Below are 56,308 nucleotides of genomic sequence, written 5' to 3' on the forward strand. Positions count from 1 at the left end.
CGACACGAAGCGCAGGGCCGCCGTCGAGCAGACGCAGGCACTGGCCGACACCGCGGCGCGTGAGCTGGTGGGCGTCGGAGGCGAGTCGCCCGACGCATTGCACACGCGGCTCGAGAACGCGTTGAAAAAGATCTCCACGACGTCGGCGTCGCCCGCGGGGTCCACGGCGGGCACGTTCGAGCCGGTGCTCGCGAGCGTCGGGCTCGACCAGTCGGACGCCGACCCGGTGTTCGTGGGTCCGTTCACGTCGGTGCCGGCGGGGCTGCGCCAGTTCGTGGAGGGCGGCAGCCTCGCGCGCGTCGAGCACACCGTCTCCGAGAACAACGCGAACACCACGTACCTCATCGTGGGCACGCCGCTGAGCTCGGTGGCGAGCCCGGTGCAGCTGTACTTGCTGTTCCCGCTGACCAGCGAGCAGAACACCGTGTCGACCGTGCAGAACACGTTGCTCGTGGGCGGGCTCGTGCTGCTGCTGTTGCTGGCCGGCATCACGAACCTGGTGGTCCGGCAGGTGGTGCGGCCCGTCCGCCAGGCCGCCGCGGCGGCCGAGCAGTTCGCGGGCGGTGACCTGGAGCAGCGCCTCGCCGTGGTCGGGGAAGACGACCTGGCGAAGCTCGCCGTGTCGTACAACGGCATGGCCGCGAGCATCCAGCGCCAGATCCGCCAGCTCGAGGAGTTCGGCGGGCTGCAGCGCCGGTTCACCTCCGACGTCTCGCACGAGCTGCGCACCCCGCTCACCACCGTCCGCATGGCCGCCGACGTGCTGCACGCGTCTCGCGAGCAGTTCCCCGCCGGCCTCGCGCGGTCCACGGAGCTGCTGGTCGACGAGCTCGACCGCTTCGAGGCTCTGCTCGGCGACCTGCTGGAGATCAGCCGGCTCGACGCCGGTGTCGAAGAGCTGTCGGCCGAGTACATCGACGTGCGGCCCATCGCCACGCGCGCGGTCGAGCAGGTGCGCGTGATCGCCGGGACCGCGGGCAGCTCGGTCGAGCTGATCCTGCCCGAGGAGGACGCCTCCGCCGAGGTCGACGCCCGGCGCGTGGAGCGGATCCTGCGCAACCTGCTGGGCAACGCCGTCGACCACAGCGAGGGCAAACCGGTGCAGCTCACCGTCGCCGTGAACGAGACGGCGGTGGCCATCACCGTGCGCGACCACGGCGTGGGCCTGCGCTCGGGCGAAGCCGACCTGGTGTTCAACCGGTTCTGGCGCGCCGACCCGTCGCGCAACCGGCGCACCGGCGGCACCGGCCTGGGCCTGGCGATCAGCCAGGAGGACGCGCGGCTGCACGGCGGCGTCCTCGACGCGTGGGGCGAGCTGGGCCAGGGCGCCTGCTTCCGGCTCTTGCTGCCCCGGCACCAGAACGTGCCGATCGAGGAGAACCCGCTGCGCCTGCCGCCACCCGACGCCACGTCGGAGATCACGCTGTCGCCGTCGTCGGTGCTCGAGGTGCAGCCCGCGCCCGACGCGATCCTCGCCGACCGCGACGCCGAGCGGAACTCCGACCGCGAGGAGGTCGGCAGGTGAGACGCGTTCTCGCCGCGCTGGCGTGTCTGCTGCTGCTCGCCGGCTGCGCCAACGTGCCGCTGGAGTCGCAGCCGCTGGTCGTGTCCGTGGACTCGACGCCGCCGGTGGCCAACGACGCTCCCGAGCCGGCGCACGGCCTCGCCGCGCTCGACATCGTGCGGGAGTTCATCCGGAACAACGGCGACCCGCGCTCCAACAACGCGGCCGCGCGCGCGTACCTCGACGACCAGCAGCGCAGCACGTGGAAACCCGGCCGTGCGATCACGATCATAGACAACACGTTCAGCACCGTCTACGAAACGCCGCCCCCGTCACCGTCCACGTCGACGCCGCCGGACCCGAACGTGCGCAACGTGGGGCTGCGCGGGTTCACTCTCGGCACGCTGAGCGCCGACAGCGCGTTCATCCCCGGCTCCGGCCCGGCCGAGCAGACGATCCAGGTGCGCAAGCAGGCGAACGGGGAGTGGCGGATCTCCAGCGCGCCGCCCACGCTTTTCGTGACTGACGACGACTTCGAGGCGAACTACAACCGCGTCGCCGTGAGCTTCTACTCGCCCGACTCCGGTGCCTTTGTGCCCGACCTGCGTTACGTGCCCGCGAAACCGCAGTCGGGCCTGCCCGGGCGGGTGATGGACCTGATCCTGCAGGGGCCGTCGGCCGGGCTGGCCGGGGCCGTGAAGAACCTGCTGGGCGACCAGGTCGCGCTCGACACCAACGTCAAGAACAGCGACGACGGCTCACTGCTCGTGCAGCTCTCGGGGCTCACCGGGGCGAGCCCGGAGACGAGAACGCTGATCGCGGCGCAGATCATGCTGTCGATGCAGGCGGTCACGTCCACGCGCGTCCGGCTGCTCGCCGACGGACAGCCGCTCGTGCGCGGCCACGAGTACTGGCGCAGCAGCGACGTGCCTTCCTACAGTGCCGCCTCGTCGCCGAGCGCCGACCTGCTGGGCCTGATGACGGTCGACGGGCGCATCCGCTCGCTCGGCGACGGCGCGCCGGTGGCGGGGCCGGCCGGCAACGGCGGGTACGCCGTGGTCAGCGCCGCGCAGTCGATCGACGGCAAGCGGCTCGCGGTGGTGGAGCGCAGCGGCGACCGCGTGCAGCTGCGCGTCGGCGACCTCGGCCGCGACCTGCCGCTGGTGGACCTCTCCGGCGGTTCGCTGAGCCGTCCGACGTGGCGGCCCGCGCCGAGCGGGGCCGGTCCGTCGGGTGAGGTGTGGACGGTGGTGGACCACTCGATCGTCGCCCGCATGGTCCTCGACCCGACCGGCCACTGGCTGCGCCAGAGCGTGAACGCCAACGACCTGCTCGCGCTCGGCACCGACATCGACGCGTTGCGCCTGTCGCGCGACGGCGCCCGCGTGGCGGCGATCGTCAACGGCCAGCTCGTGGTCGCGGCGGTCGTGCGCGACGGCGACACGGTGACGCTGCGGGAGCCGCGCGTGCTCCAGCCCGGTGACCTGTCGGACGTCGTGGACCTCGACTGGGGTTCGACGGCGGACACGCTGGTGGTCGTCACGTCGGCGAGTTCCCAGCCCGTGCAGCGCGTTTCCGTGGACGGGCGCCGGATGGACGCGTTCAACGGCTCGAACCTGACCGCGCCGGTCACGGCGGTCACGGCGGCGCCCAACCGGCCCATCGTGGTGGCCGACCCGGGCGGGCTGTGGAACGCCACCGAACTGGGTGAGGTCTGGCGGCCCCAGGCGCACTCCATGCTCAACGCGACGCCGTTCTACCCGGGCTGACGAGGGTTTTCCGCTCGTTTTCGACCGGCGGGGCTCGAGGGCGCCGAAACTGTCGGTGCCCGGGTGCACACTGCGAGTCATGGTTCTCGATCTGCTCGTTCCCGCCCGTTGCGCCGGCTGTGGTGCCCGGGGTGTCCCGTGCTGCGCGGAGTGTTCGCGGGTGTGGGGGTCACTCACGGAGGTGGTCCGCGCGCCGCTGACCGGCCTCGCGCCCGCGTACGCGCTGGCCCGCTACCAGGGCGTCGCCAAGCGCGTCCTGATCGCCTACAAGGAGCGCGGGCGCCGTGATGTCGCGCCGGCACTCGGCCGGGTGCTCGCGTCCGCGCTGGCCGCCTTGCCGCGCGCCGATGCTCTCCGCGCCGGCCCGCACTGGGAGGGACACTCACTCGGTGGACCTTCGTTCGATGAACCGACGTTCGTCGGGTCTTCGGCCACCGGTCTCCGCCTCGAAAAGCCCGTCGTCTCCAGGGATTCCACCGTCCCCAGGAACTGCGCAGCCGCCGGGGATTCCGCGCGCGCCGGGCCGTGGTGCCTCGTCCCGGCACCGAGTCGTCGCTCGGCTTCACGCCTCCGTGGTGGCCCGCACGTGCAGCGTCTCGCCGAGGCCGCTGCGCGCTGTCTCGCCCAGACGGGCGCCGAGGCCTTCGTCGCTCCCGCTCTCGCGCTGAAGGGCGCCCGTGACGCAGTGGGTCTAAGCCGGGCGGAGCGCGTCGCCAACCTGGCCGGGCGGTTGCGGTTCGTGCCCGCGGGCCGGCCACCGCCGGGTAGCCGGGTCGTGGTGCTCGACGACGTGGTCACCACGGGTGCCACGGCGGCCGCGTGCGTGCGAGTACTCGCCGACGCCGGGGTCGCCGTGTCGGCTGTGGTCGCGTTGCTCGCCGCAGGGTGAGCAGACGTCACCTACACGAGTGATGTCAACAGGGAACGCGACGCAACGGCCGCCCGTTGTCGGGACATGAGGGTCTGGCTCGGAATCACGCGTCCGGCCGAACACCCCACCGGGGTGGCGGCTGTGGCGCGGCGGGCCGTGACTCTCGGCTTCCGGGCTCCCGCACCGTTGCGCCGTACGCGTGAAAATGCATCGCTCGCGTTCGACCGTCAGGGGCGGGATTTCGGGCTGCGCACGGGCGTTTCGCTGCGCGCCGTAACGGGTTCCCGAATCGTGACATCCCCCGGCCCGGGGGCTGTTGCGAGCGGCGTGATGAAGCTAACGTGCTCCGCTATCAGCAATCCCCGCAGGCAGGGAGGTGTGCAGCCCATGTCCCTGGCGCCGGAGGCGCGCTGAGTCCGCGCTCGAGCATCCGCCACGAGACGTCGTGACCGGCCATCGAGTTCTTCTCAGCCCGCCAGATCCGGGCTCCGTCCCCGCACTACCGGCGCCGTGTGAACACACAACAGCTCGCAGTCATCTCAGCGAGGGAGGTCGTGTATGGACATCGTCGTAAAGGGCCGCAACGTGGAGGTGCCCGACCACTACCGGGCACTCGTCAGCGAAAAGCTGGCCCGTCTTGAGCGCTACGACAAGAAGGTCATCCGGTACGACGTGGAGTTGTTCCACGAGCCGAACCGCCGGCAGGCGAAGAGCTGCCAGCGCGTCGAGATCACCGGAAAGGGCCGCGGTCCGGCCGTGCGCGCCGAAGCGTGCGCCGCGGACTTCTACGCAGCGCTCGACTCCGCCGTCACGAAGCTGGAGAACCGGCTGAGGCGGACACACGACCGGAGGCGCGTGCACTACGGACGCAGCCGCCCGGAGTCGGTCGCCGAGGCGACCTCGATGGCGATGGCCGGCGGATCGCCGGACGCCGTCGCCCGTCCCACCGCGAGCACGGCGGTGCTGGAGGCACCCGCCGCGGACACGGCCGAACCGATCTCCGATGGTTTCGCGGCCGTCAGCTCCGGTGAGATCACCCTGCCCCAGCAGAAACGCTGGGAAGACGACGATCTGGGCTACCAGCCCGGCCGCGTCGTCCGCGAGAAGAAGCACAACGCGGACCCCATGTCGGTGGACCAGGCTCTCTACGAGATGGAGCTGGTCGGTCACGACTTCTACCTGTTCAACGACTCCGAGTCCGGGCGGCCGAGCGTCGTGTACCGGCGGAAGGGTTTCGATTACGGCGTGATCCGGCTCGGCGGCTGAGCCCGCCAAGCCGGCGCGGCCGGAGGGGGAGCCGGCCGGTGCCACGGGTGGCCCGCACGCGAGCGCGTGCGGGCCACCCGCGTGCCGGGAGTAGGGTGCGAAGGGGCCTCTCGTGACCTTCTGCGAGCACGTGCGTGCGCGGACCACTGTGTGTTCCCTACGATGTGGTGAGACGGCGGCGCCGCACTACGAGTGCGCGCCGTGCCCACAAGCCCGGGACCGGCTCGGGTGCGATCATGATCAGCTAGTGAGGTCGACCGGATGGTGCTGAACCGCCTGCTCCGCGCGGGTGAGGGCAAGATGGTGAAGCGGCTGCGCAACATCGCCGATCACATCGAAACCCTCGAAGACGACGTGAAGGACCTGTCGGACGCCGAACTGCAGGCGAAGACCGACGAGTTCAAAGAGCGGTACGGCAAGGGTGAATCGCTCGACGAGCTGCTCCCGGAGGCCTTCGCGGTTGCCCGCGAAGCCGCCAAGCGGGTACTCGGCCAGCGGCCCTACGACGTCCAGCTCATGGGCGGCGCCGCACTGCACCTCGGGCAGGTCGCCGAGATGAAGACCGGCGAGGGCAAGACCCTCACCTGCGTGCTCCCGGCGTACCTCAACGCTCTCTCCGGCAAGGGCGTGCACGTCGTCACCACCAACGACTACCTCGCCAAGCGCGACGCCGAGTGGATGGGCCGCATCCACCGCTTCCTCGGGCTCGAGGTCGGCGTGATCCTCGCCGAGCAGGACCCGCAGGAGCGCCGCCGGCACTACGAAGCCGACGTCACCTACGGCACGAACAACGAGTTCGGCTTCGACTACCTGCGCGACAACATGACGTGGTCGCTCGAGGACTGCGTGCAGCGCGGGCACAACTTCGCGATCGTGGACGAGGTCGACTCGATCCTCATCGACGAGGCGCGCACGCCGCTGATCATCTCGGGCCCGGCGGACCAGTCGTCGCGGTGGTACATGGAGTTCGCCCGCCTCGCGCCGCTGATGAAGGGCATCGACACCACCACGATGGGCTCGCGCGAGCGCGTCGAGAAGGCCAACCTGATCAACTCGAAGTACCACTACGAGATCGACGTGCGCAAGCGCACCGTGGCGGTGACCGAAACGGGCGTGCGGTTCGTCGAGGACCAGCTCGGCATCGAGAACCTCTACGAGGCCGCGAACACGCCGCTGGTCGGCTACCTGAACAACGCGCTGAAGGCCAAGGAGCTCTACAACAAGGACAAGGACTACATCGTCCGCGACGGTGAAGTCACGATCGTCGACGAGTTCACGGGCCGCATCCTGGTGGGCCGCCGCTACAACGAGGGCATGCACCAGGCGATCGAGGCCAAGGAAAAGGTCGAGATCAAGGCCGAGAACCAGACGCTCGCCACGATCACGCTGCAGAACTACTTCCGCCTGTACAACAAGCTTTCGGGCATGACCGGTACGGCCGAGACCGAGGCCGCGGAGTTCCACCAGACCTACAAGCTGGGTGTGGTGCCGATCCCGACGAACCGGCCGATGGTGCGCGCCGACCGCGCTGACCTGATCTACAAGACCGAGCAGGCCAAGTTCGAGGCCGTCGCCGAGGACATCGCCGAGCGGCACGAGAAGGGCCAGCCGGTGCTGGTCGGCACCACGAGCGTCGAGAAGTCCGAGCACCTGTCGAAGCTGCTGCTGAAGCTGGGTGTGCCCCACGAGGTGCTGAACGCGAAGTACCACAGCCGGGAGGCGCTGATCGTCGCGCAGGCCGGCAAGATCGGCGCTGTCACGGTCGCCACCAACATGGCCGGTCGCGGTACCGACATCGTGCTGGGCGGCAACCCGGACATCATCGCGGACCAGGTGCTGCGCGAGCGCGGCCTCGACCCGGTGGAGAACTCCGAGGAGTACGAGGCCGCGTGGCCGAAGGTGCTCGAAGAGATCAAGGCCGACGCCAAGGCCGAAGCGGACCAGGTGTGTGAGGCCGGTGGCCTGTACGTGCTGGGCACCGAGCGCCACGAGTCCCGCCGCATCGACAACCAGCTGCGTGGTCGTTCCGGCCGGCAGGGCGACCCGGGCGAGTCGCGGTTCTACCTGTCGCTGGGCGACGACCTCATGCGCCGGTTCAACGCTGTGATGGTGGAGCGCGTGATGACCACGATGCGCCTGCCCGACGACGTGCCGATCGAGCACAAGATGGTCTCCAAGGCCATCAAGAGCGCGCAGACGCAGGTCGAGCAGCTCAACATGGAGACGCGCAAGAACGTCCTCAAGTACGACGAGGTCATGAACGAGCAGCGCAAGGTGATCTACGCCGAGCGCCACCGCGTGCTCGAGGGCGAGGACCTGCGCGAGCAGATCGAGCACATGAGCGTGGACGTCGTCGGTGCGTACGTCGACGGAGCCACCTCCGAGGGCTACGCCGAGGACTGGGACCACGAGCAGCTGTGGACCGCCCTCAAGACGCTCTACCCCGTCGGCCTGGACTGGGACGACCTGGTGGAGAACGGCGACCTCGACGCCGAAGGCCTGCGCGAGGCGCTGGTCAACGACGCGATCGACGCGTACGACAAGCGCGAGGCGGAGATCGACGAGCTGGTGGGCGAGGAGGGCGCGATGCGCCGCCTCGAGCGCCAGGTGATGCTGACCGTGCTGGACCGCAAGTGGCGCGAGCACCTCTACGAGATGGACTACCTCAAGGAGGGCATCGGCATGCGGGCGCTCGCTCAGCGCGACCCGCTGATCGAATACCAGCGCGAGGGCTTCGACATGTTCCGCGCGATGCTCGAATCGCTGAAGGAGGAGGCCGTCGGCTTCCTGTTCAACCTCCAGGTCGAACGCAGCGAGCCGGAACCCGCGCCGCAGCTGGACCCGTCGGCGCTGCCCGCAGGGATCACGTCGGCCACGGGCGCCGCGGCCGCTTCCTTCGGCGACGATGGCGGCCGCCACTCACGCCCGACCCCGCCCCAACCGCCCACGACCGACACCGAGTCGGTGCCGTCGGCCTTGCGCGGCAAGGGCGTCGGCGGCGGTGTCCAATCCGGACTGACCATGTCCGGCCCCGCCGAGGGCGGCGGCGTCGAGTCCCATTCGGACAGTGCCGACTCCGACGGCGCCGGCGGGGGCAACACGCGACGCGAACGCCGCGCCGCCGAGCGCGCACAGGCGAAGAAGGGCAAGAAGGGCCCGCGTCGCTGACGCAGGTTTTTCCGGGGCGGGCCGCATTCGTGCGGCCCGCCCTTTTGTGTGCTGCGCCCGGGGTCGCGTTCAGGCGGCGAAGCACACCCCTGTTGTTGACGCGGTTCTTCGAAGGGCGGGGCGCGGCACGCCTTCACGTGACGGGATCCGCCTACGCGCCTAACGTGGTCAGTGGTGCCGTCGAGGGGGAGAGCCGTGGCTGACCTGGAAACCTTCACGCAGATGTTCGCGCCGGAGTACAAAGCGGACCCGTACCCGCTGTACCGCAAGTGGCGTGAGGCCGAACCCGTCGCCGAGATCGCGCCGGGGTTCCTCGTGGTGAGCGGCCTGGCGGAGGCGACGGAGGTCGTGCGTGATCCCGCGTTCGGGCACCCGCAGCCCGAGGTCCTCGACCCGGCGACCCGCCACCCGGACGACCTGGTCGACGCCGAGGGCCGCCCGGTGGTGTCGTTCCTCGGTCTCAACCCGCCGGACCACACGCGCCTGCGCCGGCTCGTGTCGAAGGCCTTCACACCGCGGATGGTCGAGCGCCTGCGCCCGCGCGTCGAGGACATCACCGCGCGCCTGATCTCCGACCTTATCGACGCCGGTTCGGCCGACCTGATGACCGCGCTGGCCGCGCCGCTGCCGGTCGAGGTCATCAGCGAGATGCTCGGCGTCCCGATGGCCGACCGGTCGCGCTTCGCCGAGTGGTCGCACGCGCTGGCCCGCGCCCTCGACCCGGCGTTCCTCGTCGCCGACTCCGTGCTCGAGGAAGCGGGCGACGCCGGCCGCGAGTTCAACGCCTACTTCCGCGAACTGGCCGCGGAACGCCGCCGCAATCCCGGAGAGGACCTTCTGTCGGACCTCGTCGCTGTCACCGACCAGGGCGACAAGCTCACCGAAGCCGAGCTCCTGGTCACGCTCACCCTCCTGCTCGTCGCCGGCCACGAGACCACCACCAACCTCATCGGCAACGGCGTCCTCGCCCTGCTCGGCACCGAAGCCGGCCTCCGCTCCCTCGGCGACGACGGCGCCCTCGCGCCCAACGCCGTCGAAGAAGTCCTGCGCCACGACTCCCCGGTGCAGCTCACCAGCCGCGTCGCCCTGAAGCCCACGCGCGTCGGCACCACCGACGTCGCCCCCGGCGCCCAGGCGATCGTCCTCATCGGCGCCGCCAACCGCGACCCCGCGACCCACCCGGACCCGGACACCTTCGACCCCACCCGCGAGCCCTCCCGCCACCTCGCCTTCGGCCAGGGCATCCACTTCTGTCTCGGCTCACCTCTGGCCCGCCTCGAAGGCCAGACCGCCCTGCGCGAACTCGCCGTCCGCACGCCGGCGCTGCACCTCGCCGGCCCCCCGACCTGGAACCCGACCATTACCATGCGCGGCCTGTCCCAGCTCCCGGTGGCGATCGGCTGACGCCGTGACCCGCTGTTCGGGACACCCGTCCCATCAAGCAGCCGACGGACGCGCCGGCACCGCACGCGCCGGACCCAGACGCGGCGCCAGCAGGTGGAACCGCGTACACACCCACCCCGTCCGCGTCCGCTCGAACCGCGCGGCCAGAGCGAGCACCCGAGGACCGTTCCGAATGGTCGTCGCGGCCTCCAGCGCAAGATCCGTCGGGTGACACAGGTGCAGCGTCCCGACGCGATGCCGCGTGCTCGGCAGGCGGCTGTGCGTCAGAAGCCGCGCGAACAGGGCCGGGTCGACGAGGTTCTGCACCTGCGCCGCGACGCGGCGGCCACCGAGGACTTCGAGGATGGCGTTGAGGCGGCCGGTGAGCTGGCGCTCGCTCGGGGGTCCCAGGAGCTGAACCACGTTGTGCGCCGTGGGTGGCAGGTCGCGGACCGGTGGGCGGTGCCGCGTGACGTGGCGGACAGGGCGGGGCCGGGCGGCGGGCTCGCTGCCCGCGAGGCCCCGGAGGCGGTGGGTCGTCATGTGTTCCTCCCCTGAAACGCGGACGATCCGCTGCAGGTAGTGCCCGGACAAAACCGAAACCGGGACCGCCTGCGCCTGATCCGGCGAAATCCGCGAATCCGCCCATTTTGATCTGCAAGATGCGCTACGCCCGTTGCCGCGCAGGCGGATCGCTAGGGTGAGCCCGTGCTCAAAGGCTTGCTGGTCGACTACGCCGGCGTCCTCACCGACCCCGACGCCCACCTGCTCTACGACTACCTGCGCGCCATCCGCTCCGGCGGTACGCGCACCGGCCTGGTCTCCAACGCGCCCGGCGCCACGCCGGCCGTCCGCCACGAGCTGGCCGACTACTTCGACACGCTGGTCTTCTCCGGCGAGGTCGGCGTGGCCAAACCCGACCGCGAGATCTACCTCGTGGCCGCCGAACGCCTCGGCCTCGTCGCCGCCACCTGCGCGTTCGTGGACGACGCGGCCCGCAACGTCCGCGGCGCCGCCGAAGCGGGCATGGTCGCCATCCACCACGTCACGATGGAGAACACCCTCGGAGAGCTGGCCGTTCTCTTCAGCTAGACCGTCGCACCAGCTCGAACGACAGCACCGCGGCCGCCGCCGAGACGTTGAGCGACTCGACGTCGCCGGGCATCGGGATGGAGACCCACTCGGTCACCAGCTCGGCCACAGCCGCGCCCACGCCTTCCGTCTCCCCGCCCAGCACGAACGCCGCCCGCTGGGGCAGCGAAACGTCGAACACCGTCGACTTGCCCGACGCACTCAGCGCGTACAGGCCATACCCGGCGTCCGTCAGCATTTCCGCCGCCTCACGCGCGCTGCCGCACCGCAGCACCGGCGCGCGGAACGCCACCCCGGCCGAAGCCTTGACCACCATCGGGTCCAACGTGGCCACCCCCCGCCGCGGCACGATCACGCCTTCCAGACCGGCGGCGGTGGCCGTGCGAAGGATCATGCCGACGTTCGCCGGCGTCGTGATGCCGTCGAGCAGCAGGACCCGCGCGGGCGGGCTTCGGTCGTCCAACGCGGCGGCGAGCGAGCGCATCCGCGGCGCGACGACGTCGGCCAGCACACCCTGGTCCTGCTTGCCGTTGCCGGCCAGCACCTTCACGCGGTGGGCGCTCGCGCGCTGCACCGGCACCCCGGCGTCCTTCGCGGCACGCTGGATCTCGACGGCGGCCGGGCCGCGGGCGGTGTCGGCGAGGATGACCTTGTCCACCTGCAGCCCGTCGTCGGCCAGCGCTTCGAGCACCGGCTTGCGCCCGTAGACGGTCAGGAACCGGTCCTTCGGAGAAACCTCCGCCTCATCACCCACGCCGGTCAGTCTCGCACTGTGTAAGGATCGGCTCATGCCCGACCGCCTGTCCGCGCTCGACGCCTCGTTCCTGTACGTCGAGGACCACGCGACCCCGATGCACGTCGGCGGCGTGGCCATCTTCGAGCGCCCGCGCGGCGGGCTCGACTACGCGCAGGTGCTCGACCTCGTCGGCTCGCGCCTGCCGTTCCTGCCGCGCTACCGCCAGCGCGTGCTCGACGTCCCCGGGCACCTCGCCCGGCCCGTGTGGGTGGACGACGTCGACTTCGACCTCAACTACCACGTCCGCCGCTCCGCGCTGCCCCAGCCGGGCACCGACGAGCAGCTGTTCGACCTGGTCGCGCGCCTGATGTCGCGCCGGCTCGCGCCCGAACGCCCGCTCTGGGAGGCCTACTTCGTCGAGGGTCTCGTCGGCGACCGGGTGGCGCTGGTGACGAAGACGCACCAGTCCGTTGTGGACGGTATCGGCACGATCGACCTCGGCCAGCTCATCCTCGACGACACCCCGGCGCCGCCCGAGCCGTACGAGGACACCTGGACACCGCGCCGCGAGCCGAGCCGCGCGCAGCTGATGATCGACGCCGTGAGCGAGGCCGTGCAACGCCCGGGTGAGCTGGTCGAGAACGTCCGCTCCGCCGCCAACGACGCGTGGGCGTCGGTCGGCAAGGTCGCCGAGACGCTGGGGGAGGTGGCGTCCACGCTGCGCACCGTCGTCAACCCGGCGCCGCAGGGCCCGCTCAACGTGCGTGTGTCCGGCGGCCGGCTGTTCTCCGTGGTGCGCACGCGGCTGGAGGACTACCGGAAGGTCCGCGCGGAGCACGGCGGGACCGTCAACGACGTGATTCTCACCGCGATCACCGGCGCGCTGCGCGAGTGGCTCCTTTCGCGCGGGGTGAACCTCACGTCCACGGCCACCGTGCGCGCGCTGGTGCCCCTGGCCGTGCGCGACGAGGACACGGCCGAGTACTCCACACCGGCGCTCGTCGGCAACCAGGTGGCGGCCTACCTCGTCGACCTGCCGGTGGGCGAGCCGAACCCCGTGCTGCGGCTGCAGCACGTCGGCCACGCGATGAGCGCGCACCTCGACTCCGGCCGTTCCGTCGCCGCGCGCGGGCTGCTGAAGGTGAGCGGCTTCGCCCCGGCGACGCTGCATTCACTCGGCGCGCGGGCCGGCGGTTCGCTGTCGGGCCGGATTTTCAACCTCATGATCACCAACTCGCCGGGGCCGCAGGAACCGGTGTACGCGGGTGAGGCGAAACTGATCGAGATGTTCCCCGTGATGCCGCTGATGCGCACCCAGGCGCTGGCGATCGGGGTCACGTCCTACCGCGGCGGTGTCTACTTCGGACTCAACGGCGACCGCAAGGCCGCGTTCGACGTCGACCTGCTCGGCGGGATGATCGAAGAAGCGTTGGAAGAGCTGAAGGGGGCGCACTGGTGAGGGTCTACATTCCGGCGACGATCGCGATGCTTCGCGAACTCGAGTCGAACGGCGAGTTCCGGGCCCGCAGCGGCACGGCGTTCGCGCTGACGCCAGGGCTGCGCGAGGCGTACGCGAGCGGCTCCGACGAAGAGCTGGAGTACGCCGCGTTGCTGGACGCCGCCCGCGCGTCGCTTCGCCTGATCAACGCGGAGGAAAAGGGCGAGCCCCGCCGCGCCGTCATCTCGGCCGACGTGGACAACGTGACGTTGCGCGCGGACCTCGACGCCGCCGTCGTCCGCCTCGACGGCCCCGTCGCGCTCAGCCGGATCGCCGCGATCCACGTCGACTCCGCCGAAGCCGCCGACGCCGTCTCCGCGGCCGCCGCCGTGATCGACGCCGCCGACCTCGGCGACGAGGACGCCGAGTTCGTGCTCGGTGATGCGGAGGATCATGAGCTGGCTTGGTATGCGCCGCAGGAGCTGCCGTTCTTGCTGGAGCTGATGTAGGCCCCGTTTTTGTCGGACCCGGCTGGCAGAGTTCGGACTCGTGACCGAACTTGACTTCTGGCAGCTCATCGACTCCTCCCACGCCGACGTGGCCGCCCGCGCCGGCGAGCTGCTCGCGGCCCGCCCGCGCGCGGAAATCGTTGCCGCGCACAGGGTTTTGGGCGGACTCCTCACGGGGTCCTACCGCAGTCCTCTGTGGGCCGCCGCGTACCTCGTCAACGGCGGCTGCTCCGACGACGGCTTCGACTACTTCCGCGGCTGGCTCCTCACCCAGGGCCGCGAGGTCTTCACCCGCGCCCTCGCCGACCCCGACTCGCTGGCCGACGTGCCGGGCGTTCGCGCCGCCGCCGCCGACGGGGAGGAGCTGGAGTGCGAAGAGATCCTCTACTTCACCGCAGCGGCCTATCTTTCGGCCACCGGGGAACCGCTTCCTGAGGACCCGCCCGTCTCGCTGCCGCCGCTGGACCCGGACTTCGACATCGAGGACCCGGACTCGGCTCGGGAACGGTTGCCGCGGTTGTCCGCGCTGTTCGCCGCCTGAGCCGGGCTAGCGGCGGCCGAGACCGTCGATCATCAACCCCACCGTGAAGTCGAACCGGTCGTGGCCCTCGCCGGCCGTGAGTTCCGTGGCGTGGCGCGTCGTGTGGGGGAACGTCTCGGCGGGCAGGGCGGTGAGGCGGCGGCGGAGTTCGTCGCGGTCGAGGACCCAGGCGGTGTCGTCGCGGGTTGAGCGTTGGCGGGCGATGGAGAGCTCCAGGCAGTAGGACGCGACGTACAGCAGGAGGGCGTCGATGGCCCACGCGGCGGTCTGCGGCGCGACGCTGCCCGTGAGCAGGATCGCGAGCATGCCTTCGTTGACGCGCACGGCTTCCAGGTCGGTGGGGACCATCGCGAACGCGGCGCTGGAGATGCCGGGGTAGCGCAGGTACTGGTCGCGCAGCTGTTCGCACACGTCGCGGATCTGGTCGCGCCACTCCTCGGCGGAAGGCGAGGGCAGCGCGAGCTCGGAGCACAGCCGTCCGATGAGCAGCTCGCCGAGGTCGGCCTTGTTGACCACGTGGTTGTAGAGCGACGCGGGTCCGGTGTCGAGGGCGTCGGCCAGGCGCCGCATGGTCAGGGCCTCGTAGCCCTCCCGGGCGATCACGTCCAGCGCCGTGTCGATGACCTGTTCCACGATCGGGGTTTTGCGACGGCGCCGCGGTCGGGTGTCGGCCTGGAGGTTCGGCGGCTGGTGGCGCGCCGCACGTCGCTCTCGCGGGTTCACGGGGACCACCCTAGCTTGACACGAACAACGTTCGTAAGTAGAACATTGTTCGTGTCGGACGAACGCGTAGACGTGACCGTGGTCGGCGCCGGGCCGGTGGGCCTCGTGCTCGCCGCCGAGCTGGCCTTGTCCGGAGCAAAAGTGCAGGTACTGGAGCGGCTGACTGAGCTGGACGAGGCGGTGAAGGCCGGCGCGATCAACGTGCCGACGGCCGAGGCCCTCGACCGCCGCGGCCTGCTGCCGGCGGCCGAGCAGGTGCAGCGGGAGCTGCTGGGGCAGGTGGGGTCATTCGCCCGCCTGGTCGAGAAACGGGAAGGCCCGCGGTTCACCGGCCACTTCGCGGGCATGGTGCTCGACGCCGACCTCGTCGACTGGTCCGATCCCGACCTCGCCGCCCACACCGCCGTCGACGGTGCGCGGCTGGTGCCGCAGCGCGAGCTGGAGGCGCTGCTGGCCGAGCACGTCGCGCGGCTCGGCGTGCCGGTGCGGCGCGGGGTGGAGGTCACGTCGCTCGAAGACACCGGCGACGGCATGCTCGTCGGAACCACGGCCGGCCCGGTGCGCACGGCGTGGCTGGTCGGCTGCGATGGCGGGCACAGCGCCGTCCGCCGCCTCGCCGGCATCGACTTTCCCGGCACCGCCCCCGAGCTCACCGGGCGCCTGGCCGTCGCCGACATCGCCGACCCGGAGAAGCTCGCCGACGGCTGGGCGTGGTCGGCCGCGGGCGCCTACCGCTGCGGCCCGCAGCCCGGCCGCGTGACCACCGTCGAGTTCGACGGCGGCCCCGCCGATCGCACGACGCCCGTCACCCTGGAGGAGGTGCAGAGCAGCCTGCGCCGCGTCTCCGGCACCGACGTCACCCTCACCGCCCTGCGCGGCACCGCCACCCGCTGGACCGACAACACCCGCCAGGCCGCCACCTACCGCTCCGGCCGCGTTTTCCTCGCCGGCGACGCCGCCCACGTCCACCCGCCCTTCGGCGGCCAGGGCCTCAACCTCGGTGTCGGCGACGCGATGAACCTGGGCTGGAAACTGGGCGCCGTCATCGCCGGCTGGGCTCCCGACGGACTGTTGACCACGTACGACGCCGAACGCCACCCTCTCGGCGCCTGGGTCCTGGACTGGACGCGCGCCCAGATCGGCGTCCTGCGCGGCGACCCCAAGTCGGCCGCGCTGCGCACCGTCGTCGCCGACCTCCTCGCCACCCCCGACGGCGCCACCCACGCCGTCAAGAAGATCTCCGGCGTCACCCAGCGCCTCGACCTGCCCGGCGACCACCCGCTGATCGGCCGCTACGCCCCGGACGTGTGGCTGTCCGACGGCTCCCGCCTCGCCGACCACACCCACTCGGGCGGATTCGTCCTGCTCGACCGCACTCCCGACGGCGCTTTCGCGGCTCTCGCCGCCCCGTGGTCCACCCGCGTCACCACCGTCCCCGACGCCCCCACGACCCCGACCGGTCTCCTGCTCCGCCCGGACGGCGTCGTCGCCTGGGCCACGGACACCCCCGACCCCGCCGATCTCGCGACCGTCCTGCACCAGTGGGCCGGCGCGCCCTCACCCGAACCCGCGCAGGTGGGCTGAACCACCGCGTGCGTCAGCCTCCGATGAGCGTGCCGACCTGGTCGGCCGCCGGGGCCGTGACGTTCACCGGCGAGCCCCACGCCGAGTAGCGCGCCGTGATGCGGGCGCTGCCCTGGCCGCCTGAGCCGCGCAGGATGGCGGACAGGTCGAGGACCAGCTGCAGTGGCCGGTTGTCCTCGTCGAGCCACAGGTCGAGGGGGACCTTCGTGCCACCGAACTGGGCGTCAGCCGGGAGGCCCGCGGGCAGCTCGGCGCCGAGGTGGGCCAGGTCGACGTCGACGCGGTAGTGGGAGGCATCGGTGCCGTCGAGGGTGGTCGTGTCGCTGGCAGTGAGGGTGCCGGCGGTGCGGACCTGTTCGAGCGTGCGCGCGGGGTCGTTCTGTTCGGCGAGCTGCGCGAGGCTGCCGCCGAGGACCTGGGAGAACGGGTCGCTGCCGTCGGGCGAGACCTTCACCCAGGGTTTGCGGCCGGTCACCTGGTCGAGGGCGCTCGGGGGAACCTTCGCGTACAGCGTCTGCGCGACCAAGCGCAGCTCCAGCGGCTCGCCGACGTAGTCCGTGGTCATCTGCAGCGACGTCCCACCGGGGCCGAACACGGCCTCACCCTGACCGTGGGACACGAGCGCACCCGCGGCGACGTCGGTGGTGAACTTCGCGGAGTGACCGGCGTTCGTCGCCGCGACGGCGGCGTCGGCCAGGGCGCGCGCGTCGGAGAACCGCTCGGGCGAAGCCGAACACCCGCCGATCACGAGCAGCGCGGCGCACGCCAAAGCCGTCCTGCGCATCCGGAAAACCCCGTCCTGACCGGCGGAAAGAGACCCTACAAAAGCACAGGTGCACCCGAGAACCCGTTCGGGGGAAGTGGAATTACCCGTAGTAATGCGAAGGCGCCCCGACGGTTGTCGAGGCGCCCTTCAGGCCAAGCATCGAGCGGTCAGCCGCCCATGTGCTTCGCGAGCTCGCCCAGGTCCGCGACCTGGTCGGCCGGCGGAGCGGTGACCTCGACCGGGGCGCCCCAGTCGCTGTACTTGACGACGATCTTGCCGGAGCCCGCGGCCGAGGCCGGCACGCCCATCGCCTTCATCATTTCGCTCTCGTCCATCGTGATCTGGAGCGGGAGCTGGTCCTTGTTGACCCAGAGCTCGGCCGGCATCTTGATGTCCTTGCCCTTGAGCAATTCCTTGACCTGGGCCTGGGACTCGGCCGGGACACTGGCCAGCATCTTGTCCATCGACTTGGCGATGTCGATCTCGAACTTGTAGTGGTTCACCGGCTGGCCGTCCAGCGTGGTCTGGTCGGAGCTGACGATCCGGCCGGCCTCGCTGATCTGGTCGAGGATCTTCGTCGGGTCACTCTGCTCGGAAGCCTGCGACATGCTCCCGGCGAGAGCCTTCGAAATCGGGTCGTTCGCGTCGGGCGAGATCTTGACCCACGGCTTGTCGGTGCCCATCTGCGAGGCCTCAGACGCCGGGAGTTTCATGTACATCGTCTTGTCGATGAGCCGGATCTCGCTCTGCTCACCGTCGGTGGTCATCGTCATCGACATCTTCAAGTTGGCCGGGTCGTAGGACATGAGGCCCTCGGCGGTCACGTTCTTTCCGCCGACCGACATGGTCATCGACATCTTCGACGACTTCGACTTCGCGGTGCCCTGCTTGGACGCATTCGCCAGCTCAAGCACGTTCGCGAACGGCGAGGCGATCCCCGAGGAGGCCTTGTCGCCCGCCGGCGCCGCGGTCCCGTTCTCAGACTTCGAACCACAGCCGGTCAGCACGAGCGCCAGCGCGGCACCCGCGGCGACGACGAAAGTGGTTTTGCGCATGCAATCCCCCTAGGAAGGTCATTACTCCACCCGCAGTATCGCTGGATCGGGGCAACAGTTACGCCCTTTCGATCACGATTTGGGTAGTCAATCACCCGTTGTGTCGTCCACCTGCGGAGTAATCATGGGACGTACGGTGACCGTCGCCGGTTCCCGCTGAAGTCATCGGGTCGCGACGGGAAGCTCCTCGAGTCCGCGCATCAGTGTCGAGAACCGCCACCGCGCCGGATCGGCGCCGTCGGCGAGCCGAAGCGCCGGAAAGCGTTCGATGAGCGCGCCGAGCGCGATCGCTCCCTCCAGTCGGGCGAGCGGCGCGCCGAGACAGTGGTGGATGCCGTGCCCGAACGCCAGGTGCCCACCGGCCGGTCGGGTCACGTCGAGCTCATCGGGATCCGCGAACCGCTCGCCGTCGCGGTTCGCGGAAAGCAGCGACACGGAGAGGAACTCGTTCGCCGGGATCTCGACGCCACCGACCGTGATCGGGGCGGTGGTGAACCGCGTGGTCGCGATGTGGACCGGTCCGTCGTAGCGCAGGAGCTCCTCGACGGCGTTCGGCACGAGCGACGGGTCAGCCCGCAATGCCGCGAGCTGCGCGGGGGCCCGCAGCAGCGCGAGCGTGCCGTTGGCGATGAGGCTGACCGTGGTGTCGTGCCCGGCGATCACGAGCAACTCGGCCATGGCGACGAGCTCCTGCTCCGACAGGCGGTCGCCGCTGTCGGTCACGGCGACCAGGTCGGACAGCAGGTCTTCGGCCGGCTCGGCCCGCTTGGCGGTGACGAGGTCACGCAGGTAGGTCAGAAACAGCTCGGACGCCTCGACGAGCCGCTGGTCACCGGCCGACGTGATCACCTCGACCCACGAGCCGAACTTCTCGCGGTCGGTTTCGGGCACGCCCAGCAGCTCGCAGATGACGATCATCGGCAGCGGCGCGGCGAAGCTCGCGACCAGGTCGACCCGATCCTGTCCGGCCATCGCGTCGAGCAGCTCGGCGGTCACGCTCTCGATCCGCGGCCGCAGGCGCGCGATCGCCCGGGTCGTGAACACCTTCGCGACGAGACGCCGCAGCCGCGTGTGGTCCGGCGGGTCGCTGTTGAGCATGTGGACTTCGAGCAGCCGGAAGGCCGGCGACAGCATCGCGAACGACGAGCCGTGTCGCTCGGCGATGATCTGGGCGCGCCTGCCCTCGTCCTTGTGGACGTCCGGGCTGGTCAGGACCTGCTTGACGTCCTCGTACCTGGTGACGAGCCACGACCGCATTCCCCGCGGCGTCTGCACCAGCCGGACGTGTGCTTCGATCCGCAGCTTCGCTTCGATCTCGTGGGGATTCTGGACGTACTCGATGTCGAGGGGGTAGGCCTCGGGGTCGGTCGGCACGGGCGGCGGCTCCTTGTGGTGGGGATTCCCACCCCATCGACTCCGCGCGCGGTTGCCAACCTCCGGCCGCCGTCAGCGCCCGTTTTTCCCGTGATCAAGAGTCACTCCGCGCCACCCGCGCGTGAAACGAGCAGCCGACGCAGCGACGCCAGCCGCTCGGCGCTCGCGCGGCCTTCGGTGACGACGGCGTCGAGCGCGCAGTCCGGGTCCTCCGGTGGGCCGAGGTGGCCGCAATTCGTGGGGCACTCCTCGGCGGCCTCGGCGAACTCCTCGAAGGCGTTCACGATGTCGTCGGCGGTCACGTGCGCCAGCCCGAACGACCGCACGCCCGGCGTGTCGATCACCCAGCCGCCGCCCGCGAGGGGCAGCGGCAGCGCGACGGCCGCCACGGATGTGTGGCGTCCCTTGCCGACGGAGCTGACGACGCCCGTGGCGAGCTCGGCGGCAGGCACCAGGCGGTTGACCAACGTGGACTTGCCGACGCCGGAGTGCCCGACCAACGCGGACACGCGGCCTTCGAGGCGCTCGGCCAGGCCTTCGGGCTTCTCGTCGTGGCGCGTGACGATGGCGGGCACGTCGAGGCCCGCGTAGCTCGCGAGCAGCTCGTCGGGGCTGGCGAGGTCGGCTTTCGTGAGACAGAGGACGGGCTCGAGCCCGCCCGCGTAGCAGGCGACCAGGCAGCGGTCGATAAACCCGGTCCGCGGTGGGGGATCGGCGAGTGACGTGACGATCAGAAGCTGGGCGGCGTTCGCGACGACCACGCGCTCGTACGGGTCGGTGTCGTCGGCGGTGCGGCGCAGCACGCTGGTGCGCTCGTCGACGCGGACGATGCGCGCGAGCGTGTCCGGCAGGCCCGAGACGTCGCCGACCAGGGCGACCATGTCCCCGACGACCACGGAGACGCGCCCCATCTCGCGGGCGCGCATGGCCGTCACCACGCGTTCGGGGTCGGCGTTCACGGCGCACGTCCAGCGGCCGCGGTCCTTGCCGATCACCATGGCGGTGACGGCGTCGGCGTGCTCGGGCCGGCGTTTGGTCCGGGGCCTGGTGCCCTTGCCGGGGCGAACCCGCACGTCGGATTCGTCCAGCTTGCTCCAGTCGCCTCTCGCCAAACCGCCCACCGTCCTCCCGCTCGTCCTGCCTGGTCGAAATGATCCCATGCCGGTCGCGCCCGGCCCGGCCTGCGTGTAACGATGGCGTCTTGAGAGGTGCGAGGAGGCTGGCATGTGCGGCCGTTACGCGGCGACGAAGGACCCGGCGAAGCTGATCGACGAGTTCGCGGCGGTCGATTTGACCGAGGGTGCCGCGCGCGAGGACTACAACGTCGCGCCGACCAAGAACGTCGTCACCGTGGTCCAGCGCCACCCCCGCGACGCCGAGGGGCAGGTGCTCGAGGACGAGCCCGGCGAGCGGTCGCTGCGGATCATGAAGTGGGGCCTCGTGCCGTTCTGGGCGAAGGACCCCTCCGTCGGCTCGCGCATGATCAACACGCGTGCCGAGACGGCGGCTGAAAAGCCGGCCTTCAAACGCGCTTTGAAGTCGCGCCGCTGCCTGGTCCCGGCCGACGGCTGGTTCGAATGGCGCCGCACGGGCAAGGAGAAGGAGCCGTTCTACATGACGGATCCTTCCGGCTCGTCGCTCGCGTTCGGCGGGATCTGGGAGAGCTGGCGCCCGAAGGACGGCTCGTCGGACGAGCAGCCCCTGATCACGTTCTCCATCATCACGACCGACGCCGAGGGCCAGCTGCGGGGCATCCACGACCGCATGCCGCTGATCGTCCCGCGCGAGCACTGGGACGGCTGGCTCGACCCGGACGAGTCCTCCGTGGACGGTCTTCTCGTGCCCACGCCGCCGGACTTCGTCGAGTCGCTCGAGCTGCGCCCGATTTCCACGCTGGTCAACAACGTCCGCAACAACGGCCCCCAACTGCTCACGCGCGCCGAGCCCGCCGCCTCGGAAACCCTGTTCGACGCGCCATGACCACTCTCGAGATCGACACTCCCCACGGCCCCGCGCGCGCCGAGCTCCACTGCGCCAAGGACGGCGCCGCCGTGCTCCTGCTCGGCCACGGCGCGGGCGGGGGCATCGGGGCCAAGGACCTGGTGGCGGTCGCGCGGGCCGCGAAGGCCGCCGGGGTGCACGTGGCTTTGGTGGAGCAGCCGTACCGGGTCGCGGGGCGCCGGGCGCCCGCACCGGCGAATCAGCTGGACACGGCTTGGCTGGCTGTGGCGGACGAGTTGTCGGCGCACTTCGACGACCTGCCGTTGGTCTTCGGCGGCCGTTCCTCGGGCGCGCGGGTTGCCTGCCGGACAGCTTCGGCCGGCCAGGCTGTGGCGGTGTTGTGCCTGGCGTTTCCCGAGCACCCGCCGGGCCGGCCGGAGAAGACGCGGCAGCCGGAGCTCGATGCGGTGGAAGTGCCGACCCTGGTGGTGCAGGGCGAGCGCGACCCGTTCGGCCGCCCTTCGGCGGGGCCGCACCACGAGGTGGTGATGGTCTCGGGGGACCACACTTTGTCGGCTGACTTGGACGCGGTGTCGCGCGCGGCGGCGGAGTGGTTGGGGCGGGTGTTGAGGCCGCACCTCTGAGTGGTCAGGCGCCCTCGGTCCAGAACTGGTTGACGCGCGCGATCGCATCCTCGCGGCTCATCGCGGCGACCTCGGTGTCGGGGATGCCGACCTGGTGGATCAGCGTGTGCACGACTTGTGCCGGCACGCCGGCCTCGGCCACCGCGTGGTGAATCGACGGCGCGCGTCAGCCGCGGCTCGCCTTGGGACCAGCATGCGGAGGTACCTCAAGTACATCAGGTACCTGGAGTACTGGTGACTTCGTCGCGGCAGGACTTCGGCCGCGTCTGCGGGTAGTTGTCCACACGCTTCCCCCAGTTGTGGACAGCCAGGCGTGCACAGTGCTCAGCCGGCGATCGAAGCCACGACAGCCTCGGTCAACCGCACCAGATCCCCAGGCGCCAGCTCCACCTCGAGCCCCCGCCGCCCGGCCGAGCAGTAGACCGTCGCGAACCCCGAAGCCGACTCGTCCACCACCACGGGCAGGCGGCTCCGGTGCCCCATGGGCGAAATCCCCCCGAGCACATACCCGGTTGCCCGCTGGGCAGCTGCCGGATCGGCCATCCGCGCCTTCTTGCCCCCGGCCGCGGCGGCCAGCGCCTTGAGGTCCAGAGACCCCGTGACCGGCACCACGCCCACCGTCAGCTTGCCGTCGACGTCCGCCACCAGTGTCTTGAAGACGCGCGCCGCCTCCAGGCCCAGGGCCTCGACCGCCTCCAGGCCGTACGACTCGGCCCGCGGGTCGTGGTCGTACGAGTGCAGTGTGTGCGCCACCTTGTGTTTCGTGAGCAGCGCCGTCGCCGGTGTTCCCTTGCCCGCCATGGGATCGGAGTCTACGAAGGCGTCGGGAATGGACGCCCGCCACGTTCTGTTGAAAGAAACGTGACCACGACGCTTACCACTGCCCGCCCTCGTAGGCGCAGCACCGAGCAGGGCCTTCCGAGCCCCCGCGTAAACTCGGCGTTGCCGTATGCGCAGAAGCGCATCGACGCCGAACGGGAAGGGAACGGTTTGCCGAGCACCCCGAACACCGCGCCGGAGACGGCGGCCGACGAGCTGGAGCTGGCGGAGCGCTTCGAACGCGACGCGATGCCCCTGCTCGATCAGCTGTACTCGGCCGCGATGCGGATGACGCGGAACCCCTCCGACGCCGAGGACCTGGTCCAGGAGACCTACCTCAAGGCATACGCGGCGTTCGCCTCCTTCAAGGCCGGCACGAACCTCAAGGCGTGGATGTACCGCATCCTCACCAACACCTACATCAACGGCTACCGCAAGCGTCAGCGGCAGCCGGTGCAGCAGCCCACCGAGGAGATCACCGACTGGCAGATCGCCAAGGCGGAGAGTCACACCTCCAGCGGGCTGCGCTCGGCCGAGGTCGAGGCGATGGACAACCTCCCCGACGCCGACGTGAAGCAGGCGCTGCAGAAGCTGCCCGAAGAGTTCCGGCTGGCCGTCTACCTGGCGGACGTCGAGGGCTTCGCGTACAAGGAGATCGCCGAGATCATGGACACGCCCATCGGCACCGTGATGTCCCGTCTGCACCGCGGTCGCGCCCAGCTGCGCGACCTGCTGGCCGACGTCGCGCGCGAGCGCGGCTTCATCCGCGGTGACCGCGAGGAGGTGGCGAAGCGATGAGCACGGGTGACGCGCCGGGGACCGAGGACAAGGTCCGCTGCGAAGAGGCGCTTTCGGAGATCTACCTGCTCCTCGACAAGGAGTGCAGCCCCCTGCGCGACGCCGAGCTGCGGCGCCACATCGAGGACTGCCCGCCGTGCCTCGAGGAGTACGGCATCGACGAGCAGATCAAGGAGCTGCTGCATCGCAAGTGCGGCGGTGACTTGGCGCCGGCGGAGCTGAAGAGCCGCCTGCGCGCCTCGATCCGCCAGACCGTGGCCACGCGCGGCGGCGTGACGGTCGAGCGCACCGAGATCACCGTCGAGCAGCGCACCGGCGAGTAACACCCGAGCTCACGCTCTTCCGGGATTTCCGACGACGACGGCCCCCGTACCAGTGGTGCGGGGGCCGTGTCGCGTCCGGACGCCGAATCAGGCGTTGGGCTTCTTGCCGTGGTTCGCGCCGTTCTTCTTGCGGTCGCGACGCTTACGGGCGCGCTTCGACATGCTTCACTCCTCGTATTCACGCGGGATGGCCCGGGTGCGGGGTGCCGGAGCACCTGCCGGGCTCGGGTCAACCGCTCCAGTGTGTCATGCGTGCCCCGGCTCACCTGCGGCGCCCGTGCTGATCGGCGTCCGCTCTGGTTTGATGGGCGGATGACCGGAGGAACCGCGCACCACGCACTCGTGGTCGTCGAGTAGCTCGTGTCCACCCTTTCCGACCTGCTCGCCGAGAACACCGGTCTCCCCGGTGAGGCGGCCGACCATCTGCAGACCGTCGTCGCGGAGTGGCAGCTGCTGGCCGATCTGTCGTTCGCCGATTTCCTGCTGTGGGTCCCCGTCGCGAAGGACCTGCAGCCCGAGGGCGGCGATTTCGTGTGCGTCGCGCACGCCAGGCCCACCACGGCGCCCACCGCGCACCCCGAGGACGTCGTGGGCACGCGGTTCACCGTCGCCGAGCACCCGGAGCTGGCGAAGGCCGTGCGCGAGCGGAAGATCGGCCGCGAGGAAGACCCGCACTGGTACCGCGACCTGCCGATGCGCCGCGAAGCCGTGCCGGTGAGCTTCGGCGGCGAGGTGATCGCCGTGCTCAGCCGCGAGACGAACCTGGCCGCGCCGCGCGTGCCGAGCCCGCTGGAGATCGCGTACCTGGGCAGCGCGGGCGACCTGTGCCAGATGATCGTCGACGGCACGTTCCCGCCCCCGGGCGGCAACCAGGCCGACACCCACACCAGCCCCCGCGTCGGCGACGGCCTCATCCGCCTCGACCCGAGCGGCACCGTCGTGTTCGCCAGCCCCAACGGCCTGTCCGCCTACCACCGCATGGGCCACGAGTCCGACCTGGTGGGGCAGCGGCTGGCGCCGTTGACGCGGTCGCTGATCCGCGACCCGTTCGACGCCACCGAGGTTTCGCACCGCATCATCGAGGCCCTCGACGGCAAGCCCTCCACCCGCACGGAGGCCGATTCCCGGCGCGGCGCCGTGGTGCTGTTCCGCGCGCTGCCGCTGCGCCCGTCGGGCCAGGCGGCCGGCGCGCTCGTGCTGGTCCGCGACGTCACCGAGGTCAAGCGCCGCGACCGCGCCCTGCTGTCCAAGGACGCGACGATCCGCGAGATCCATCACCGCGTGAAGAACAACCTGCAGACCGTCGCGGCGCTGCTGCGGCTGCAGTCGCGCCGCACCACGAGCGAAGAGGCCCGCCTCGCGCTCGGCGAGTCCGTGCGGCGCGTCTCGTCGATCGCGATGGTCCACGAGGCCCTGTCGATCTCCGTCGACGAGCGCGTGGACCTCGACAAGCTGCTCGACAACGTCCTGCCGATGGTCGGCGAGGTCGCCACCGCGGAGTCGCAGGTGGGGCTCACGCGCAAGGGCTCGTTCGGCATCGTCATCGCCGAGATCGCGACGCCGCTGGTCATGGTGCTCACGGAGCTCGTGCAGAACGCCATCGAGCACGCGTTCCCGCAGGGCCGCCCGGGCAAGGTCGAGATCATCGTCGAACGCTCGGCGCGCTGGCTCGACGTCCTCATCCGGGACAACGGCCGCGGCCTGCCTTCGGGCTTCTCGCTGGAACGCAGCGACGGCCTCGGCCTGCAGATCGTGCGCACGCTGGTGGAGTCGGAACTGCGCGGGTCCCTGTCGCTGCGCAAGGTGCGCACGGACTCCACCGGCGCGCGCGTGCCGGGCACCGAGGCCGCGCTGCGCATCCCCCTCTCCCGCCGGCTCTAACGCCAGTACTCGACGCGCTGCCCGTCGGTGTCGGCCACGAAGACGACCGCGTCGGCGCCGTCGATCTGGGCCGGGCTCAGCGGGAGATGGCCGGGCAGGATCGGCTCGCCTGTGCCGGTCGACGCGGGCAGCGCGCCGCGCAGGGCTTGCGCCGGGAACAACGTGCGACGGGTGGTGGCCGCGGCCAGCTCGCCCTGGAGCGTGCCGGGTTCCGCGTGGGGGTTGGCGTCGGTGGCGACGAAGACGTAGCGCTCGCCCAGCGTCAACGCGACGAGCGCGCCCGCGCTGCCCCACGTCGCCTCCTCCGGGCCCATCTGCAGGGTGGACGGCACACGCTGCAGGTGCACGTTGTGCGCGAACACCAGGCTGGGCCCGCGGTCGCGCTCCTGCGAGAGCATCGCGAGCAGGTTCGCGGCCATCATTTCGGCGCGCAGGCTGAGCAGGGTCCCGAACCGATCGGGCGCGGCGAAGGCCATCGCCGCGTGGTAGCGGAGCAGGCTCACGGCGGTGCGTGCGTACGCGGCGGTGAGCGCGTAGCCGGGGGGATCGGCGGGCTGGAGCACGGGCGCCGCGCGGTGGAGGGCGCTCGCGAGGTCGTCGGCGACGATGCGCAACGCGCGGGCGCGGTCGGAGCCGCCGATCGACGCGGCCGCGTCGTACATGGCCTGCGCGTTCGTCCAGTCGTCGTCTGCGCCGAGCAACGCGTCCAGGTCGTGGATCGAGGCCGGCCGCAACGCTGTGGGCAGGTAGTCGATCACGGCGGTCAGCGCGCGCCGCGGGCTCGGCGCGGAGGTGATCTCCGTCGGCGCGTCGAAGCCGTGGAACCGCACCTGATCCTCGGGCGCGCGCCCGGCGTTGTGCTCGCGCAGCCACTCGACGAGTTCTCGGTTGCCCGGCACACGACCGAACCAGTGGCTGAAGCCGGTTTTCAGCACCTCGTCGAGGTCACCGGCGCCGCCGGTCACGTAGTCGTTGACGATGGACGCGGCGAAAACGTCGGTCTCCAGCGAAATCGACCGATAGCCCCGCTCGACGAGGTGGGCGAGAAGTTCGTTGCGCAGCAAGGGAAACGCTCGGATCCCGTGTGTCGGCTCGCCGAGGGCGAGCAGCGCGGGCCTGGCCTCGGCGAGCAGGTCGTCGACGGCGTGGCCCAGGCTCGCCGCGTCGCCGATTTCGCGGCCGGCCCCGCGCAGGGTGGTGGCAGTGGACATGGAAAACCCCTTTCAGAGAAACCTGTCCTCGACCGTATCGTTGAAGAATTGAGTGAAACTTTCATGCGAACCACCTGCAGTCCAACACTGAAAGCCTCAAACGGAGGTTCACCCTGCGGCCCATCGACCTCGCGCGGGAGCACGGGTTGTCCGCCCAAGCCGTCCGCAACTACGACGACGCCGGCGTGCTCCCGCCGACCGAACGCAGCGACACCGGCTACCGCCGCTACACGCCGCTGCACGCGCAGGCCCTGCGCGCCTTCCTCGCGGTGCGCGCGGGCCACGGGCACCAGCCGGCAGTGGAGATCATGCGCTTGATCCACCGCGGTGACACCGAATCCGCCTACCGGCTCATCGACGCCGCGCACGTCGCTCTGCTCGCCGAACGCGACACCCGCACTGAAGTCGCGGCGGCCCTGGGCACCCTGTCCACGGCACCGGCACCGTTCCACGGGTCGCCGCTGACCGTCGGCGAGCTCGCGCGTCGGCTCGACGTGCACCCGGCGACGCTGCGGGCCTGGGAAACCGAGGGCATCCTGCGTCCTGAACGAGATCGGGCCACCGGTTACCGCGAATACGGCCCGGACTGCGTGCGCGACGCCGAGATCGCCCGGCAGCTGCGCCGTGGCGGTTACCTGCTGCGCCAGGTCGCGCAGTTCCTCGAGTCACTGCGCGAGGCGGGCGGGGCCGACGCGTTGAGCGCCTTCCTCGACGCCTGGCAGCATCGGCTCACCGCCCGCAGCCGCGCCCTGCTCGCCGGCGCCGCTCAGCTCGACGCCTACCTCACCTTGCGCGATTCGGTCACGCCTGGCTGAGCTCGACCACCGGGAACTCGACGCGTTCCGGAGCACGACCAGCCTGCAGCATCCACGCCTCTCCGGTGCCCTCACCCGAGGCGATCGTCGCGACCGCGGACGCGATTTCCGCCGGAGATGCCACGGCCAAGCCGTTCGCCACGAGCGTGTCCTTGAGCCCGCCGATCATTCGCGTCTCCACGAACCCCGGGCACACGGCGTTGAGCGTGATCCTCGAATCGGCACAGGCCGGGGCCAGTGACCGCACCAGGCCGATGATCGCGTGCTTGCTCGCCGAGTACACCGGGTCGAACGTGGCCGGCGAGATGCCGGCGAGGCTGGACGTCACCACGATCGCGCCACCGCCATGAGCGCGCAGCGCCGGGACGGCGGCGCGCAGGCCGAACATCGTGCCGTCGACGTTCACCGCCAACGTGCGGCGATATCGCTCCAGGTCGAAGTCGTCGAGGCCGCCCGCGCCGCCGGTGCCGGCGTTGAGGTGCACGACGTCGAGCCCGCCGTACTCGGCCACCGCCGCGGCCACGGCGGCTTCGTTGTCCTCGGGCCGCGTGACGTCGGTGCGCACGAACAGGCCCCCGACCTCGGCGGCGACCTCCGCGCCGGCAGCCTCGTCGATGTCGGCCACCACCACCCGCGCGCCCTCGGCCGCGAAGTGCCGCGCCACGGCGGCACCGATGCCGCTCGAACCTCCGGTGATCAGAACGACGGTCATGCAGGTGATTCCTCTCCGACTTCGGCCGCGATGGCGGCGATGACACTCTTGCGACGGGCGTAGACCCGCGTGGCGACCTCGAGCGCGAGGTACACGGCCACGTACTGCAGCCCGCTGATCAGCGGCACCCGGTCCACGGACAGCGTGTACGCCAGCACCACGCGCACCCCGGCGTCGAGCACGAGCACCACACCCCACATCGCGGTGGTCACGCGCAGCACGTGGCGGTAGGTGGGCGAGCCGAGCCAGTTGCGCTCCATGCGGTCGCGCGCCTCCTGGCCGAGGAACGACCGCAGCACCTGGTACAGGAACGGTGTCCGCAGCAGCGTCGCCAGCATCCAGAGCCCGGCGGCCGCGGTCATCCAGCCGTCCTTGGCCAGCAGGAACCGCGGGCTGCCGGACAGGAACGACGTCGCGACGCTCAGCACCAGGATGCTCAATGTGAACACCGCGAGCGTGTCCACGCGCCGCTTCGTGACCACCGTCTGCACGGCGCGCACGGCCGGTGGGACGACACCCGCCAGCAGCGCCAGCCACTGGTTGACGCCCAGCGCGCGCAGGCCGTAGAAGAGCGCGGCCGGGGCGACGAGGTTGATGGCGAGGTTGACGATCAGCTCCCGGCGCAGTTCCGGGGGAGTGGTGGGCTTTTCGGGAGGGGCGAGCGTGGTCGTCATCGGACCTCGATCCGCTGACGGTCGCGGTGGCGCCAGGTCTTGGCGAGCACGGCGACGGTGACGGCGGCCAGGACGACCAGCGCGAGCCAGCCGATCCAGCTGCCGGTCTCGGCGAAGCCGCTGCCGAGCGCGGGATCGAGCACGCGCGCCTCGAAGAACAGGTACGCGAGCGGTCCCGTCGCCGCGAGGATGAGCACAGTGCCGGCGACGGCCGTCGCGAGCGTCCAGCGGCCCAGCCGCAGGTTCGCCACCGCAAGTGCGAGCGAAAGCACCAGCACGACAACGAAGAACGGCACCCAGAACCCCCACAACGCGGGGTCGAGCACCGGCACCCGCGCGCCGGAAGCCGTTGTCACGAGCGTGGCCGAACGCTGCACGAACAGCGCCACCACCAGCAGGACCGCCAGCACGATGCCGCTGCCGACTTCGTTCCACGTCGTGGTCGCCGTGGCGTCGGAGAACGGGAGCCGGTCGGGTTTCCAGTCCTCGTCGGGTTCGCCGGGGCCGCGCTCGCTGCCGAAGCGCTCGACGAGTACATAAAGGACAGTGATCGCGACGAGCAGGTACATCGCGACGGTCAACGTGGCGCCCAGCGGCGAAAAGATCGCCGCCGCAACGTTTTCGCCGCGCACCCAGTGCCCGATCCCGTTCACGACGTAGGTGATGGGCAGGACGGTCGCGCTCAGCAGGCGTACCGCCCGGGCGTAGTCCGGGTAGGTGGCCGGTCCGATCAGCGCGGTCGCCTTGTCGGCGTACCGAGTCGCCAGCTGCGCCGGGTCGCCGAGCTCGGCCAGCGCCGCGTACTCGGCCTGGCCCGGGCTTTCCCCGAGCGAGACCCGTGCGTCGACGTCGTCGGCGATCGCGGCCCGCAGCTCGCGGTCGATCTCGCCGCGGTGCTTGCCCGAGACGTGCCGCACGGCGGCGGCCACATATCGGTCGGTGAGCGTGGTGCTCATGGTTGTTCCCCCAGTTCGGTGTCTTCTTCGGTTTTCGTCTCCGGGTCCGCTTCGGTGTCCAGCAGGCTCAGCGAGGTGTCGATGGCCCGCCACTCCTTCTGCAGCGCCCGCGCGAGCCGCAGCCCGTCGCGGCTGGTGCGGTAGAACTTCCGCGGCCGGGTGCCCGAGGTGTCCCACTCGCTGGTCAGCAGCCCCTGACCCTCCAGGCGGCGCAACAGCGGGTACAGCGTGTTGGCCGGCGCGGGCACCCCCGCGCGCTCCAGTGCGTCGAGCAGTCCGTAGCCGTACCCGGGCTTCTGCAGCGCCAGCAGGCTCGCCAGCACGACTGTCCCTCGCCACAGCTCCTGCCGATGCGCGTCCAGCAAGTCGGTGTCTTTCACGCTTGCCACGATAGTGTGTGAGACACAGTATCGTCAAATGGCAATGCTGTGCGAGGCGTCAGGGTGTGCGAGAGGGGGTGCCACGCAGGCTGGGGTCGCGTCGCGTTCAGGAGTCGTTCGGCAAACGTTCAACCGACGGGTAGTCGTTCATCGGGAACGCGGCCGGCGGAGGGAGCTCACGCCGGCGGCAAGACGCGTCAAACGCGAAAGATCTTCTACCCCAGGGCAATCGGCCGCGGAGGTCGGTCCACAACGGACGGCCGGCGGGCGACTGGGTCGGCGGCATGGAAGAGGGCGACGCCGAATTAACCCCGGACACGCCGAAGGGCCGGTACCGAACGAATCGGTACCGGCCCTCACGACGTTCCGCGGGAGGACTTGTTCAGTCCTGGTGAGGTGCAGTGCACCCGGGTGCGGGTGGTTTCACCTCGGTTGTTACGCTTAAACCGGATGGGTATCGCCCCAAGTCGCAGGCGGAGGGGACACAAGATGCCCCCTGCGACTTTTCCAGTTCAGGGTTGGTGCTTCTGAGCCTTCAAGGCTCAGGCGATGGTACGCGTGCCGATCTGCGTACGGCGGCGCTTGAGCGCGCGTCGCTCGTCCTCGCTCATGCCGCCCCACACGCCGGCGTCCTGGCCACTGGCAAGAGCCCAGGCCAAGCAGTCGGAAGCGACGGTGCAGCGGTGGCACACGGCCTTCGCCTCGGAGACCTGCAGCAGAGCCGGACCGCTGGTTCCCACCGGGAAGAACAGCTCGGGGTCCTCGTCTCGGCAGGACGCGTCGTGGCGCCAGTCCATGTTCGTGAGCTCCTTCATAGTGGCGCGGGAGGGCCGCGCCACAGTCGTCATGGCGGTCGTGTTTTTGGGTGCTTGTGAATGCTTTCACGAAGCACCGCGTTCGACAAGGGTTTCCCGAAGATCGGTGAGTCAGCTCACCCGGCCGAGCGACGCCTCTGACCTGCGGTTTCTGTCCGAAACAGACCGCCCGGCGGAAGCGCGATGCGGTGAGCGGAGGTTCTGGGTCGACGAGCGGCAAGATGCACTTTGCCGCAGGCGATCAGTGGTCGCACCGTCACACGATTACTGTGAGTGCATCCTGCACACTGTGGAATTCCACCCGCGTCCGCTGCCCGACGAGGTCCCCGTCGACCTGGAAGTTCACCGGTTCAGCTGCGTCGATGCGAATCATCGGCACGTCGTCGCGGCGCATCAGACGACGCCCGTGCTGGTCGCTCTTCGTGAGCAAAGCTTGGCGTACATGCGTGAACACGGTGGGCAACCGCAGACCGTTCAACGCGAACAGGCCCAATCCCGTCTCGAACGAGCAACCCGAGTTGAGGTGGACGGCGCGATCACCCAGGTAGGTCCACGGATCGGTGTTGGACACGAACGCGGTCACCACCTCGGCGGGTTCCTCGCCCGGGATCCGCACAGTGAGGGCGGGCCGGCCCATCGGCGGCCGGAAGTAAGAGCCCACTGAAGCGCGTAGATAGAGCGCGGCGCTCGTTTCCTTGCCCCGCCGTTTCGCGACGCGGCCCACAACGTCGGCGTCCCAGCCGAGCCCGGCGTTGAAGGTGAACCAGTGCCCGTCGGCGAGCCCGAGCCCGATGCGGCGGCGCCGGTCGTTCTCCAGCGCGTTCAGCAGCTGGTGCGTGGCTTCGACGGGATCGACGGGGAGGCCGAGGGCGCGCGCGAACACGTTGGCCGAGCCGCCGGGCACCACGCCGAGCATCGGGACGGACCCGAGCCGGCCCGGGTCGCCGGTGGAGTCCGCGAGGAGACCGTTGACGACCTCGTTGACCGTGCCGTCGCCGCCGTGGGCCACGACCAGGTCGAAACCGTCGCGGGCCGCCGAGCGCGCCACGGCCATCGCGTGGCCGCGGTAGTCCGTCTCGACGACGTCGAGCTTCACCTGGCTGGCCAGCGCGTGCGCCAGCACATCCCGGCCACCGGCAGTGGTCGAGGTGGCCTGGGGGTTCACGACGAGGATGGCGCGCACTTCCCCACCGTAGGTGACGTTCGCCCGGGCGGAGAACCTTCGACGGCACAAGGTGACGCGAAGCTCAACACGGGGAACGGTGCTCCAGATGCACCGAAGGAGTGCGCCAGTACTGCGTCCGGTGACCCTGTGGCGGGCGATCCTCCCTTGCGTACGGCGAACATCCGCTCGTCGTGACAAGTGCACCCGGGCCGACCGCCCGCTCATCGACGACAACCCCGATTTTCACGTGCCCGGCGCCCCGCGAAAACGGCCGACCGGGTGGCATACGATCGAAACCGCTCACCCACCGTGACCCGTGCAGGTCGGGTCGCTGTGCTCCCGCAAAGCAGCTTGGAAGGCCGCACCCGTGTCGCTCGACGAGAACCAGCCGCCCACCCCGTTCGAGGTCCGGCTGGCCGGGATCCTCACCGCGCTGCCCGGTCTCGGGCTCCTGGTGCTGGGCGTCGTGATCCTCGTGCGCGGCCTGCAGGAACCTTCGCAGCCGGGCAACAACATCTGGGCCGAGTTCGGCACCTACGCGGTGCTGGCGATCGCGTTCCTGGCCGCCTCGGCGGGGCTGGTCCTCGGCCGGCAGTGGGCGCGCTCGCCCGGTGTCGTGGTCGCGCTGCTGCTCATGGGCATCGGCTGGTACGTGCTCGGCCCGTCCGGCCAGCCGGCCTGGGGTGTGCCGATCGGCGTGTGCGGCCTCGCGGCGCTGGTGCTGCTCTTCCGCCGCCCGGCCCGCGCGTGGGCGCTCGGCCTGCGCGAAGGCGAGACAGAGGAAGAAGCAGCCGAACGCGGTGGCCTCGCCGGGCGCCGCGAGGAACGCGAGCGCCACGACGAGGATTGACGGTCAGCTTTCGGCGGCCAGCGCCTTCAGCGGCGCGTCCGTGAGCCGGTAGGTGGTCCACTCGTCCTGCGGCAGTGCGCCGAGTGCCCGGTAGAACCCGACGGCCGGGTTCCAGTTCAGCACCGCCCACTCCAGCCGCTCGTAACCCTGCTCGACACATTCTGCGGCCAGCGCCGCCAGCAGCGCCTTGCCGAGCCCTGAGCCGCGCAGCTCCTGGCGGACGTACAGGTCTTCCAGGTAGATGCCGTGCACGCCGCGCCAGGTGGAGAAGCTCAGGAACCACAGCGTGAACCCGGCGACGCGGCCGTCGACCTCCGCCACATGGCCGAACAACGCCGGCGCGGGACCGAACAACGCCTTGTGCAGCTGCGGCGCTTCCAGGTGGCACTCTTCGGGCATGCGCTCGAACTCGGCCAGCGCGTAGACCAGTTCGACGACGGCGTCGACGTCTTCGGGGCGGATCCGCCGCACTCTCGGGTCGGACACTCGGTCAGCCTTCCAGCGCGGGCAGCAGGTTGAGGTGTTCGACCTGCGGCTCGCCGCGTTCGTCGCCGAGCACCGCGATGCCGGCCGGGTCGAGTCCGAAGTGGACACCCGCCGTCGAGGACAGGCGCACCCAGCGCGCCACGAGCACGCGGCTGAAGTGCCCGTGGCCCACCAGGACCACGTCGCCGTTGTCGATCTCGCGGCGCGCCCGGTCGAGCACCTTGTCGGCGCGCGCGGCCACGTCGGCGGCGCTCTCACCGCCCGGGATCGCGTGCGTCCACACCGTCCAGCCCGGATCGGATTCGCGGATCTTCGGCGTGGTGAGGCCTTCGTAGTCGCCGTAATCCCATTCGGCGAGGTCTTCGGTGATCTCGTCCACGCGCAGGCCCGCGAGCTCGGCCGTGCGCTTCGCGCGTTCGCGCGGACTGGAGATCACGAGTTTGGGGCCGCCGAGCAGGGTGCGCAGGGTGCCGCCCGCCGCGCGTGCCTGGTCCTCACCCGCCGCCGTGAGCGGGATGTCGGTGCGCCCGGTGTGCCTGCCGTTGACGGACCACTCGGTCTGCCCGTGTCTGAGGAGGAAAAGCCGATGTGCCACGAGCCCGAATATAGCCCTGGCTCCGTTTGCGGGCAGGTCGTGCGCCATGCTTGTCTACTCGTGAGTAGGTAGCAGGAGAGGCGGCGATGGGCATGAATCCGACGTACGCGCTGTGGCGCCGGCTGGCCGGCAAACCGGGCGGTAAGCAGCTGTTTTCCGCGGCGATGTGCCTGCGCGTGCCCTATTTCGGGACCGTGCTGCCGTCGGTGCGGCAGCTGCGTCCGGGGCACTGTTCGGTCACCGCGCCGAAGTGGTGGGGTGTCCACAACCACATCCGGACCTTTCACGCGATCGCCGCGTGCAACCTCGCGGAGATCGCGATGGGCATGCTCGCGGAGGCGACCGTGCCGCCGTCGCACCGCTGGCTGCCCAAGGGGATGGACGTGCGGTACCTCGCCAAGGCGACCACGGGCCTGCACGCCGTCGCCGAACTGATGGAGCTGCCCGAGTTCGGCGACGAGGGGTTCGACCTCCCGGTGCCGGTGCGGATCCTCGACGCGCGCGGGACGACCGTCGTCACGGCGACCATCACCATCTGGGTCACGCGGAAAAACAGCGATCGGGGTCACTCGCGAATTGACCCGGCCGGGTGAAACTTAACACCGTTTACCTGGGGCAGCTCTGGCACGATCCTGGACCTGACGGCAAGGTTTTCTGCGAGATGCTGAACCCCGACCAGCGCTCGATGTGGTTCAAGAACCGCACACAGGCGCCGCTCGCGTCGTTCCTGTGGCTCGACATCGCCAACCACGACATCAAGCCGTACGCCGGGGTGCTCGACCGCGTGAACTACGGCGACATGTCCGTGTACTCGGCCGCGGCGTCGGCGGCGGCTCGCTGGTCAACGGCGCGATGGCCGTGACGCCGAAACGTTCGTACTTCGAGGAAATCCTGCCGCGGGTGGGCGCCGACGAGATGTACGGCAAGTACTTCCCGCGCGCGGGCCGGACTTGGCGTGAACTCCGTGGACGAGCAGTGGTTCGAGACCTGCCGCTCCTACCAATACGCGCGCGTTTCGCGGAAAGCCGCGCAGAAAGCCGGTTTCACGACGACTTTCGTGCCCAGCGTTTACGACTTCTGTTACTTGGAGCAGGAAGAGGCCGGCACCGTCGAACGCTCCGCGCTCGCGTCGGAAGTGATCTACGGCAACAACCACGGCAAGCGTTCGCTCGACAAGTCCTACCTCGCGGCCGCGCTGGGCACCGGGCACGTGACGATCCAGACGCTGCACGAGGTCCGCGAAATCATCCAGCAACCCGACGGCACGTACACGCTGGTGGTGCGCGAAATCGACCCGTACGGCGCGGTCGTGGCCACCAAACACGTGAGCACGAAGCACCTTTTCCTCGGCGCCGGCAGCGTCGGTTCCACCGAACTGTTGTTGCGGGCAAGGGAAACCGGCCGCCTGCCGGACTTGCCTGACGCCGTGGGCCAGGGCTGGGGCACCAACGGCAACGTGATGCTCGGGCGCGCCAATCACATCTGGGACACCACCGGCAGCTTGCAGTCCGGCATGCCCGCGCTCGGCATCGACAACTGGAACGACCCCGTGCACCCGGTCTTCGCGGAGATCGCGCCCGTACCGGCCGGGCTCGAGACGTGGGTGAGCCTGTACCTGGCGATCACGAAGAACCCGGAACGTGGGTACTTCACCTACGATGTGGCTTCGGATTCGGCGAAACTGCAGTGGACCGCCGCGCAAGGCCAGCCGTCGATCGACGCGGCGAAGGCGATGTTCGACAAGATCAACGCGGCCAACGTCACCATCTACCGCTACGACCTCTTCGGCGACACCCGCCCGTTCGAGAACCGGTTCACCTATCACCCCCTCGGCGGCCTCGTCCTCGGCGACGCGACGGACGACTACGGGCGCGTGAAGGGCTATCGCAGCCTCTACGTGACGGACGGCTCGCTCATCCCGGGCAGCACGGGCGTGAACCCGTTCGTCACGATCACGGCCCTGGCCGAGCGCAACGTCGAACGGGTGCTGGCGGAGGACGTGGTCTGAGCTCTCACGTCCCGAGTTCGGCCAGCGCGGACACGAACCCACCGGTCCGCTCGCCGAGCCCGCCGAAGAACCGCGCGTCGGCGTCTTCGACGTCGTGCAACGCTTTCGCGACGAGCGCCGAGCCGGCTTCGGTGAGCTGCACCCGCTTCGCGCGCGCGTCGGCCGGATCGTCGGCGCGCGTGAGCAGGCCGCGGTCCGCGAGCTTGCGCACGACCTGGCTGGTCATCATCGTGTCCGTGCCGGCCTGCTCGGCGAGCTGCCGCTGCGTGGGCGGCTCGCCGGAGCGCGTGAGCCACCACGTGGTGGTGAGCAGCACGAACTGGACGTGCGTGAGGTCGTGCGGCGCCAGCGCGGCACGCATCACGCGTTGCCAGGCCAGCGTGACGCGCCACAGCAGGAAGCCGGGGCTCTCGTCGGGACCGGGCAGGCGGGACTCCGGAGCGGTCATGCCCGCAAGGATGCCTCGGCCAGCCGCGCCAGTGCGCGCACGGCGTCCGGGGTGTCCTCGGTGACGGCCGGGCCCAGCTCCGGTGGTCCGTCCACCGTCACGCGGTAGACGATGCGCGTGCCGTCTTCGGCGTCCTCCAGCCAGTGCTCGAAGACGAGTGTGGCGTCGGGCAGCCGGGTCTCGTCGGTGAACCCGCGGCCGTCGTCGACGGCGGTGAGCGTGAACGAGATCGGCGGCAGGTCCGGCATCGTCATGGTGCCGCTGGTGCCCGTCTCGAACGGGCCGTCCAGCACGACTTCCCGCAGGCCCGCGTCCCATTCGGGCCAGCGCGCCGTGTCCGTCCACAGTGGCCAGACGGCGGACGCGGGCGCGGTGGTGGTCTCGGTGTGCTCGTACTCGTACAGTGGCATGCGGGCATACTATATGCGCGCATATTAAAAGCACAACAGCGAGAACCGGCCGCGGGTCGGCCGGAACTCAGTGGTGAGCCGAGCGCAGCTTCTCGTAGTAGGCCGTGCAATCCGCGTATGACGGCAGCAGCCCCTGTGCCTCGGCCTCCGCCAGCGTCGGGGCGGAACGGTCCTTTTCGGACACGATCGGCGTCAGATCGGCGGGCCACGGCAGGTCGAGCGCGGGGTCGAGCGGGCTGATGCCGTGCTCGCCCGACGGGTTGTACGGCTCCGAGCACAGGTACGCCATCGCCGTGTTGTCCTCGAGCGCCACGAACGCGTGGCCTAGGCCCTCGGCGACGTACACGGCGCGGAAGTCCTTGGCGTCGAGCAGGACGGAGTCCCACTGGCCGAAGGTGGGGGAGCCGGTGCGTACGTCGACGATCACGTCGAGCAGGGAGCCGGCGGGGCAGTAGACGTATTTCGCCTGGCCCGGCGGTACGTCGGCGAAGTGCACGCCGCGGATGGTGCCGCGGCGGGAGACGCTGTGGTTGGTCTGGCCCATGCGCATCGGGTGCCCGGTGGCGCTCAGCAGCGCCTCTTCCTGGAACGGCGCCACGAAGAGTCCGCGCTCGTCGGGGAACGCGCGGGGGGTGAACTCGTAGGCGTCGGCGACCTTCAGCGGGCGGAATTGCATGCGCTCACCTTATCGAGTGCCGCGCGGCGCGAAATGCGGGTGGCCGCGGTCCGCCGTGGTCACTGAATCGGTTCGGAACCATTCTACAAAACCGGACGGACGTCTTGGGAATAGGGGATTTTCGGTGGTTTTCCTCGAGAAGTCGGCGGAATCTGTGACATGAGCCGCACCGAGGGTTCGCCTCCGGAGGAGCTGCTGTCATGATTGGGAGACCGCAGCGTCCGCGGCCATCAGCCACACCCCACGGATCGGATGGCCGCTGTGACGCCTCGCAGACAGGCCGGCGCTACCGCGCTGGGCTGCCGTCCGGAGGACAAGTTCCAAGGGTGCGCGGGTGCGCCTTCGCCCGCTGCCAGTGGTCCCCCGCTCGCAGTCCCAGGAGTGATTCAGTGACGCAGATCCACCCCGCGAGTTCCGCGATCGCCGAGGGGCGAACGCCGGAAACGACGACAGGAACCCCGATGACCGACCAGGCCAGCACGGCCGCCACCGCCGCGCCGGTGACGGACGCCGAGATCTTCGCCGGGCACGAGGGCGGCAAGCTCTCCGTGGCGGCCACCCGGCCCATCTCCGACCCGCGCGACCTCTCGATCGCCTACACGCCCGGCGTGGCGAAGGTGAGCCGCGCGATCGCCGAGGACGCCGCCCAGGCGAAGCGGTACACCTGGGCCGACCGTCTCGTGGTGGTCGTCAGCGACGGCACGGCGGTGCTCGGCCTCGGCGACATCGGCGCGAGCGCGTCGCTGCCCGTCATGGAGGGCAAGTCGGTGCTGTTCAAGACGTTCGGCGGCCTCGACTCGATCCCGCTGGTGCTCGACACCACCGATGTCGACGAGATCGTGGAGACGCTGGTGCGCCTTCGCCCGTCGTTCGGCGCGGTGAACCTGGAGGACGTCTCGGCGCCGCGGTGCTTCGAGCTGGAGGACAAGCTCAAGGCCGCGCTCGATTGCCCGGTCATGCACGACGACCAGCACGGCACCGCGATCGTCACGCTCGCGGCGCTGCGCGGGGCGAACCTGGTGCTGGACCGCGCGATCGCCGACCAGCGCGTGGTCATCTCGGGTGCGGGCGCGGCGGGTGTGGCCTGCGCGAAGATCCTGCAGGAGGCCGGTGTCGGCGACGTCACGGTGCTCGACTCGCGCGGCATCATCCACTCGGGACGCGAAGGTCTGAACCCGATCAAGCAGCAGCTGGCCACGACGACCAACTCCTCCGGTCTCACCGGCGGTCTCGAAGCCGCGCTGAAGGGCGCCGACGTGTTCCTCGGCCTGTCCAGCGCGACGATCGACCCCGAGCTGCTCGGCTCGATGGCCGACGACCCGATCGTGTTCGCACTGTCCAATCCGGACCCGGAGGTGCACCCGGCCGACGCGGCGCGCTACGCCGCGATCGTCGCCACCGGGCGCAGTGACTTCCCGAACCAGATCAACAACGTCCTGGCGTTCCCCGGCGTCTTCCGCGGCGCCCTCGACGCCGGTGCGCGCGCGATCACCGAGAACATGAAGCTGGCCGCGGCCGACGCCATCGTCTCCGTCGCGACCGACGACCTCGGCCCCGACCGCATCGTGCCGAGCCCGCTCGACCCGCGCGTCGCCCCTGAGGTCGCGGCGGCCGTCGCCAAGGCCGCGGTTGCCGACGGTGTGACCGGCTGAGTTCTTCCTGCCGAAAAGGGGCTCCTCTATGGTGAGGAGCCTCTTTTTTGGACTCGCCGGTCCAATTTTTCCGGGCCATGCTGAGGTGATGAAGATCGAACTCGGTCAGTACGGCATCTTCCAGATCGGCGCCCTGACCACTCCCGACATGGCCAAGGAGATCGAGGCGCTCGGCTTCACCACGCTGTGGGTGGCGGCCATGCCGGTCGACCTGGCGGGCATCGACGAGCTGCTTGAGGCGACGTCGACGCTCGTCGTCGCCACGGACATCCTCAACATCTGGTACGGCGACCCGGCCATCGCCGCTGCCGCGTACCACCGGATCAGCACGCGGTTCCCGGGCCGGTTCTGGCTCGGGCTCGGTGTGGGGCACCGCGAGCAGACGCAGCAGTTCGCCAAGCCGCTGGCGGCGACCAAGGCGTACCTCGACGGCCTCGACGCCGCGGGCGTGCCCGTGGAAGGTCGTGGTCTCGCGGCGCTGGGTCCGAAGATGCTGGAGCTCGCGGCTTCGCGCACGGGCGGCGCTGTGCCGTACCTCGTGACGCCCGAGCACACGCGGCTCGCCCGTGAGGCCCTCGGTCCCTCGCTCCTGCTGGCGCCCGAGCAGAAGGTGCTGCTGGACCCGGACCCGGCGCGGGCGCGCGAGACGGCCCGGCCGCGGGTCACGGCGGCGTACCTCAAGCTGGCCAACTACACCAACAGCCTGCGCCGCCTGGGCTTCACCGACGAGGACCTCTCCGGGGACGGCAGCGACCGGCTGCTCGACTCCCTCGTGGCGCACGGCGACGCGGCCACCATCTCGGCCCGCCTCGGCGAGCACCTGGCGGCAGGCGCGAACCACGTCGCGATCCAGGTGATCACCGGCGCGACCGTCGAGCATCCCGACTTCCCCGGGATCGAGCTGCCGAGCTACGACGACGAGATCCTGGCCGTCTACCGGGCGCTGGCGGCCGAGCTCTTTTGACCTTCTGGACTTGCCGGTCCATTTTTCTGTCGCCACGCTGTGGGCATGACGATCGACCTCGGCGCCTACGGCGTCTGGCAACCGGCCGCTCTGACCACCCCGGCGATGGCGAAGGAGATCGAGCAGCTCGGCTTCTCCACGTTGTGGGCCGCCGGCCCACCAACCGACCTCGCGGGCCTCGACGAACTCCTCGAAGCCACCTCGACGCTCGTGGTCGGCACGAGCATCCTCAACATCTGGCACGGTGACCCCGCCGTTGCCGCGAAGGCGTACCACCGGCTCGTTTCGCGGTTCCCCGGCCGGTTCTGGCTCGGCATCGGCGCGGGGCACCCGGAGCAGACGCGGGAGTTCACCAAGCCGCTCGCCGCGATGAAGAGCTACCTCGACGGCCTCGATGAGGGCGGCGTTCCGGTGGAGGGCCGCGCGATCGCCGCGCTGGGGCCGAAGATGCTGGAGCTCACGGCTTCGCGCGCGGGCGGGTCGGTGCCCTACCTCGTGCCGCCGTCGCACACGCGGCTTTCGCGTGCGGCGCTCGGCCCTTCCGCGCTGCTGGCGCCCGAGCAGAAGGTGGTGCTCGACACGGACCCGGCTCGCGCCCGTGACACGGCGCGGCCGCGCATCAAGCACCCGTACCTGGGCCTGACCAACTACACCACCAACCTGCGTCGATTGGGCTTCACCGACGAAGACCTGACAGGCGACGGCAGCGACCGCCTCGTCGACGCCGTCGTCGCCCACGGCGACGCGGCCGCGATCGCCGGGCAGCTCGGCGAACACCACAATCAGGGCGCGAACCACGTCGCCATCCAGGTGATCACCACCCGCCACGCCACCCACCCGGCCATTCCGGACGTCGAACTGCAGGTCTACGACGACGAGGTCTTCAGTGTCTACAAGGCACTGGCCGCGGAGCTGTTCTGAGCCACCGCGGTCCCGGCTTCAGCGCAGCAATTCCACCAGCCGGTGCCGCGGCACGTCGACCAGCCGGAGGTCCACCAGTTCGCCCGGCACGTCGAGCGCGACGTTCGCCAGCCGCGCGTGGGCCCGCGTCAGGACCTCCGACGGGTCGTCGACCATGTCCGCGGTGACCACGGCGTGGCGGTTGTCCGGTGTGCTGCGCAGGAACCGCAGGCGGTACTTGCCGGCCATGAGGTCGGTGAGTGCCGCCTGCGAGGCCGCGTCGGCGAGGTCCGGGTGGTTGTTGGGCACGAGCAGGGCCAGGCGGCGGGCGTTGGTGCCGAGCAGGGTGCGCAGCAGCCACGGGCCGGGGTCCGCGGTGAGGTCCATGGCGACGGCGTCACCCTCGGGCGCGGACATCGACCAGTCGACGGGCCGGGTTTCAAGGGCCAGACCGCCTTCGGAGGCGATGTCGCGCAACGCGGACAGCAGCGTCGGCTTCGTGCCGGTGGCCTCCACGGACTGCGGCCCATGCGTGTAGATCGCCGATTTTCCCTTGCCCCGGCCCGTTTTGCGGGCCTTCGCGGTGGGCTGGCAGACGTAGAGGTCGGCGGCGGCGCCGATGGCCTGGGCGCCGTCGTAGCGGTTGAAGTCGGGCAGGATCGCCTCGAACGTGAGCCCGAGCGTCGCCAGCGAACGCTGCACCTGGGCGCCGAGTGCGGGGTGGCGGGGGCTGTAGCCGTAGGCCAGCAGGATGCGGCCCTCGGTCGGCTCGCGCAGCGCCTGCACGGCGCGAGCGGCGAACAGCCCCATGCCGTCCGGGGTGTAGGGCGGATCACTGAAGACGAGGTCCGCGCGGCCCGTCACGGCGGGCGGCAGGCCGACCCGCAGGTCGGCGTGCGCGGTGGCGACCTTCCGGTCGCTCGTGGAGTCCAGGTAGGACAGAACGCGCTCGTCGAGGTCCACCACGGTCAGCTCGGCCTCGGGGCACACGGCGTGCACGGCCAGCGAGGTCAGGTCGTGGTCGCCGAGGAAGAGCAGGTGGGAGCGGCGCAGGTCGTAGCGGGCGTTGAGCCACAAAGCACGCCGCAGCACCGTCTCGGGCGTCGCCTGCACGTGGTCGAGAGCGGCGAGTGGCGCCGGCACACCGGCGACCCAGCCCGAAATCGACGCGAGCAGCTCGGAATGCGCGGCCACGGCGCCGTCGAGCGGATCGGGCAACCGCGGCAGGCGGTACGCCTCGTACTCGGGCAGCGCCTCGGGTGCGATCCGGACACCCGCGGCGGAACGCTCCAGATCACGCTCCAGCGCGGCCAGCACGTCCTCGACACTGCGCCGGGGCGCCGCGGCCAGGCGCACCAGGTCGGCCAGCTCGCGGGGACCCGTGCGGAGCATGTCGATCACCTCGTACAGCGGGCGTACGCCGGCGCCGTGCGCGGTCAGGAGGTCGTCGAGAGCGGTCACAGGGGACAAGCCTACTGTGCTGCTCGTTACCAATCCGGCCACAGCCACGGCGGGAATGGTCGTCAGACGCGGTCACGTCCGGTGGGGTACCCGCCTTGTATTGGCCGGATCGGTAAGGGGCCACTGGGCGGGAAAGGCTGCCAAGGCCCGCCGAGTGGGCTACGGTCGATCTGCATCTGACGTGGGGAGAAGTCCGTGACGATCGAGTTCCGCGATGTGACCAAACGCTATCCGGACGGCACGGTGGCGGTGAACGGACTCTCGCTCACCGTCGACGACGGCACCATCACCGTGCTCGTCGGCCCTTCGGGCTGCGGAAAGACCACGTCGCTGCGCATGATCAACCGCATGGTGGAGCCCACGTCGGGTGCCGTGCTGCTCGACGGCAAGGACGTGAGCGAGGGCGACCCCGCACTGCTGCGCCGCGGCATCGGTTACGTGATCCAGCACGCCGGCCTCTTTCCACACAGGACGGTGCTCGACAACATCGCGACCGTGCCGCTGCTGTCCGGCTGGGACAAGCGCAAGGCCCGCGCCCGCGCGGCCGAGCTGCTGGAGACCGTCGGCCTGCCGAAGGAGCTGGGCAAGCGGTATCCGGCGCAGCTCTCGGGCGGCCAGCAGCAGCGCGTGGGCGTGGCCCGGGCGCTCGCGGCCGACTCGCCGGTGCTGCTGATGGACGAGCCGTTCTCGGCCGTCGACCCGATCGTGCGCGAGGAGCTGCAGGACGAGCTGCTGCGGCTGCAGTCACAGCTGGGCAAGACCATCGTGTTCGTCACGCACGACATCGACGAGGCCGTGCGGCTCGGCGACAAGATCGCGGTGCTGCGCGTGGGCGGCGTGCTCGCCCAGTACGGCACCCCGTCCGACGTGCTGCGCCACCCGGTGGACGACTTCGTGGCGTCGTTCGTCGGCCGCGACCGCGGCTACCGCGGTCTGTCCTTCGTGTCCGCCAGCGGCGTCGAGGTGTCCCCTGTGGACGTCGTGGAGCTCGGCACGAAGCTGCCGGAGCCGTCGAAGAGCTGGCAGCTCGTCGTGAACTCCGACAAGCAGCCCCGCGGCTGGCTGCCGCCGAACTCCACTGTGGACGGTGAGCTCGCGGAGGGCGACATCGTGGCCGGCGGATCCCTCTATGTGCAGGGCACGCCGATCCGCGGCGCGCTCGACGCCGCCCTGTCGTCGCCCGCCAGCCTCGGCGTGGTCGTGGACGAGGATCACCGCGTGGTGGGCACGGTCCTGGCCCGCCAGGTCCTGGACGTGATCGAGGCCACTCCGCAGGCGTCTTGATGGGCGGCTTCTTCGCCGAGCTCGGGCGCTACCTGGGCAGCGCGAACAACCGCGGCGAGATCCTCGGTGACCTGGGCGAGCACATCTACCTCGCGCTGGTGCCGCTGGTGATCGGGATCGTGCTCGCCATCGTGCTGGGCTGGCTCGGGCACCGCTGGCAGCCGGTGCGCAGTGTGCTGCTGGTGGTGGCGAACCTGCTGTACACGATCCCGTCGCTGGCGCTGTTCGTGGTGATCCCGGGCCTGATCGGGTCGAAGATCCTCGACAGCATCAACGTGATCGTCGCGCTCACGATCTACACCGCGGCTTTGCTCGTACGCCCGGTGCTGGACGCGCTCGAGGCCGTGCCGTCGCACATCATCGCCGCCGCCACCGCCATCGGCTACCGGGCGCCGCGGCGCTTCCTCGGCGTGGAGCTGCCGCTTTCGGTGCCGGTGCTCGCCGCGGGCGTGCGCGTGGCGTCGGTGAGCAACATCAGCCTTGTGAGCGTCGGCGCGCTGATCGGCACCGGCGGGCTGGGCGTGCTGTTCACCGACGGCTTCCAGCGCGAGTACTTCTCGCCGATCGTGGTCGGCATCGTGCTCACGCTGCTGCTGGCCCTGGTCGTCGACGTGGTGCTCGTGCAGCTGCGCAACGTCCTGACCCCGTGGGAGCGAACCGGCCGCGCGCCCGTGCTGGCGGAGGCTGCGGCGTGAACGTCTTCGACTGGTTCACCACGGCCGCCAACTGGCAGGGTCCGGACGGCATCGCCACGCGCTTGGGCGAGCACCTCGGCTACGTGCTGCTCGCGCTGGTCATCGCCGTCGTGATCGCGTTCCCGCTCGGCCTGTGGGTCGGGCACACCGGCCGCGGCGCCGTGGTGTTGGTGGGCGCGGGCAACGCGATCCGCGCGCTGCCGACGCTGGGGCTCGTCACGTTCCTGTTCCTGCTCTTCACCGAGAGCACCACGGCCACGATCATCGGCCTCGTGGTGCTGGCGATCCCGCCCGTGCTGGCCGGCACTTACGCGGGCCTGCAAGCGGCCGAGCACGACGTGGTCGACGCCGCGGAGGGCATCGGCATGACGGGCTGGCAGCAGCTGTGGAAGGTCGAGCTGCCGATCGCGTTGCCGCTGGTGCTGGGCGGGATCCGCAACGCCGTGCTGCAGCTGATCGCGACGGCGGCGGTCGCCGCGTACGTCGGGCTCGGCGGCCTCGGCCGGTTCCTGCTCGACGGGCTGGCCATCCTCGACTACACGGAGGTCGTCGCGGGCGCCATCCTCACGGCGTTGCTGGCGATCGCGTTCGACCTGGTGCTCGCCGCGGTGCAGCGCGCACTCGTGCCGAAGGGCGTCCGGCTCGCCACGCAGGCGAGCACCGGCTCGGCCGCGGCGGCGGGAGGTGTGGCGTGAGGCGCTGGGGTCTGGTCTTGGTGTCGTTGGCCTTGGTTGTTTCGGGTTGCGGCAACCCGCTCGCCGGCGGCGGCGAGGGCGGCACGACGGGCGACATCATCATCGGCGCGTCCGACGTCGGCGAAAGCCTCCTGCTGGCCCAGATCTACGCCGGCGCGCTGCGCGACGCCGGTGCCCGGAACGTGACGGTGCGCCCGCCGGTCGGCAGCCGCGAGGTCGTGGTGAAGGCCCTGCAGGACAAGTCCCTTTCGGTGGTGCCCGACTACAGCGGCAACCTCCTGCGCTACTTCGACAAGGACACACAGGCGACCACTTCGGACGATGTGTACGCGCAGCTCAAGCAGAAGCTGCCGGCCGGGTTCGAGGTCCTCGACCAGGCTCCGGCGCAGGACAAGGACTTGCTCGTGGTGCGCCCCGAACTGGCGGCCTCCGGCGTCCGCACGTTCTCGGACCTTGGCCGGCGCTGCGGCGAGCTGGTGATGGGCGGGCCGGGCCAGTGGAGCAGCAGGTGGAAGGACCGCATCCAACAGCTGTACGGCTGCTCCTTCAAGGAGATCCGCACCACCGACACCGGCGGCCCCGTCACCGTGGCCGCGCTGAAGTCCGGCGAGGTTCAGGTGGCCGACCTGTTCAGCACGTCGTCGACGATCAAGTCCAACGGCTTCGTCCCGCTGGACGACGACAAGAACATGTTCCCGGCGCAGAACATCGTGCCGCTCGTCGCCCGCGGGACGCTGTCACCGGCCGAGGTCGCCGCCCTCAACCGCGTCTCGGCCGCCCTGACGACCGACCAGCTGACCGAGCTGAACGTCCAGTTCACCGACGAGAAGCGCAACCCACTGGACATCGCCGACGACTTCCTGGCGCGCAACCACTTGAAGGCTTGAGCCGTCAGCGGAATTCGTGCACGACCTCGATCTCACCGATGATGTGCCGGTTGAACTCCTCCAGCTCCTCGGCCGGCACCCACAGCTCGAGGATCGTCTCGCCGCCCGCCTGCTGCACCGGGTAGCGCTCCAGGAACTCCGTCTCCACCTCGAACCGCGTGACGAACCCGGCGCCGTCGTGGCGGACGTTCCAGTCCCTCGCGATGCGCACCGCGTAGTCCTCGTTGAGCACCGGGTAGAAGATCGGCTGCTCCGGCAGCCGCGGCGGCCACGCGCGCCACTGGAGCTCCCGCACGAGCTCCAGCTCCACCGGCCCGGTGGGTCGCCAAAGGATGGTCATCGGCTTTCTTTCACAGTCGTTCGAACGCGGGCGCGTACCGGAAGGCGCCCCGGTTTTCCGGCTTGTGGCCGGCCAGCGTGCGGGCCTGGAAGTGCTGCGCCCACTCGGGCACCGGCGGTGTGATTCCCAGCCGCTCGGCCGGCACGAACCCGAACCTGCGGTAGTACCCCGGATCGCCCAGCAGGACCACGAGTGCGAACCCGAGCGCGTCGGCGGCCGCGAGCGTCGCGTGCACGAGCGCCGACCCCGCCCCGCGGCGCTGAAACTCCGGCAGCACCCCGAGCGGCCCGAAGCCCAGCGCGGATTTCGGATCGTCCCCGAGCAAAGCCGGGCTCGAGCACGCGTGGCCGGCGACCTCGCCGTTGTGCTCGGCGACCAGCGACAACGCGGGGATGAGGTCCCCGTCCGCTCGCAGTCCGTCGACGAGTACGGCCTCGGGCACCGTGGTGAGCCCGGGTTGCGCGAACGCGGCCGTGTGCACGGCGCGGATCGCGGTCTCGTCGCCGTGAACGGCTTGGCGGATCAGCATGGGGGTGAATTCTTCCTGGCCGCGCGTGCACGGGTAAAACTCTTTTCCGCTTACGCGAATGGTCCGAACAGCGCAACGCGGTGAAAACCTCCGAGACGACTCTTCTTCCTGCGACCAGTGCCGCGCACCTAGCCTCAGGCCAACTGGTGAACGCGCTGGTCGAGGAGGGACGAACTGTGCGCAAATCTCGGGGAACAGTGACCAGAAGCCTGACGATCCTGGGGAGTGCCGCGTCGATCGCGACCGTCACCGTGTTCGGGAGCGGCGTGGCGGCCGCGCAGGAGGGCGCGATCGTCGGTGCGGGTGGTGCCGGTGCGGTGAAGGACAGCTACCTCGTGGTGCTCAAGGACGGCGCCTCGGTGGAGGCGACGGCGAAGAACGTCACCGGCCGCCACGGCGGCTCGGTCGAGCGCACGTTCTCGAAGGCCTTGCGCGGCTTCACCGGCACGATGTCCGAGACGCAGGCCAAGCGCACCGCCGCCGACCCCGCTGTGTCCTTTGTGGAGCAGAACCGCGTGGTCCACGTCATGACGGACCAGCCGGACCCGCCGTCGTGGGGCCTCGACCGGGTGGATCAGCGTGAACTGCCGCTGGACGCGGATTACAGCTACAGCACGACGGCGGCCGACGTGCACGCGTACGTGATCGACACCGGGATCAACCTCACCCACTCTGAGTTCGACGGCCGCGCGGTATCCGGATACGACTTCGTGGACAACGATTCCGACGCCACCGACTGCTACGGCCACGGCACCCACGTGGCCGGCACGATCGGCGGCACGACCTTCGGCGTGGCGAAGGAAGTCAGCCTGACGGCGGTGCGCGTGCTCGACTGCACCGGCAGCGGCACGCTCGACCAGGTCGTCGCCGGCATCGACTGGGTCACCGAGAACGCCGAGCTGCCGGCCGTGGCGAACATGAGCCTCGGCGGCCCCGTGTCCACTGTGGTGGACGAGGCCGTGCAGCGGTCGATCGCCGCGGGTGTGACCTATGGCATCGCGGGCGGCAACTCCTACGGCGGCAGTGCGTGTGACGCCTCGCCCGCCCGCGTACCCGAGGCGATCACCGTCGGCTCCACCACGGACACCGATGCCAGGTCCGCCTTCTCCAACACCGGCTCGTGCCTCGACCTGTTCGCGCCGGGCTCCGACATCACGTCCGCCTGGATCGGCAGCGACACCGCGACCAACACCATCAGCGGCACGTCGATGGCGACTCCGCACGTGGTCGGCGCCGCCGCGCTGTACCTGGCGGACCACCCGTCGGCCACACCCGAAGAGGTCCGCGACGCGCTGGTCGACGCGGGGACGAAGGACGAGATCACCGACGCGGGCACGGAGTCGCCGAACGTTCTGGTGTATTCAGGTACCGACGGCACCGGCGACCCCGATTGACGAGTTGCCTGCCGGGGTCAACCCTTCGACGTGGCAGCAGAAACCTCTGACTCACGTCGCGTGAGAACCAACGGCCCATCCTCCGTGACGGCCACCGTGTGCTCGGAATGCGCCGTCCGGGAGCCGTCGGCCGAGCGGATCGTCCAGCCGTCGGGGTCGTAAACGATGCGGTCCGTCGTGCGCGCGAACCAAGGCTCCAGCGCGAGCGTCAGACCCGGCCGGAGTTTCAAGCCGCGCCCCGCCGTGCCCTTGTTGGAGACGTGCAGGTCCTCGTGCATGGTGCGGCCGATGCCGTGGCCGCCGAACTCCGTGTTGACCGGGTAGCCGTGAGAGCCGGCCACCGCGTAGATCGCCGCGGAGATGTCGCCAAGGCGGTTGCCCGGCAGAGCCGCCGAAATCGCCGCCTCCAGCGCTTCCTCGGTGGCTCGGATGATCCTCAGGTCCTCCTCGGCCGGAGCCCCGACGATGACCGTGCGCGCCGAGTCGGCGACCCAGCCGTCGATGCTGACCGCGAGGTCCGCGGTGAGCACGTCGCCGTCGCGCAGGACGTAGTCGTGGGGCAGGCCGTGCAGGACCGCGTCGTTGACCGAAAGGCAGATGACGTTGCGGAACGGCCCCTCGCCGAACGAAGGCGCGTAGTCCCAGTAGCACGACTCCGCCCCGCGCCGCTTGATCATGCCGCGCGCGTGGTGCTCGAGGTCCAGGAGGTTGACGCCCACGTCGGCGAGCCGGCCGACCTCGGTGAGGACCTCCGCGACGAAGCGGCCGGTCACGTGCATGCGGTCGATCTCCGCAGGCGTCTTCAGTTCGATCACGAAAAACCTCGCAGCACAAAAGGTATAGTTATACCGCCACCTTAACACTGGCCGGTATAGAAATACCACCAAACGCCCGGAGGCCACCACGGGCGAACCGTGGTGGCCTCCGGAGAAAGACCAGCGATCAGTCGAACGCCTTCGCGATCAGCGCCTTCTGCTCCACCTCGTGCACCTTCGACGAACCCGCCGACGGCGCGGCCATCGGGCGGCGCGAGACGACCTGCAGGCCGGCGAAGACCTCCGGGAACTTCCGCGGCAGGTTGAGACCGAAGAACGGCCACGCGCCCTGGTTCTCCGGCTCCTCCTGGACCCACGCGATCTGCGTCGCGTTGCTGTAGCGCTCGATGGCGGCGAGCAACTTGCGCTTCGGCAGCGGGTAGTACTGCTCGATGCGCACGATCGCGACGTCGTTCGCCTCGCGCTTGTTGCGCTCGGCCACCAGTTCCCAGTAGAGCTTGCCCGAGGTCAGCAGCACCTTGCGGACGCCGTCGGGGTTCTGGGTGGTGTCGTCGATGACGGACATGAACCGGCTCTGGCCGGTGAAGTCCTCGACCGCCGACGTCGCGGCCTTGTTGCGCAGCATCGACTTCGGCGTGAAGACCACCAGCGGACGCTGGATGCCGTCGAGGGCGTGGCGGCGCAGCAGGTGGAAGTAGTTCGCCGGGGTCGACGGCACGGCGACGGTCATCGAGCCCTCGGCGCACAGCGAGAGGAAGCGCTCGATACGGCCGGACGTGTGGTCCGGGCCCTGGCCCTCTTGGCCGTGCGGCAGCAGCAGCACGACGTCGGAGCGCTGGCCCCACTTGGCCTCGCCCGAGGAGATGTACTCGTCGATCACGGTCTGCGCGCCGTTGACGAAGTCACCGAACTGCGCTTCCCACATGACCAGCGACTCGGGGTTCGCCACGGCGTAGCCGTACTCGAAGCCGACGGCCGCGTACTCCGACAGCGCCGAGTCGTAGATCATCACGCGGCCCTGGCCCTCGGCCAGGTTCTGCAGCGGCGAGTACTCCTGGCCGGTCTTGCGGTCGATGAACACCGAGTGCCGCTGCGTGAACGTGCCGCGGCGCGAGTCCTGGCCGGACAGCCGCACCAGGCGGCCCTCCATCGCCAGCGAGCCGAACGCGAGCAGCTCGCCGAACGCCCAGTCGACGTCGCCTTCGCGCGACATCTTGTGGCGGCGCTCCATGACCGGCTTCACGCGCGGGTGCGGGGTGAAGCCCTCGGGGACGTTGACGAACGCGTCGCCGATCCGCTCCACGACTTCCTGCGAGACGGCAGTGGTGACCTTCGCCGGCACCTGCTGCTCTTCCTCGACCGAGGGGCTCGCCTTCGCCGGGTGCTTCTCGAGCTCGCGCACCTCGTTGAAGACGTGCTCCAGCTGGCTGGAGAAGTCGCGCAGCGCGGCTTCGGCCTCTTCGACGGAGATGTCCCCGCGGCCGATCAGCGACTCGGTGTACGTCTTCCGGACCGAGCGCTTGGTGTCGATGATGTCGTACATCGCCGGCTGCGTCATCGAGGGGTCGTCGCCCTCGTTGTGGCCGCGGCGGCGGTAGCAGATCAGGTCGATGACCACGTCCTTGTGGAACGCCTGGCGGTACTCCATGGCCAGCTTGGCCACCCAGTGGGCGGCTTCCGGGTCGTCGCCGTTCACGTGGAAGATCGGCGAGCCGATCATCTTCGCGACGTCGGTGGCGTACTGCGACGAGCGCGAGTGCTCGGGCGCGGTGGTGAAGCCGACCTGGTTGTTCACGATCACGTGCACGGTGCCGCCGGTGCGGTAGCCGCGCAGCAGCGCGAGGTTCAGGGTCTCGGCCACGACGCCCTGGCCCGCGAAGGCCGCGTCGCCGTGCATCAGGACGGGCAGTACCGAGTAGCCCCCGGTGGCGCTGTCGCCCTTGTCGAGGATGTCCTGCTTGGCGCGGACGATGCCCTCGAGCACCGGGTCGACCGTCTCGAGGTGCGACGGGTTCGAGGCCAGCGACACCTTCGTCTCGCCGTCGCCGAACATCCGGAAGTACTTGCCCTCGGCGCCGAGGTGGTACTTCACGTCGCCGGAGCCGTGGGCCTGGCCCGGGTCGAGGTTGCCCTCGAACTCCTGGAAGATCTGGCTGATCGGCTTGCCGACGATGTTGGCCAGCACGTTGAGGCGGCCGCGGTGCGGCATGCCGATCACGACCTCGTCGAGCTCGTGCTCGGCGGCCTTGTCCAGCAGCGTGTCGAGCAGCGGGATCGCCGTCTCGCCGCCTTCCAGCGAGAAGCGCTTCTGGCCGACGTACTTCGTCTGCAGGAAGGTCTCGAACGCCTCGGCGGCGTTGAGCTTCGACAGCACGTACTTCTGGACGGTGGAGTCCGGCTTCTCGTGCGGGATCTCCACGCGGTCCTGGATCCAGCGCCGCTCCTCGGGGTCGAGGATGTGCGTGTACTCGATGCCGACGGTGCGGCAGTACGAGTTGCGCAGCACGCCCAGGATGTCGCGCAGGGTCATGCGCTCCTGGCCGGAGAAGCCGCCGACCGGGAACTCGCGGTCGAGGTCCCAGAGGGTGAGGCCGTGGGAGATGACGTCGAGGTCGACGTGGCTGCGCTGGCGGTAGTTCAGCGGGTCCGTGTCGGCCATCAGGTGGCCGCGCGTGCGGAACGCGTCGATCAGCTCGATCACGCGGGCGGTCTTGTCGACCGGGCCCTCGGGGATGTCGGCGACCCAGCGGATCGGCTCGTACGGCAGGCGCAGGCTGGTGAAGACGTCGTCGTAGAAGCCGTCGCCGCCGAGCAGCAGCTCGTGGATGCGCTTGAGGTACTCGCCCGACTCGGCGCCCTGGATGATGCGGTGGTCGTAGGTGGACGTCAGCGTCATGATCTTGCTGACGGCCAGGTCGACCAGCGTCTTCTCGCTCGTGCCCTCGAACGCCGCCGGGTACTGCATGGCGCCGACGCCGATGATCGCGCCCTGGCCGGCCGACAGGCGCGGCACCGAGTGGTTGGTGCCGATGCCGCCCGGGTTGGTCAGCGAGATGGTGGTGCCGGCGAAGTCGTCCGCGGTGAGCTTGTTGTTGCGGGCCTTCTTGATCACGTCCTCGTAGGCCTGCCAGAACTGCAGGAACGACATGTCCTCGACACCCTTGACCGAGGCCACGACGAGGGTGCGCGCACCCTCCTTGCCCTTCATGTCGATGGCGAGGCCGAAGTTCACGTGTTCCGGCGTGACCGAGAACGGCTTCCCGTCGATCAGCTGGTAGTGCCGGTTCATGTTCGGGAAGTCCTTCAGCGCCCGCACCATGGCATAGCCGATGAGGTGCGTGAAGGAGATCTTGCCGCCGCGGGTGCGGTTGAGGTGGTTGTTGATGACGATGCGGTTGTCCGCCATCAGCTTCGCCGGGACGGCGCGCACGCTGGTCGCGGTGGGCACCGTCAGCGACGCGTCCATGTTCTTCGCGATCGCCGCGGCAGCGCCGCGCAGCTGCTTGGTTTCGGGCTCTTCCTTCGCCGCCGGCGTGGCGGCGGGCGCCTTCTCGGCGGCCTTCGGAGCCGGCTTCGCGGGCGCGCTCTTCGGCGCCGGTGCCGGGGCCGGGGCCGGCGCGGGGGCGGCCGGCTTGGTCGGCGCCGACTGCCGGGCGGCCGACTCGGCGTTCTGGACCGCCTTGGCGGACGGTTCGGTCGCGTGGCCGTTTCCGCTGGCCGCAGTGGTGGCCGCGCTCTGGCGCGCACTGTCGGCCTTCGCCTGTGCCGTCTGCGTCGGCTTGAAGTCTGCGAAGAAGTCGTGCCAGGCGGCATCGACTGAGGAAGGGTCCGCGAGGAACTGGTCGTACATTTCCTCGACCAGCCACTCGTTAGGGCCGAACTGTGACGCAGGGCTGCTGCTGGACACGGCTTGGGCTCGCCTCTATCCGTCTCGATCTTGTCTGTGCTAATGCGCCTACCAGGCTAACCCCCTCCGTGACGGCCGTGTGATGGAACTGCCCCGTGTGAGGCGTGGCGCACTAAGGGATCGATCACTGACTCGATCAAGTGTCCCGAGGAGCGGACTTCTGAGGTAAGGGAGATTCGCCGGTCACGACCATTTCGGGCAACGTTGGTGCCTCCTTCGCCGAGGCGCCCGCACGCGTTCACGCCCACCCGGTGCACTGTCGGAAGGATGCGGCCCACGTCGGCTGTGCGGCCGCCCTGGCGCTCCGAGGTGGTGCAGCACGATGTGGCTCGTCGAATGTCCCTCGTTCTGGGACCAGGGGCTCATCCGCCCCCTGGTCGTCGAGAACGGCAAGGTCGTCCTCATGTGCGACTCCTGCGGTGTGGTCTGGCACACCCCCGCCGGCATCGACGACTTCGAGCACGTCGCACCCTGCGAACCCGACTGGTCCATCGACCAGGACAGCCACGTCCGCCCGGGCACGGTCCGCTGGGCCTCCGAGGCGGAGGTCACCTCGGCCGGGTGGGGCGAGCTGGCCTGGCGTGAGCTGCCCTAGTTCTCTTCGGTCGCGTTCTCCTCGGCCGCGTCCACGGCCTCGGCCAGTTCGGCGGACAACGGGTACGGCGGCTCGGCCGGCAGCAGCGCCCGCGCTTCGGCGACCCGCCCGCCGGCGAGGTGCTCACGGATGGCGCGCATGACCGGCGTGACATCGGTGACCGTGGTGATCCACTCGCCCACGTACCGGTCCACGGCCTCGCCGCTCAGCCCGAGCTGGATCGAGCGGTGCGGCAGCGGCCGGTGGTGCACGTCGCGCTCGGGGTCCCACTGCACGCGGACCGGGCTGATCCGCATCGCGGCCTTCCACGCTGCCTCGTCGCGGTGCATCCGCGGGTCGAAGTGGCTCAGCGCCGCGTGGGCGAGCACCCAGGCGAAGCCCTCGCGCGTCAGGTCCAATGCCAGCGCGCGCTCCTGGCCGGGCTTGGTCGCCCAGCCGCAGCGGTAGCCCATCCACGTGAACGACGGCTTGATCCACGTCATCCGCTCCCGCTTGAACGGCGCCACGAACGTGCCCGCCGCCAGCGCCGCGTCGGCGATCTCCGGTGAATACGCCTGGTAGACGCGGATCGTCCGGTCGTCGTGGCGCGCGCGGATCTGATGGGCCGGGACCCTGGCCTCTTCGAATACCGTCTCTTCGAACACTCTCCAGATTCTCGTGTCGTGCGCCGGTTCCTGGCGAAGGCTTTTCCGCCGACGTCAGCCGAGGGACCACAAGCGGGCGTAGTGGCCGCCGGCCGCCAGGAGTTCGGCGTGGGTGCCCTGTTCGATGATGCGGCCGTGGGCGAGGACGACGATGCGGTCGGCCTTCGCGGCGGTGGCCAGGCGGTGCGCGACGACGAAGGTGGTGCGGCGGCGCGCGAGGTGTTCGGTGGCGCGCAGGACGGCCGCCTCGGTGGAGGGGTCGAGGGCGGCGGTGGCCTCGTCGAGCAGCAGGACGTCGGGGTTGACGAGCTCGGCGCGGGCGAGCGCGACGAGCTGGCGCTGGCCCGCGGACAGCGACCGGCCGCGTTCGCCGACGGGCTGGAGGAAGCCGGCGGGCAGGGCGGCGACGCCGTCGAGCGCGCCGACCGAGCGGACGGCCGCCTCGACCTCCGCGTCGGTCGCGCCGGGGCGGCCATAGCGGACGTTGTCGGCGACGGTGCCGGAGAACAGGTGCGCCTCCTGCGGCACGACGCCCATGCGGGCGCGCAGGCCGGCCAGGTCGTACTCGCGGACGTCGACGCCGTCGATCAGCACCGCGCCGCCCGTGGCGTCGTAGTAGCGCGCCACCAGCTTCACCGCCGTGGACTTGCCCGCTCCCGTCGCGCCGACCAGCGCCACGGTCTCGCCCGGCGCCACGTCCAGCGACAGCTTCTCCAGCGCCGGCTGCTCGGCGCCCGTGTAAGAGAAGTCGACGTCCTTGAACGTCACCTCGCCGCTCAGGTGCTCCGGCAGCGCGATCGGGTGCGCGGCGGGCGGCACCGACGTCGGCGTGCGCAGCAGGTCGCCGATGCGGGCCAGGCCGACGGCCGCCTGCTGGTAGCCGTCGAACACCGCCGACAGCTGCTGGATCGGCGAGAAGAACTGCTGCAGGTACAGCAGGAACCCGAGCAGCACGCCCGCCTCCAGCGTGCCCGCGGCCACGCGGTTGGCGCCGACCACGAGCACCGTGGTGGTCGCCAGATCGGACATCAGCGCCACCAGCGGGAAGTACGTGGCGACGTAGCGCTGCGCCCGCAGCCGCGAGCGCCGGTACGCGTCGCTGCGCGAAGCGAACGCCTCCGCCGAACGCTCTTCTCGCGTGTACGCCTGGGCGACCCGCAGACCGCTCACGTTCTCCTGCAGGTCGGCGTTGACCACGC

At 70.3% G+C, this 56,308-nt stretch carries 55 protein-coding genes and 2 pseudogenes (2 of these 57 running past the window's edge); 29 read left to right on the forward strand and 28 right to left on the reverse strand.

Annotated elements, in window-relative coordinates; all coding sequences use genetic code 11:
- The 6 genes from mtrB to ABZU76_RS03330 form a co-directional block, all read left to right on the forward strand.
- Window positions 1-1,525, forward strand: partial view of an MtrAB system histidine kinase MtrB gene (gene mtrB, locus ABZU76_RS03305; RefSeq protein ID WP_354864768.1) — the 3' portion only. It extends 173 nt beyond the left edge of the window; only the last 1,525 of its 1,698 coding nucleotides appear in the window; its start codon lies off the left edge, out of view; it ends in the stop codon at window positions 1,523-1,525.
- Window positions 1,522-3,273: an LpqB family beta-propeller domain-containing protein gene (locus ABZU76_RS03310; protein WP_354864545.1), complete on the forward strand. Its 1,752-nt coding sequence runs from the start codon at window positions 1,522-1,524 to the stop codon at window positions 3,271-3,273. Before mtrB ends, ABZU76_RS03310 begins: the two co-directional genes overlap by 4 nt.
- Before the next feature lie 160 nt (window positions 3,274-3,433).
- Window positions 3,434-4,162 (forward strand): ComF family protein, encoded by a 729-nt coding sequence (locus tag ABZU76_RS03315; protein ID WP_354864547.1) that lies wholly within the window; start codon window positions 3,434-3,436, stop codon window positions 4,160-4,162.
- Window positions 4,163-4,702: 540 nt separating this feature from the next.
- Window positions 4,703-5,410, forward strand: coding sequence for a ribosome-associated translation inhibitor RaiA (gene raiA, locus ABZU76_RS03320; protein ID WP_354864549.1), 708 nt, complete (start codon window positions 4,703-4,705; stop codon window positions 5,408-5,410).
- 261 nt (window positions 5,411-5,671) lie between these two features.
- Window positions 5,672-8,578: a preprotein translocase subunit SecA gene (secA, locus tag ABZU76_RS03325; RefSeq protein WP_354864551.1), complete on the forward strand. Its 2,907-nt coding sequence runs from the start codon at window positions 5,672-5,674 to the stop codon at window positions 8,576-8,578.
- A gap of 195 nt (window positions 8,579-8,773) precedes the next feature.
- The gene (locus tag ABZU76_RS03330) at window positions 8,774-9,982 is read left to right on the forward strand and encodes a cytochrome P450 (protein ID WP_354864552.1); all 1,209 of its coding nucleotides are present in this window, start codon (window positions 8,774-8,776) and stop codon (window positions 9,980-9,982) included.
- Window positions 9,983-10,015: 33 nt separating this feature from the next.
- On the opposite strand, the gene ABZU76_RS03335 is transcribed toward ABZU76_RS03330, so the two are convergent.
- The gene (locus tag ABZU76_RS03335) at window positions 10,016-10,504 is read right to left on the reverse strand and encodes an Rv3235 family protein (protein WP_354864554.1); all 489 of its coding nucleotides are present in this window, start codon (window positions 10,502-10,504) and stop codon (window positions 10,016-10,018) included.
- A gap of 165 nt (window positions 10,505-10,669) precedes the next feature.
- Between ABZU76_RS03335 and ABZU76_RS03340 the strand changes: the two genes are divergently transcribed.
- Complete coding sequence (locus tag ABZU76_RS03340; protein WP_354864556.1) at window positions 10,670-11,053, forward strand: HAD-IA family hydrolase; 384 nt, start codon at window positions 10,670-10,672, stop codon at window positions 11,051-11,053.
- On the opposite strand, the gene ABZU76_RS03345 is transcribed toward ABZU76_RS03340, so the two are convergent.
- A complete protein-coding gene (locus ABZU76_RS03345; protein ID WP_354864558.1) occupies window positions 11,046-11,807 on the reverse strand; it encodes an RNA methyltransferase in 762 nt (253 codons plus the stop codon). The two genes, ABZU76_RS03340 and ABZU76_RS03345, sit on opposite strands and share 8 nt — an antisense overlap.
- A gap of 34 nt (window positions 11,808-11,841) precedes the next feature.
- On the opposite strand from ABZU76_RS03345, the gene ABZU76_RS03350 reads away from it, so the two are divergent.
- From ABZU76_RS03350 to ABZU76_RS03360, 3 genes are read left to right on the forward strand one after another with little or no spacing between them, the layout of a single operon-like run.
- Window positions 11,842-13,248 (forward strand): wax ester/triacylglycerol synthase family O-acyltransferase, encoded by a 1,407-nt coding sequence (locus tag ABZU76_RS03350; protein WP_354864560.1) that lies wholly within the window; start codon window positions 11,842-11,844, stop codon window positions 13,246-13,248.
- Window positions 13,245-13,736, forward strand: a complete 492-nt coding sequence (locus ABZU76_RS03355; protein WP_354864561.1) for a hypothetical protein — start codon at window positions 13,245-13,247, stop codon at window positions 13,734-13,736. Before ABZU76_RS03350 ends, ABZU76_RS03355 begins: the two co-directional genes overlap by 4 nt.
- A gap of 40 nt (window positions 13,737-13,776) precedes the next feature.
- Complete coding sequence (locus ABZU76_RS03360; protein WP_354864563.1) at window positions 13,777-14,277, forward strand: DUF4240 domain-containing protein; 501 nt, start codon at window positions 13,777-13,779, stop codon at window positions 14,275-14,277.
- Between the two features lie 6 nt (window positions 14,278-14,283).
- Here ABZU76_RS03360 and ABZU76_RS03365 read toward each other — a convergent pair whose 3' ends face one another.
- Window positions 14,284-15,000, reverse strand: a complete 717-nt coding sequence (locus tag ABZU76_RS03365) for a TetR/AcrR family transcriptional regulator C-terminal domain-containing protein (RefSeq protein WP_354864565.1) — start codon at window positions 14,998-15,000, stop codon at window positions 14,284-14,286.
- 51 nt (window positions 15,001-15,051) lie between these two features.
- Between ABZU76_RS03365 and ABZU76_RS03370 the strand changes: the two genes are divergently transcribed.
- Window positions 15,052-16,584, forward strand: coding sequence for an FAD-dependent monooxygenase (locus tag ABZU76_RS03370; RefSeq protein ID WP_354864567.1), 1,533 nt, complete (start codon window positions 15,052-15,054; stop codon window positions 16,582-16,584).
- A gap of 13 nt (window positions 16,585-16,597) precedes the next feature.
- On the opposite strand, the gene ABZU76_RS03375 is transcribed toward ABZU76_RS03370, so the two are convergent.
- From ABZU76_RS03375 to rsgA, 4 genes are all read right to left on the reverse strand, one after another.
- The gene (locus tag ABZU76_RS03375) at window positions 16,598-17,368 is read right to left on the reverse strand and encodes a hypothetical protein (RefSeq protein WP_354864569.1); all 771 of its coding nucleotides are present in this window, start codon (window positions 17,366-17,368) and stop codon (window positions 16,598-16,600) included.
- A 149-nt stretch (window positions 17,369-17,517) separates the two neighbouring features.
- Entirely contained in the window at window positions 17,518-18,405 is an 888-nt protein-coding gene (locus ABZU76_RS03380; protein ID WP_354864571.1) for a hypothetical protein, read from the reverse strand.
- Between the two features lie 162 nt (window positions 18,406-18,567).
- Window positions 18,568-19,779, reverse strand: coding sequence for a cytochrome P450 (locus tag ABZU76_RS03385; protein WP_354864573.1), 1,212 nt, complete (start codon window positions 19,777-19,779; stop codon window positions 18,568-18,570).
- 101 nt (window positions 19,780-19,880) lie between these two features.
- Entirely contained in the window at window positions 19,881-20,891 is a 1,011-nt protein-coding gene (gene rsgA, locus ABZU76_RS03390) for a ribosome small subunit-dependent GTPase A (RefSeq protein WP_354864575.1), read from the reverse strand.
- 112 nt (window positions 20,892-21,003) lie between these two features.
- On the opposite strand from rsgA, the gene ABZU76_RS03395 reads away from it, so the two are divergent.
- On the forward strand, window positions 21,004-21,759 hold the full coding sequence (locus tag ABZU76_RS03395) for an SOS response-associated peptidase (protein ID WP_354864577.1): 756 nt from the start codon (window positions 21,004-21,006) through the stop codon (window positions 21,757-21,759).
- Window positions 21,756-22,364, forward strand: coding sequence for an alpha/beta family hydrolase (locus ABZU76_RS03400; RefSeq protein WP_220244022.1), 609 nt, complete (start codon window positions 21,756-21,758; stop codon window positions 22,362-22,364). The genes ABZU76_RS03395 and ABZU76_RS03400 overlap by 4 nt, the downstream gene beginning before the upstream one ends.
- Before the next feature lie 4 nt (window positions 22,365-22,368).
- On the opposite strand, the gene ABZU76_RS03405 is transcribed toward ABZU76_RS03400, so the two are convergent.
- Both ABZU76_RS03405 and ybaK read right to left on the reverse strand, forming a co-directional pair.
- Window positions 22,369-22,506, reverse strand: coding sequence for a hypothetical protein (locus tag ABZU76_RS03405; RefSeq protein ID WP_354864579.1), 138 nt, complete (start codon window positions 22,504-22,506; stop codon window positions 22,369-22,371).
- A gap of 182 nt (window positions 22,507-22,688) precedes the next feature.
- Window positions 22,689-23,165, reverse strand: a complete 477-nt coding sequence (gene ybaK, locus ABZU76_RS03410; RefSeq protein WP_354864581.1) for a Cys-tRNA(Pro) deacylase — start codon at window positions 23,163-23,165, stop codon at window positions 22,689-22,691.
- A 189-nt stretch (window positions 23,166-23,354) separates the two neighbouring features.
- Between ybaK and ABZU76_RS03415 the strand changes: the two genes are divergently transcribed.
- The 3 genes from ABZU76_RS03415 to ABZU76_RS03425 all read left to right on the forward strand — a co-directional run bounded on the left by ABZU76_RS03415 (window position 23,355) and on the right by ABZU76_RS03425 (window position 26,185).
- The gene (locus ABZU76_RS03415; RefSeq protein ID WP_220244018.1) at window positions 23,355-23,981 is read left to right on the forward strand and encodes a sigma-70 family RNA polymerase sigma factor; all 627 of its coding nucleotides are present in this window, start codon (window positions 23,355-23,357) and stop codon (window positions 23,979-23,981) included.
- Window positions 23,978-24,304 carry a mycothiol system anti-sigma-R factor gene (rsrA, locus tag ABZU76_RS03420; RefSeq protein WP_220244017.1) on the forward strand — a complete coding sequence of 109 codons (327 nt, stop codon included), beginning with the start codon at window positions 23,978-23,980 and terminating at the stop codon, window positions 24,302-24,304. Before ABZU76_RS03415 ends, rsrA begins: the two co-directional genes overlap by 4 nt.
- Before the next feature lie 360 nt (window positions 24,305-24,664).
- A complete protein-coding gene (locus ABZU76_RS03425; RefSeq protein WP_354864583.1) occupies window positions 24,665-26,185 on the forward strand; it encodes a histidine kinase N-terminal domain-containing protein in 1,521 nt (506 codons plus the stop codon).
- Here the strand turns inward: ABZU76_RS03425 and ABZU76_RS03430 are convergent.
- Complete coding sequence (locus ABZU76_RS03430; RefSeq protein ID WP_354864585.1) at window positions 26,182-27,396, reverse strand: erythromycin esterase family protein; 1,215 nt, start codon at window positions 27,394-27,396, stop codon at window positions 26,182-26,184. The two genes, ABZU76_RS03425 and ABZU76_RS03430, sit on opposite strands and share 4 nt — an antisense overlap.
- A 113-nt stretch (window positions 27,397-27,509) precedes the next feature.
- Here ABZU76_RS03430 and ABZU76_RS03435 point away from each other — a divergent pair, with 113 nt between their 5' ends.
- Window positions 27,510-28,211 (forward strand): MerR family transcriptional regulator, encoded by a 702-nt coding sequence (locus ABZU76_RS03435; protein ID WP_354864771.1) that lies wholly within the window; start codon window positions 27,510-27,512, stop codon window positions 28,209-28,211.
- Here the strand turns inward: ABZU76_RS03435 and ABZU76_RS03440 are convergent.
- From ABZU76_RS03440 to ABZU76_RS03465, 6 genes are all read right to left on the reverse strand, one after another.
- Window positions 28,198-28,923: an SDR family oxidoreductase gene (locus ABZU76_RS03440; RefSeq protein WP_354864587.1), complete on the reverse strand. Its 726-nt coding sequence runs from the start codon at window positions 28,921-28,923 to the stop codon at window positions 28,198-28,200. The two genes, ABZU76_RS03435 and ABZU76_RS03440, sit on opposite strands and share 14 nt — an antisense overlap.
- Window positions 28,920-29,597: a VC0807 family protein gene (locus ABZU76_RS03445; RefSeq protein ID WP_220244013.1), complete on the reverse strand. Its 678-nt coding sequence runs from the start codon at window positions 29,595-29,597 to the stop codon at window positions 28,920-28,922. Before ABZU76_RS03445 ends, ABZU76_RS03440 begins: the two co-directional genes overlap by 4 nt.
- On the reverse strand, window positions 29,594-30,553 hold the full coding sequence (locus tag ABZU76_RS03450) for a permease prefix domain 1-containing protein (protein WP_354864589.1): 960 nt from the start codon (window positions 30,551-30,553) through the stop codon (window positions 29,594-29,596). Before ABZU76_RS03450 ends, ABZU76_RS03445 begins: the two co-directional genes overlap by 4 nt.
- Window positions 30,550-30,933, reverse strand: coding sequence for a PadR family transcriptional regulator (locus ABZU76_RS03455; protein WP_354864591.1), 384 nt, complete (start codon window positions 30,931-30,933; stop codon window positions 30,550-30,552). The genes ABZU76_RS03450 and ABZU76_RS03455 overlap by 4 nt, the downstream gene beginning before the upstream one ends.
- Before the next feature lie 542 nt (window positions 30,934-31,475).
- Window positions 31,476-31,730: a WhiB family transcriptional regulator gene (locus tag ABZU76_RS03460; RefSeq protein ID WP_220247091.1), complete on the reverse strand. Its 255-nt coding sequence runs from the start codon at window positions 31,728-31,730 to the stop codon at window positions 31,476-31,478.
- 274 nt (window positions 31,731-32,004) lie between these two features.
- The gene (locus tag ABZU76_RS03465) at window positions 32,005-32,931 is read right to left on the reverse strand and encodes a diacylglycerol kinase family protein (RefSeq protein ID WP_354864593.1); all 927 of its coding nucleotides are present in this window, start codon (window positions 32,929-32,931) and stop codon (window positions 32,005-32,007) included.
- A 349-nt stretch (window positions 32,932-33,280) separates the two neighbouring features.
- Here ABZU76_RS03465 and ABZU76_RS03470 point away from each other — a divergent pair, with 349 nt between their 5' ends.
- Entirely contained in the window at window positions 33,281-33,763 is a 483-nt protein-coding gene (locus ABZU76_RS03470; protein ID WP_220244009.1) for a hypothetical protein, read from the forward strand.
- Window positions 33,764-33,766: 3 nt separating this feature from the next.
- On the opposite strand, the gene ABZU76_RS03475 is transcribed toward ABZU76_RS03470, so the two are convergent.
- The gene (locus ABZU76_RS03475; RefSeq protein WP_354864596.1) at window positions 33,767-34,249 is read right to left on the reverse strand and encodes a GNAT family N-acetyltransferase; all 483 of its coding nucleotides are present in this window, start codon (window positions 34,247-34,249) and stop codon (window positions 33,767-33,769) included.
- A 4-nt stretch (window positions 34,250-34,253) separates the two neighbouring features.
- Window positions 34,254-34,844, reverse strand: coding sequence for an acid phosphatase (locus ABZU76_RS03480; protein ID WP_354864598.1), 591 nt, complete (start codon window positions 34,842-34,844; stop codon window positions 34,254-34,256).
- 86 nt (window positions 34,845-34,930) lie between these two features.
- Between ABZU76_RS03480 and ABZU76_RS03485 the strand changes: the two genes are divergently transcribed.
- Window positions 34,931-35,437, forward strand: coding sequence for a hotdog fold domain-containing protein (locus ABZU76_RS03485; protein WP_354864600.1), 507 nt, complete (start codon window positions 34,931-34,933; stop codon window positions 35,435-35,437).
- A gap of 11 nt (window positions 35,438-35,448) precedes the next feature.
- Window positions 35,449-36,852, forward strand: a pseudogene (locus ABZU76_RS03490) (GMC oxidoreductase); the annotation flags it as partial.
- A 4-nt stretch (window positions 36,853-36,856) separates the two neighbouring features.
- On the opposite strand, the gene ABZU76_RS03495 reads toward ABZU76_RS03490, so the two are convergent.
- The 3 genes from ABZU76_RS03495 to rfbC form a co-directional block, all read right to left on the reverse strand.
- The gene (locus tag ABZU76_RS03495; protein WP_220244006.1) at window positions 36,857-37,300 is read right to left on the reverse strand and encodes a MarR family winged helix-turn-helix transcriptional regulator; all 444 of its coding nucleotides are present in this window, start codon (window positions 37,298-37,300) and stop codon (window positions 36,857-36,859) included.
- Window positions 37,297-37,710: an SRPBCC family protein gene (locus ABZU76_RS03500; RefSeq protein ID WP_354864602.1), complete on the reverse strand. Its 414-nt coding sequence runs from the start codon at window positions 37,708-37,710 to the stop codon at window positions 37,297-37,299. Before ABZU76_RS03500 ends, ABZU76_RS03495 begins: the two co-directional genes overlap by 4 nt.
- A gap of 67 nt (window positions 37,711-37,777) precedes the next feature.
- On the reverse strand, window positions 37,778-38,386 hold the full coding sequence (rfbC, locus tag ABZU76_RS03505; protein WP_354864604.1) for a dTDP-4-dehydrorhamnose 3,5-epimerase: 609 nt from the start codon (window positions 38,384-38,386) through the stop codon (window positions 37,778-37,780).
- A gap of 461 nt (window positions 38,387-38,847) precedes the next feature.
- On the opposite strand from rfbC, the gene ABZU76_RS03510 reads away from it, so the two are divergent.
- The 3 genes from ABZU76_RS03510 to ABZU76_RS03520 all read left to right on the forward strand — a co-directional run bounded on the left by ABZU76_RS03510 (window position 38,848) and on the right by ABZU76_RS03520 (window position 41,923).
- On the forward strand, window positions 38,848-40,038 hold the full coding sequence (locus ABZU76_RS03510; protein ID WP_354864606.1) for an NADP-dependent malic enzyme: 1,191 nt from the start codon (window positions 38,848-38,850) through the stop codon (window positions 40,036-40,038).
- An 88-nt stretch (window positions 40,039-40,126) separates the two neighbouring features.
- Window positions 40,127-41,002: an LLM class F420-dependent oxidoreductase gene (locus ABZU76_RS03515; RefSeq protein ID WP_354864608.1), complete on the forward strand. Its 876-nt coding sequence runs from the start codon at window positions 40,127-40,129 to the stop codon at window positions 41,000-41,002.
- A 45-nt stretch (window positions 41,003-41,047) separates the two neighbouring features.
- A complete protein-coding gene (locus ABZU76_RS03520) occupies window positions 41,048-41,923 on the forward strand; it encodes an LLM class F420-dependent oxidoreductase (RefSeq protein WP_354864610.1) in 876 nt (291 codons plus the stop codon).
- 18 nt (window positions 41,924-41,941) lie between these two features.
- Here ABZU76_RS03520 and ABZU76_RS03525 read toward each other — a convergent pair whose 3' ends face one another.
- Window positions 41,942-43,363, reverse strand: a complete 1,422-nt coding sequence (locus ABZU76_RS03525) for a bis-aminopropyl spermidine synthase family protein (RefSeq protein ID WP_354864613.1) — start codon at window positions 43,361-43,363, stop codon at window positions 41,942-41,944.
- 195 nt (window positions 43,364-43,558) lie between these two features.
- Here ABZU76_RS03525 and ABZU76_RS03530 point away from each other — a divergent pair, with 195 nt between their 5' ends.
- From ABZU76_RS03530 to ABZU76_RS03545, 4 genes are read left to right on the forward strand one after another with little or no spacing between them, the layout of a single operon-like run.
- Window positions 43,559-44,647 carry an ATP-binding cassette domain-containing protein gene (locus ABZU76_RS03530; RefSeq protein WP_354864615.1) on the forward strand — a complete coding sequence of 363 codons (1,089 nt, stop codon included), beginning with the start codon at window positions 43,559-43,561 and terminating at the stop codon, window positions 44,645-44,647.
- On the forward strand, window positions 44,647-45,342 hold the full coding sequence (locus ABZU76_RS03535) for an ABC transporter permease subunit (RefSeq protein ID WP_354864617.1): 696 nt from the start codon (window positions 44,647-44,649) through the stop codon (window positions 45,340-45,342). The genes ABZU76_RS03530 and ABZU76_RS03535 overlap by 1 nt, the downstream gene beginning before the upstream one ends.
- Window positions 45,339-46,037: an ABC transporter permease gene (locus ABZU76_RS03540; RefSeq protein ID WP_354864619.1), complete on the forward strand. Its 699-nt coding sequence runs from the start codon at window positions 45,339-45,341 to the stop codon at window positions 46,035-46,037. Before ABZU76_RS03535 ends, ABZU76_RS03540 begins: the two co-directional genes overlap by 4 nt.
- Window positions 46,034-46,924 (forward strand): ABC transporter substrate-binding protein, encoded by an 891-nt coding sequence (locus ABZU76_RS03545; RefSeq protein WP_354864621.1) that lies wholly within the window; start codon window positions 46,034-46,036, stop codon window positions 46,922-46,924. Before ABZU76_RS03540 ends, ABZU76_RS03545 begins: the two co-directional genes overlap by 4 nt.
- 4 nt (window positions 46,925-46,928) lie before the next feature.
- Here ABZU76_RS03545 and ABZU76_RS03550 read toward each other — a convergent pair whose 3' ends face one another.
- Together ABZU76_RS03550 and ABZU76_RS03555 are read right to left on the reverse strand one after the other, a co-directional pair.
- A complete protein-coding gene (locus ABZU76_RS03550; RefSeq protein WP_354864623.1) occupies window positions 46,929-47,264 on the reverse strand; it encodes a hypothetical protein in 336 nt (111 codons plus the stop codon).
- 10 nt (window positions 47,265-47,274) lie between these two features.
- Window positions 47,275-47,793, reverse strand: a complete 519-nt coding sequence (locus ABZU76_RS03555; RefSeq protein ID WP_354864625.1) for an N-acetyltransferase — start codon at window positions 47,791-47,793, stop codon at window positions 47,275-47,277.
- Between the two features lie 176 nt (window positions 47,794-47,969).
- Here ABZU76_RS03555 and ABZU76_RS03560 point away from each other — a divergent pair.
- Window positions 47,970-49,172, forward strand: a pseudogene (locus tag ABZU76_RS03560) (S8 family peptidase); the annotation flags it as partial.
- 32 nt (window positions 49,173-49,204) lie between these two features.
- Here the strand turns inward: ABZU76_RS03560 and map are convergent.
- The gene (gene map, locus ABZU76_RS03565; protein WP_354864627.1) at window positions 49,205-50,002 is read right to left on the reverse strand and encodes a type I methionyl aminopeptidase; all 798 of its coding nucleotides are present in this window, start codon (window positions 50,000-50,002) and stop codon (window positions 49,205-49,207) included.
- 127 nt (window positions 50,003-50,129) lie between these two features.
- Entirely contained in the window at window positions 50,130-53,870 is a 3,741-nt protein-coding gene (locus ABZU76_RS03570) for a multifunctional oxoglutarate decarboxylase/oxoglutarate dehydrogenase thiamine pyrophosphate-binding subunit/dihydrolipoyllysine-residue succinyltransferase subunit (protein WP_354864629.1), read from the reverse strand.
- 322 nt (window positions 53,871-54,192) lie between these two features.
- Between ABZU76_RS03570 and ABZU76_RS03575 the strand changes: the two genes are divergently transcribed.
- A complete protein-coding gene (locus tag ABZU76_RS03575) occupies window positions 54,193-54,465 on the forward strand; it encodes a hypothetical protein (RefSeq protein WP_220243991.1) in 273 nt (90 codons plus the stop codon).
- Here ABZU76_RS03575 and ABZU76_RS03580 read toward each other — a convergent pair.
- Window positions 54,462-55,109 (reverse strand): DUF4291 domain-containing protein, encoded by a 648-nt coding sequence (locus ABZU76_RS03580; RefSeq protein ID WP_354864631.1) that lies wholly within the window; start codon window positions 55,107-55,109, stop codon window positions 54,462-54,464. The genes ABZU76_RS03575 and ABZU76_RS03580 overlap by 4 nt on opposite strands.
- 54 nt (window positions 55,110-55,163) lie before the next feature.
- A protein-coding gene (locus ABZU76_RS03585) for an ABC transporter ATP-binding protein (protein WP_354864633.1) crosses the window boundary here: on the reverse strand, window positions 55,164-56,308 show its 3' portion. It continues 2,617 nt past the right edge of the window; the window shows 1,145 of its 3,762 coding nt (coding positions 2,618-3,762); its start codon lies off the right edge, out of view; it ends in the stop codon at window positions 55,164-55,166.

This window comes from Amycolatopsis sp. NPDC005232 (genome assembly GCF_040607795.1).
Classification (GTDB): Bacteria; Actinomycetota; Actinomycetes; order Mycobacteriales; family Pseudonocardiaceae; genus Amycolatopsis.

Bases quoted from the DNA above. Each gene is read 5' to 3' on its own strand.
- raiA (WP_354864549.1), top strand. From the start codon at position 4,703: ATGGACATCGTCGTAAAGGGCCGCAACGTGGAGGTGCCCGACCACTAC.
- secA (WP_354864551.1), top strand. From the start codon at position 5,672: ATGGTGCTGAACCGCCTGCTCCGCGCGGGTGAGGGCAAGATGGTGAAG.
- ABZU76_RS03335 (WP_354864554.1), bottom strand. From the start codon at position 10,504: ATGACGACCCACCGCCTCCGGGGCCTCGCGGGCAGCGAGCCCGCCGCC.
- ABZU76_RS03350 (WP_354864560.1), top strand. From the start codon at position 11,842: ATGCCCGACCGCCTGTCCGCGCTCGACGCCTCGTTCCTGTACGTCGAG.
- ABZU76_RS03375 (WP_354864569.1), bottom strand. From the start codon at position 17,368: ATGCGCAGGACGGCTTTGGCGTGCGCCGCGCTGCTCGTGATCGGCGGG.
- ABZU76_RS03380 (WP_354864571.1), bottom strand. From the start codon at position 18,405: ATGCGCAAAACCACTTTCGTCGTCGCCGCGGGTGCCGCGCTGGCGCTC.
- ABZU76_RS03395 (WP_354864577.1), top strand. From the start codon at position 21,004: ATGTGCGGCCGTTACGCGGCGACGAAGGACCCGGCGAAGCTGATCGAC.
- ABZU76_RS03400 (WP_220244022.1), top strand. From the start codon at position 21,756: ATGACCACTCTCGAGATCGACACTCCCCACGGCCCCGCGCGCGCCGAG.
- ybaK (WP_354864581.1), bottom strand. From the start codon at position 23,165: ATGGCGGGCAAGGGAACACCGGCGACGGCGCTGCTCACGAAACACAAG.
- rsrA (WP_220244017.1), top strand. From the start codon at position 23,978: ATGAGCACGGGTGACGCGCCGGGGACCGAGGACAAGGTCCGCTGCGAA.
- ABZU76_RS03430 (WP_354864585.1), bottom strand. From the start codon at position 27,396: ATGTCCACTGCCACCACCCTGCGCGGGGCCGGCCGCGAAATCGGCGAC.
- ABZU76_RS03440 (WP_354864587.1), bottom strand. From the start codon at position 28,923: ATGACCGTCGTTCTGATCACCGGAGGTTCGAGCGGCATCGGTGCCGCC.
- ABZU76_RS03445 (WP_220244013.1), bottom strand. From the start codon at position 29,597: ATGACGACCACGCTCGCCCCTCCCGAAAAGCCCACCACTCCCCCGGAA.
- ABZU76_RS03450 (WP_354864589.1), bottom strand. From the start codon at position 30,553: ATGAGCACCACGCTCACCGACCGATATGTGGCCGCCGCCGTGCGGCAC.
- ABZU76_RS03460 (WP_220247091.1), bottom strand. From the start codon at position 31,730: ATGGACTGGCGCCACGACGCGTCCTGCCGAGACGAGGACCCCGAGCTG.
- ABZU76_RS03485 (WP_354864600.1), top strand. From the start codon at position 34,931: ATGGGCATGAATCCGACGTACGCGCTGTGGCGCCGGCTGGCCGGCAAA.
- ABZU76_RS03495 (WP_220244006.1), bottom strand. From the start codon at position 37,300: ATGACCGCTCCGGAGTCCCGCCTGCCCGGTCCCGACGAGAGCCCCGGC.
- ABZU76_RS03500 (WP_354864602.1), bottom strand. From the start codon at position 37,710: ATGCCACTGTACGAGTACGAGCACACCGAGACCACCACCGCGCCCGCG.
- rfbC (WP_354864604.1), bottom strand. From the start codon at position 38,386: ATGCAATTCCGCCCGCTGAAGGTCGCCGACGCCTACGAGTTCACCCCC.
- ABZU76_RS03510 (WP_354864606.1), top strand. From the start codon at position 38,848: ATGACCGACCAGGCCAGCACGGCCGCCACCGCCGCGCCGGTGACGGAC.
- ABZU76_RS03515 (WP_354864608.1), top strand. From the start codon at position 40,127: ATGAAGATCGAACTCGGTCAGTACGGCATCTTCCAGATCGGCGCCCTG.
- ABZU76_RS03520 (WP_354864610.1), top strand. From the start codon at position 41,048: ATGACGATCGACCTCGGCGCCTACGGCGTCTGGCAACCGGCCGCTCTG.
- ABZU76_RS03535 (WP_354864617.1), top strand. From the start codon at position 44,647: ATGGGCGGCTTCTTCGCCGAGCTCGGGCGCTACCTGGGCAGCGCGAAC.
- ABZU76_RS03550 (WP_354864623.1), bottom strand. From the start codon at position 47,264: ATGACCATCCTTTGGCGACCCACCGGGCCGGTGGAGCTGGAGCTCGTG.
- ABZU76_RS03555 (WP_354864625.1), bottom strand. From the start codon at position 47,793: ATGCTGATCCGCCAAGCCGTTCACGGCGACGAGACCGCGATCCGCGCC.
- ABZU76_RS03575 (WP_220243991.1), top strand. From the start codon at position 54,193: ATGTGGCTCGTCGAATGTCCCTCGTTCTGGGACCAGGGGCTCATCCGC.